This window comes from Paenibacillus daejeonensis DSM 15491, assembly GCF_000378385.1.
GTDB classification, from domain to species: Bacteria; Bacillota; Bacilli; order Paenibacillales; family Paenibacillaceae; genus Paenibacillus_D; species Paenibacillus_D daejeonensis.
The window spans coordinates 89521-147191 of record NZ_KB899665.1; the positions used below are offsets into that span (position 1 = coordinate 89521).

Below are 57671 nucleotides of genomic sequence, written 5' to 3' on the forward strand. Positions count from 1 at the left end.
AAGTACCTTTCTTTCTCTACAGCGTCGGGTACCGCGATCTTGCTGGCCTGCAACGCACCGTTCTTCCTATCGGTGTGTGTGCAGGCCAATGACTGAACCGGCCTATCGCTTAGACCATCACCTTGCTCAACGAGCGGACATAGAGCCATTGTGCGATTAGGAAATAGATCGTCTGAAGCGCCAGGAACCCGCCCGAAGCGAGCAGCACCGGCTCAAAGAACACCTCAATCTCGATGGCCGTCAAGAACGGCCGGACGACAACCATGGTCTGGACCGCCGCAATGAGCACCGGTACAAAGAACAGGATAGCAATTTGGCGCACAGCTGCGCTGCGCATCTCAGCGATGCTCAGTCCGATGCGCGAGAGTGACTTGTACATACGGGCATCGGTTTCGAGCTCGGTATGCAGCTTGAAGTACAGGAAGCTAGCGGAACAGAGGGAGAATAGCAGCGCTATAAACATCCCCACAAAGGTAAATAGCATCGTCGCTTGCCGCATCTCCGCATACTCCAGGCCGCGGGCGTGCAGGTAGCCGTCATTAGAATAGGTGTCTCCGCCCAGCCGTTCTACCAGCAACTCGCCGAGCTTCAGTTCCGGAGCGTTCCAATCCGGAGGACCAGCATTCCATTCCGGGACGTAGTAATAATAGAGATGATTGTCACCGATGTTTTCTTCCGCCTGCATCGCTTGCAGGACAGGAGCATAGACCTCATCCTCAAGAACAAGCAAGCCGCCGGGATTGACCAGGGAAGCAAAGCGCTCCTGCATCTGCACCTGTACAGGGACCGACTCTTCCAATTCATGGACCAGCCCAACGCTGTCTCCGTCCATCAGCGGCGAGGTGTCCCTTTCCTCCGTATGAATGACTAACGCACTTCCATTAGTCAGCTCGACTGGAGTCAGTCCGAGCGCTTCGGCGATGGCAGCGTAGACGGAGTGTGCCATGGTCTGCATATAATATTCCTCACCGTTGGGCAGTTGGATTTGACTGTACAGCCGTTCGAATTCAATTTCGGTATACGCTACCCCCTGCTCCTCGAGCACCGACCGGATCAGCGCTGGGGTCTCGGGATCACTTTGGCCATACGTCGTATATTCAAAAGCAAATGGAGACCGCTCAAACATCTGACGGTTCGTCTGATCAATAGCGAGTACGATCCCCGTGCTCATACTGGCCAGCGCGGTCATTACCGTGATGAGGAATAGCATCCGTGCGTTGTCCCGTAGCTTGTAGGCCATCTCGGACGTCCATAGGAGTCCCACCCCACGCCATACCCGGCTGCGATTGCGCTGAAGCCGGCGCATGAACAGTACGGAGAGCTGGGAATAGAAAAAATAAGTTCCCGCAATCCCAGTAACAGCGGCGACGAGAATGGACATGGGCGTCAATCGCACCCATAGTGCCAGCAACCCCGTAATCAGGAGCGCTATCCCGAACAATGAGAACAGAATCGATACCTTGGGCTCCTTCTTGGGCTTGCTGCTGCCCTTGAGCAGCTCCAACACCTGGCTGCGTCTCATGAACACCAGCGTGGCCGCTGAAACGACGAGAAACAGAATCAAAAAGGCTATCGTAGTCAGCAGTAGAGCTCCGACCGGAAGGTACATGGGCAAGCTTTCCTGGCCGAACATACGCGCACTGAGACCGAGGAACGCATAGGACAATGGAAAGCCGCCGATCAGACCGGCCGCGATAGCAACCAGACCGACAAACATGTTCTCCGTGAAGATCAGCCTATTTAATTGTGCCGGGGCCGTTCCGAGGATCGTCAGGATGCCGAATTCCCGATTGCGCGATTTCAAGAAGACACTGATGGAGTAGAGCACGAAGAAAAAAGCAAATACATACACAATGCCTGATGCTGCGGTCAAGCCCGCCGCTGTCCGCGGCCCGGTATCCGTTTCCCGGATTGTCGGATGAAAAATGAACACAGCATAAGTGAAGAACAGCATCACCATAAAGGCGCTGCTCAGCAGATAGGCAAGGTAAGCTCGCAAGTTGCGGCGGACATTATTAAAGGCGAACTGACGAAAGCTCATCGGCATGGCCTCCCCACGATGACAGCGTGTCAATAATTTGCTGATAGAACGCCTGGCGGCTATCTCCGCGTTGGATCTCCCCGGCGAGCTCGCCGTCCTTGATGAAAATAATGCGATCGCAGTAGCTGGCTGCCAGCGGATCGTGGGTGACGAGCATAATTGTTGTACCATCCTCAACATTAATGGAGGAGAGTGATTCCATGACAATTCGTGCGGATTTTGAATCCAGGGAACCCGTCGGTTCATCGGCGAGAATGAGCGAGGGACGAGCGATAATGGCGCGTGCAATGGCTGTACGCTGACGCTGGCCGCCAGAGATTTCATAGGTGCGTTTGCCCAAAATATTTGTAATGCCCAGCCTGGACGCCATTTGCTGGACCAACTGTTCCATTTCCCTGAGCTTGCGGTAATCCAGGGTGAGCGGCAGCACGATATTTTCTTCTACCGTGAGCGTGTCCATCAGGTTGAAGTCTTGAAAAACAAACCCGAGCTCGCGGCGGCGAAATTCGGCCAAGGCCCCTTTGCGCATCGTATTCGGATTCTTGCCATTGATCATAACCTCGCCGTTGCTCGGCTTGTCGATGGTCGAGACCATATTGAGCAGCGTTGTTTTGCCGCTTCCTGAAGGTCCCATGATGCCTACGAACTGTCCTTGTCTTACGGTGAGGTTAATATTCGTCAGGGCGTGTGTGGCAACTTTGCCCGAATAGATTTTGTCCAGCTGTTTGACTTCCAGCATATTCATCTTGTAGAACCCCTCTCAACTTGTGTTGCGGATGTTTTTATCCTACAGGGCAAAGTTCAAGTTTCTGTGCGATTTTCTCTTAATTTTTTCTTAAAAGGGGAGGCCGATCATGTGCGGAACTTGCTTTACTTGGCGTACATTTTCCCGTACTCTTGATAGGGGAAGATAACTCAAGATAGCGAGGGAACGGAATGACACGAATTGGAGCAATTGAAGCCGGCGGCACAAAATTTGTGTGCGGAATCGGCAATGAGTTGGGACAGATTGAGGACCGGGTCAGCTTTCCGACCGGCCAGCCGGAGGAGACATTGGCTCAGGTCATCGATTATTTCAGGGACAAGCAGGTAGAGGCGATCGGTGTCGGTACCTTTGGACCAATTAACATTGATAAAAACAGTCCGCAATACGGCTACGTGACAACAACGCCAAAGCCGGGTTGGTCGAACTATCCGTTCTTGGGGACACTGAAAAAGGAGTTCGCCGTTCCGTTTGGCTGGGATACCGATGTCAATGCTGCGGCACTCGGCGAAGTGACCTGGGGAGCAGCCAAGGGCTTGGATAGCTGTGTCTACTATACAATTGGAACAGGTGTCGGCGTGGGGGTCTATACAGAGGGCAAGCTGGTTCACGGTCTGGTTCATCCCGAAGGAGGCCATGTGCCAATCAGGCGTCATCCGGAGGACACGTACGGCGGATTTTGCCCGTATCACGGCGATTGCCTGGAGGGACTGACCGCAGGACCATCGCTGCTGGGACGCTGGGGCGTCAAGGGTCATGAACTGCCGGTCGACCACAAAGCCTGGGAAATCGAGGCGTTCTATATTGCTCAGGCGGTCACAGGTGCCATTCTCATGCTCTCGCCGCGCAAAATTATCCTGGGTGGTGGCGTGATGCATCAGCAGCAGCTGTTCCCGCTGATTCATGCGGAAGTGCTGAAGAATCTGGCTGGCTATGTCAGTGCACCGGAAATTATTGAACAAATCGACAGCTACATCGTGCCTCCGGGTCTTGGAGACAATGCAGGACTAAGTGGTTCGCTTGCGCTGGGTCTGGAAGCACTGGCCGCGCACAGCAGGTAGACGAGCAGCACATGCTTACGAAGTTAGTTTTCCTTCGGAAAACTTAAAGCTACGCTTACGAAGTGAGTTTTCTTTCAGAAAACTTTGAGGAGGACAATAATGGCCAAGGGCAAGTATTATGTCGTATGGCAAGGCAAACAGCCGGGCATCTATACCAACTGGCCGGATTGTCAGAAGCAGGTCAACGGCTATACCGATGCGAAATATAAATCTTTTGCTACCAAAGCGGAAGCAGAGCAGGCCTATCAGAAGGGCTGGAAGGGCTTCTGGGGCAGTGGTTCAGGCAGCAGCTCCGGAGCCAAGCGCGTCAGTACGCGCAAGACATCGGAGCCGATCGGAGAGATTGACTACGACAGCATCTCTGTGGACGTGGGCACCCAGGGCAATCCTGGACCTGTGGAGTATAAGGGCGTCGATACACGCACCGGTGAAGTTATTTTTGAAAAAGGACCTGTCCGCAAAGGCACCAATAACCTGGGTGAGTTTCTGGCGATCGTGCATGCGCTGGCTTTGTTGAAATCGCAAGGGAGCACCAAGACCGTCTACAGCGATTCTGTGAACGCCCTCAATTGGGTCAAGCAAAAAGCTGTCTCGACAACGCTTCCCCGCGATGCCAGCACGGCTGAGATCTGGGAGCTGGTGGATCGGGCGCTGGAATGGCTTCATACCAATACTTATGAGAACAAAGTGCTGAAATGGCATACGAAGGTCTGGGGCGAGATTAAGGCGGATTACGGGCGGAAATAATTATACGAAAAAAAATTCTGCTTGCTGTTTCAACTCTCAATGGGTCGGGTAATAGGAATCAAGATGGGAAGTGGAAAGTAGAATCAGACGACAGAACGGATGCGCACGCGTTGTTATTCCGAAAGGTTGTTGATTGCTATGCACTCTCAATCAAGAAGGAGATCGAGGAGATCACGACTGCTCCGCTATCTCTCCGGCAAGGTCCCGCATAACTGGAAGTTGGCATGATTGCGGGTGAACGTTAAGCACGACCACGTATTTCATTCGCTTCCCATTGATAATGGGCCCTGCAGCTTTGATGCTGCAGGGCTTTTATGTTTTTGTATGTGTATAACTTGACGTAAATTGTGAATGAATTGGGGATAAAATAATTGTTAATGTGAATAAATAGCGGGGAGTTGTGAACAATTTAGCGTGATCTGTGTATAAACCTGTGGATAACACAGGTTTTCCCCAGTCCAGAAGAAGAATGATAAGCAGTTGATCGTTTGGAATGGTACACCTCATAAACAATAAATGATGTAAAGGTTTAATGGGCATAATTTTCAGAAAACAATTGGGGAAATGGGGATAAATCGGACAGGTTATGTGGATAACCACGAATAACCTGTGAATAACTTTGGGTTCGTTGTGGACATAACTGCTGTCAATCAAGGGGCATTTTCAAGTAGCCGGTCGACGAACGGACGGGCAGCCAAGGACAGCTTGCGTTCATGATGCAGAGCCAGACCAATGGCGCGGGGCGGTACAGGCCGCTCTGTCTGGAGCTCGAACAACCGGCCAGCAGCGAGTTCTTTTTGGACAAATGCTCGTGTCAGTAAGGCAATACCAAAGCCTTCGCTAGCAAACTCAGCCAGCAATTCTACGCTGCCCAGCTCGATATCCGGCTCAAAGGCGCTATGCTCCGCCGCAAACCACTGCTCAGCAAAGATGCGAGTGCTGCTGTCCTCCGAGAAAGAGAGCAGGGGGAGCTCCGATAGCTCTTGGGTGCTGAGCGTACGCTCCGCCAGATGACGGAAGGGTGCTCCTGCGAAAAAGCCATCCTGCAATTCGCCCAGCGGATGTATCGTCAGTCCTTCCCCGGCAGCGGGCAGGTGGACAAGACCGCAATCCAGTTGTCCTTCACGGATGCGCTGCAGGATGATATTCGTTTTGCCTGGGGACAGTCGGATCCGAATATCGGGATATTCCTCGTGAAAGGTGTTGAGGTGCGGCAGCAGTACATGCTTAATCAGCGATTGGCTGGCGCCGATCCGCAGCTCGCCGCCGCCCAGCCGTTTCATAGCTGCAATCCTCGTTTCCCCGGCATCCAGCACGGCCAGCGACTCCTCTACGAACCCCAGCAGGGCTTTCCCTTCCTCTGTTAGCTCAACCCCCTTAGACAGCCGATGGAATAGCGTCACGCCCAGCTCTGCCTCCAACTGCTTGATGGCATAACTCACCGAAGGTTGGGTCACGTAGAGCTCTTTGGCCGCATGCGTGAGATTCCCGGTACGGGCGGTGTGCAAAAAAATCCGGTACCATTCCAAATTGATCATGGTATAAATCCTCTCTATGACAAAGTGTTAATTTTGTGATTTCACTTATTGCACTGCATTGATTATACTTCTTAGTAACAGCTTTGAAAAGCAAAAGGAGGCGTTATGCATGGCAGGTAGTACATTTGGGGAACGATTTAAGATAACAACCTTCGGGGAATCGCATGGTGAGGCCGTCGGTGTCATTGTGGATGGCGTTACGCCAGGAGTCGAAATAGATGAGGCTTATATTCAGAAGCAAATGGACCGCAGACGGCCGGGGCAATCTTCAGTTACTACACCGCGCAAAGAGTATGATGTTATTCGTATCGTATCTGGTGTATTTGAGGGAAAAACAACTGGGGCGCCGCTGTGCATTCAGCTGAACAACCATGATATGCGTCCTTCGGCCTATGACGCAATCCAGCATGCGTACCGTCCGGGACATGCGGATTTCACCTATCATTCCAAGTACGGCCATCGTGATCATCGTGGCAGCGGACGCGCTTCGGGACGCGAGACGGCTGGCCGGGTGGCTGGTGGAGCCGTGGCTCGCAAGCTGCTGGAGCGTCGCGGCGTGGAGATCGTTGCTTTCACCCGCGAGATTGGCGGTATTAAAGGTGAGACGGTGGATGAGTCGCAGATCGAGAAGAACCCGGTTCGCGCGGCCGATCCGGTCGCTGCTGAAGCGATGGTAAGCAAGATCGAAGCGCTGGCAGCGGCAGGCGACAGCTGCGGCGGCATCGTGGAATGCCGGATCCGCGGCGTCCAGCCGGGCATTGGTGAGCCGACCTTTGACAAGCTCGACGCGGAGCTGGCACGCGCGATGCTGTCCATCGGCGCGGTCAAAGGCATCGAGTTCGGGGCAGGCTTCGCCGCTGCATCTATGCAGGGCAGCGAGCATAACGACGCCATGGACAAAAACGGCTTCGTCACCAACCACGCCGGTGGCATCATCGGCGGCATCAGCACGGGTGCAGAGATCGTCTTCCGCGTCGCGGTCAAGCCGACCTCTTCGATCTCGGTTCCGCAGCAAACCATGAACCAAGCCGGTGAAGAGCAGACCATCATCACCGAAGGCCGCCACGACCCCTGCATCTGCCCGCGTGTCGTCCCCGTCGTCGAAGCCATGGCCGCCCTCGTCGTCGAGGACCACTACAAGCGCCATGTGGCGCTGCATGGGTAAATAGGCAGGCAGCACGCGCGGCTTTTGGGCCCCTCTAACCGCCGTAGCCCCTCCAAGTAAACTTTTTGTACTTAGAGCGGGGTTGCGCGCTGCAGTGGGCCCTCCCAAGTAAACTTTTTGTACTTAGAGCGGGGTTGCGCGCCGCGGTGGGCTCTTCCAAGTAAACTTTATTTACTTAGAGTGGGGTTGTGTGCCGAAGTGGGCTCTTCCAAGTAAACTTTCTGTACTTAGAGTGGGGTTGTGCGCCACTGTGGGCCCTCCCAAGTAAACTTTCTGTACTTAGAGTGGGGTTGCGCGCCACTGTGGGCCCTCCCAAGTAAACTTTCTGTACTTAGAGTGGGGTTGCGCGTCGTAGTGGGCCTTCCAAGTAAAGTTTTTGTACTTAGAGCGGGGTTAAGCGCCGCAATGGGCCGTCCCAAACTTTTTGTATTTAGAGTGTGGTTACGCGACGCTGTGGGCTCTTCCAAGTAAAGTTTCTGTACTGAGAGTGGGGTTACCGCGCCGTAGTGGGCTTCTCTAAGTAAAGTTTCTTTCGTTAGAGAGGTTCGACGTCGCAGTAGGTGCTGTAAGTAAAGTTTCTTTCGTTGGAGCGTGGTTCCGCCGTGTGCTGGACCTTCAAGTGTGGTGTGGAACGGCGGCGTCTCAGCAAAAAACAAACAACCTGCGTTGCCACAAAGGCCAAGCCCCGGAGTCATGCTTCGGGGGCTTGGCCTTTTCGTGGTTTCGCAGGTTCTTTTGCTAAGTGTGCCAGGTACTTTTGGCGATAGTGAGTCAGGTTTAGCTCGTGGATCCCGGCGTCGCCTCTTGCAGCGCAGCGGCTGCGCGACAGAACCGCTCCAGCGCTTCAGACAGTATCGAGCGCGGGCAGGCGACGTTAATACGCAGGTAGCCTGAGCCTTCGTCGCCGTAGACGGAGCCTTCGTTGAAGGCGACGCCCGCTTGCTTGTACATCAGGTCCTTCAGTCCGGCGATATCCCGACCGAGGCCGCGGCAGTCGATCCAGAGCAGATAGGAGGCTTCCGGCTTCATCGGTACCACCTGTGGCAGATGCTGCTGCAGATAGGTGATCGCGTAATCCAAGTTCTCTTCCACATACGTCAGCATCGCTTCCAGCCAGTCGCGGCCTTCGTTGTAGGCGGCGGTGATGGCATCGTTGTTGAAGTAATGCATCATATGGATGCTCAGCGCCTTCACCTTGTAGTCGAAGCGCCGCTTCAACTCCGGATTCGTAATCACGACATACGAGGACTGCAGACCCGGCAGGTTAAACGTCTTGGTCGGTGCCATGCACGTAATGGTCCGCTTGGCGAGATCAGGCGAGATGGTGGCGGTTGGCAGATGCTTGTGATCGGTAAGCGCCATATCCGCATGGATTTCATCCGAGACAACAATCACATCATATTGCGCACACAGCTGGCCGAGACGCTCCAGCTCTTCCCGCGTCCAGACGCGTCCGCCCGGGTTGTGGGGACTGCAGAGCAGGAGCAGCTTGGCGCCGCCTTGCATGAGAGTTTCCAGATGGTGAAAATCCATCTCATATCGTCCATCCCGAATCACGAGCGGATTGTTCGCTACCTTGCGGCCGTTCATCTTGATCACGTCGTAGAAGGGATAATAGACGGGCGATTGCAAAATAACCGGACTGCCGGGCTCGCTGAACAGGTCAACGCACAGGCTTAGTGAGGTCACAACGCCAGGAACGTCCGTAGTCTGTGCAGCTGTGACCTCCCAGCCGTGGCGGTACTGCAGCCAGTCGGTGATCGCAGCGGTATAGTCGTCCGAACGGAAGGTATAGCCGTATACGCCTTGCTCTGCACGACGAACCAGCGCTTCCGTGACAGCAGGCGGGCTGGGAAAGTCCATATCCGCCACCCACAGCGGCAAAATATTCGGATCGCCGAACAGCTTGGCGGATTGATCCCATTTATAGGAGTGTGTATTGCGGCGGTCAGGGACATTATCGAACGAGTGAGTCATGTACAGTTTCCTCCAATAATTCAGGCTGAGATGAAGTCGGTTCATCTTGCGTGCGGTTTGTCCGCTTGTTATCTCGTATTATACATTGTACCAAAATCAATTCAACTTGGAAAAAGCCAGACGAAGTGTTTTCAGTGCTTTTCCAGCAAAAAGAACAGCGGGGGAAGCGGGGCTTCTTCGCTGTTCTTTATTATAAAACGATTGGAACGATTAGATGAACGTTCTGACGGCGGCCATGGCATTCTCGTAGTTAGGATGCTCTGTCATTTCGCCCACATACTCGACGTATTGAATGGTGTCGTTAGCATCGATTACAAAAACGGATCTCATCAACAATTGAATTTCTTTAATGAGAACGCCGTAGGATTGGCCGAAGCTGCGGTCAGCATAGTCGGATAAGAAAATGACGTTGTCGACGCTCTCTGCGTCGCGCCAACGGGATTGCGCAAAGGGAAGATCGACGCTAACGGTCATTACAACCACCTGATCGCCAAGCTTTGCTGCTTCCTCGTCAAATCGTCGGGTTTGAGCGTCGCAGACGCCTGTATGATCGAGGGAAGGGACGACACTTATGAGTTTGACTTTCCCTGGATAATCAGCCAAGGACGCTTGCTCGATGATCGATTTGCTAATGGTGAAAACGGGCGCTTTATCGCCGACCTTCAATTCAGGTCCTATGAGGGTAAGCGGATTGCCTTGCGCTGTTGCTTCGCCGATACGTTCTTGTGGCATGGGTAGAGCCTCCTTCTTCTTCAGTGTGTATGATGGGCTTGCTGGTCCCGCTGCTGCCGTTCTTCTCGAGTGGGTCCGTAAACGCCGGGCACCACCAATCCGGCTTGACGCATGAGCACAAACATTTGTCCACGATGATGGGTCTGGTGCTGGATCAGCATACGCAACACGGCAGAGACAGGTAGTTCCAACATGCCCCACATCATCCGGGTTTCGCTTAATGTCGTATCGCTCCATTGCGTCTTCAGCGCATCCAGCATCGCCCGGCTCGTTCGGGCATAGGCATCTTTAATTGCGGTCGCCGATGTGGGCTGCTCACCTCCTACGCCCTGATCTTGGAATTCCAGCCAATCGCCTTCGGCGGGGAATTCGAGCCCTGCTGCGGACAAGAAGTAATGAACCGATAAAGTCATATGCCACGCCAGCTTCCCCAACGTGAACTGATCGGGGGCCACTTGTTGCTGAAGAGACTCGTTCGTCAGGACGTGGAGGACCTTCTGCGTGGAGGCTGCTTCCCCATTCCATTCTTCGATAAATTGATCCAAACGGGTAAACATAGACTGATCACCTGCTTTTCGCTTAATTTCGTAATGGTTATTACGATAACGATTGTTACACAATTTGGATTGCACTGTCAAGCGGTTTGAACATCCATCCTGCACTGCCGCAGATCCTTGCCGAAGGAGTGGCAACGGTCCGTATACGTGTGTTAAGATAACGTACAGTATGAAAAACGCACATCATCCGTCAACGGGATGAATAGCGAATATTGCGTTAAAGGGAGGTCTGACGGATGGGACGTAAACGCGAGTTTGATGTGGATCAGGCACTGGAAGCGGCACTTTGCGTGTTTTGGCGCAAAGGCTACGAGGGTGCGTCGTACACCGACCTGACGCAGGCCGCTGGTGTCGAACGACCTGCGCTCTACTCGGCGTTTGGGAACAAGGAAGCACTGTTCCGCCAAGCGCTGGCGCGCTATTACGAGCACTACCTGGATTACTTCCCGGAAGCGCTGAAGCAGCCAACGTCAAGGGAGGTTGTCGCAGACATCCTCCGCGCGTCTGCCGAACTATATACCAGGTACCCGGATCGCAAGGGATGTCTGGGTATCCACGGCGCCCTGGCTGGCTCGGACGATGCCGAGCCCGTGCGGCGTGCCCTCATTGATGCGCGTGCAATCGGGGAGGCGTCGCTGTGTGATCGCTTGGAGCGGGCCAAGCAGGAGGGAGATCTGCCGGAGACTGCCAACTGTGCTGATCTGGCTGCATTCGTGATGACGGTGCTCCACGGTATGGCTGTTCAGGCCCGGGACGGCTTCAGCCGCGAGACGCTGGAAGCTGTTGCTCGGCAAGCGCTCTCCGTGTGGCCGTCCGGCCGTTCCACGCCTTCTGGCGCGTCATCTTAAGCCATAGGAACACAATCAAGCCCTTACGACTTCCGATTGGGAAGCCATAAGGGCTCTGGTTTTTTTGTGACTATGGACTTCCACATCGGCGGAATGCCACGTCCTGGCGTTACTTTTTTAGAGAGGAAGAAAAGGTTTGCCGATACTCCGAAGGCGTTAAGCCATGGATTTTTTTGAAGCTGCGCATGAAGCTGGTCACATTGGCATAGCCGACCTTGCTGGCGATCTGGTTGATGGTGAGATCACTCTCCAGCAGCAGCGTTTGTGCTTCTTTCATCCGGATGTGAATGATATAGTCCACGAAATTCATCGTCGTATGCTCTTTGAACGACTTGCTTAGATAGCTCTGACTCATGTTGAACAATCCTGCGAGATACTGGAGGGAGATATCCGGATTGGCAAAGTGCTCGTTCAGATACAGCACCACCTGGTCGATGGTATCCCCGGTGCGCTTTTTGGTTTGCTGTTTTTCCAGCAGTCGCTCGATGATATGGCTCACGATGGCACGCAGCAATTGCTGCATATCCTCGATGGTCTCGCATGTCTCCAGATCCTGTTCAATCCGGACATACTCTCCTTGCAAGTACTCGGTCACCTTCTCGTCGGCTGAAGCTTTCCCGGCACGATAGATGAGCTGCATGGCGAATTGGACCATTCCATGATGGGTAAAGTTGCTGTCTGCGGCGATATGGAAAATGCCCTCTACCACCTGCTCCGCTTTTTCACCGTTCACTTGTTTGATCGCTTCCAGCAAGTTCTCCGCCAGATCGTAGACCTGCAGCACGCCGCTTGTATCGTCTGTGATGTCCCTGCGGGTGATAATCGAGTTCCGCCCCATAACCATCTTGTAATGGATCATCTGTTGGGATTCCTGGAACGAGAGTTTGATGTCACTGAACAGTTGATAATGTCCGCCGATGCCAATACTGATGGTCCGTTTAAAATACAGATCGACCGCATTGCGCAGCGTTTGCGCGAAGGCGAAGGCAATGGACTCGTTTGTAGCAGGCTGGCCGCCCTCAAAGTTCATGAGAATTGCAATCTGGAATTCATTGATCTGAATGGCGGCACCGCGCAGCGCATGTTCATCTGCGTGCATTAATTCCTCGGTAACATTACAAATCGCATAGAGATACAGACTCATGTCCTTGCTCTGATCCTGCGACGAGCGATTGTCGAGCTCCACAGTCATGACCAGGAAATGCTCCGGGCGCAGGTAAATACCGATCGGGTCAAAATACGTCTTGGCCAGCTCGTAACGCGAGCGATGCCCGGTGAAGATATCGAACAGGATCTGCAGCTTCAGTGCCGGCCTACTCTCATGCAGCTGCCGCTCGGCATCGGAATAGCTGGTCATCACATGGCGAATCCGGTTTTCCAATGACCCAAGACCTGCGACAGTCTGTCTTCCCTTGCTGCGAGATTCCTGGGGCTGCTTATCAATCAACTGTTCGATCTTATCGATGAAGTGCTCAATCGGGTGGTACCATTTGCGATTCACAAAAACGACAGACGCGATGGACAGCAGAATCATACCGGCAGCCAACGCGATCAAGATATTCCGGATCGTCAGGAATAGGTCGCTCACTTGTTTTTGCGAGACGATATAGACGACTTTCCAGCCTGTGTAGGGAGACGCCGAGAAGAACACCCACTCTGCGTCGCTGCCGCTTTTATACTGAATCGAGCCGCTGTCTTTACGGGATAGCACGTCCTCGGCGTATTTGTCGGAGGCGATGCTCTGACCAATTCGGGTCTTGTCGTTGTGGGATAGGATGGTGCCCTGGTCATTAATGACAAACACGTTCCCATTCTGGTTGAAACGCAAATCCGCGAACAGCCTGGCCACGCTCTCCTCCTGAATATGAAAGGCAATCATGCCTGTACGCTTCTCGGGCTTCTCGGCCACAGGGTAGTGCCGAATCAAGGTGAGTGAATGTCGGGATAAATCCCGGTCGCTCACAATCGGATCAGCCGTCCAGGTGTAATAAGATTGCGCGTCGCGAAACTTTTCAATCCAACCCATATTGGCCTGCTCCGGCGTCTGATCGTGAAAGTCAGCGGACAGGACCGTATCATTGCGTTTGGAGTAGAGATAGATGGAATGGATGGAGGGATGGGCGCTTTTTAAACTATTTAATTGGTTCTGCAGCTCCGACAGTCGCATCAAGAAGCTGGGCTCCTGGGTGCGGGGGGAGTTGTAGTAAAACTGGGCATCATTCGTATTGATCAAATGAATTGCTGCACGATCAATCTCACTGAGCGTCCCGTCAATTCGTTTGTTGATCTGATCCAGCATGTTGAGATTGGAGAGCACTACTTCGTCCTCCAATTTTTGCGAACCGCTTACATAAGAGATAATGACGGTACTGAAAATGATGATGACAAACAAAAGAATGTATGCAAACTGAACGCGGTCAGATAATCTTCTCATACGTTTGAAACCCCCAAAGAGTTGTTACCCCTCGTATCGACTTGTGTATCTCCTCATCTTAATAAGTGGCTCTGCGCAAGGCAAGTTACATTTTTCATCTAAGGTTGCATTTCTTGTGATTGCCCGAAAAACAGCGAAATGTAAGCTCATAAACGAAGTTGTCACTAGCCGGAAGCCGCTTGGTTCCTTATAGTGTTGATCATCGGGATGCGGCAACGCTGACGGAAAACGTTCCATTACCTGAGGAGGTCATCAGATGCACAGGAAACTAAAAAAAGGCATGCCAACAGTAGCTGCCTCGATGTTATCGGTCATGCTGCTGGTTAGCGCTTGCAGTAATGACGGGGGCGGGTCTGCCGGTACAGGCGAGACGGCGCAGCCCAAATTCTCGGCTTCCATCTATGATCGCGGGGCTGTGGCAGCTGATCAAGGCACCTATGAAAAAAACAAATGGACCGATTGGATCGATCAGGAGTCTGGCGTCGATGTGACGTGGGTTCCGATTCCGCGCTCGCAGGAGCAGGATAAATTGAATGTGATGGTGGCCTCGGGTCAGGCGCCAGACGTCATTACCTCCTATGACCGCGCCATGCTCGCGCGCTTTATCAACCAGGGCGTTGCACAGCCCATTGATGAATATATCGAGAAGTACAGCACCTCGTACAAGGCCTATCTGGAAGCCAATCCCGAGCTGCTCCCGCATTTGACGTTTGACGGGGAAATGTATGCCATTGCAAGTCTCAGACCGACAAGAGCGCAGACGCAAATCTGGATTCGCCAGGACTGGCTGGACAAGTTGAATCTGACGATGCCGACCACCGTAGATGAGCTGCTCGAAGTGGCAAGGGCCTTCCGGGATGGAGATCCAGATGGCAATAACGCGAATGACACGACTGCGATTGCCATGTCCTCCGCCTATGGAGCCATTATCGATGACTGGTATATGGCAAGGAGCGGCGAATGGTTCCTTGAAGATGGCGAGGCCGTGATGAACTTTTTTACCGGACGATTCGAGGATTCGCTGGCATTCCGAAAGCAAGTGTATGAGGAGGGGCTGGTCGACAAGGAGTTCGTAACCGATCAGAACCACGCCAGACAGAAGCAGCTATGGGTCACCGGGAAATCAGGCATTATGTTCGGAACGATACTGGATGGGCCGTATCCTGAGTTTTTTGAGAATCAGTCGGATGCGGTCATGGTCCCTGTCCCGCCCCTTGCGACCAAGTACGGAACCAATGGATATCAGAAGGAACAGCCCAATTATCTGCTATCCATTATGAATAAGGACACCAAGGACCCGGAGGCGATCATCAAATTCGTCGATTGGATGATTGAGGATGGCTGGAGACCGCTGACGTACGGCGAGGAAGGCGTGCATCATGTGGTCCAGGACGACCAGGCGGTGATCATCGATTCCGAAAAGTTTAAAAATGAAGTCTCCTTTATGGGAGAATACCGAATTGTCCATCAAGAGACGATGACCCCGGAATCCCTGATGGCGGCAGCGGGAGACGATCCGGTGCAGCAAAAGATAGCCGAGCTGCGCGGCGAGATGATCAAGATCTCCGAGGCGACGCCTTACCGCAAGGACTTCCCTTACCCGCCAACCGTCAATGAATTCTCGGATGTGTCGGGCCAGTTCAGCAAGAAATGGACCGAGGTCGTGACGCAGGTGACCATGGGCGGCCCTACGCAGACACCGGAGTGGGGCATTGATCAGCTCGAGAAGGAATGGAGCAACCTGGGCGGCCCAGCGATTAATGAGCTCGTGCAGGAATGGTATGAGGCCAACAAAGACAGCTTGGACTAACCGCAGAAGGAGCCGCTGTGCGAACATTGCATGTGCGGCTCTTTTCCTAAGCAGACAGGAGGAAGGGCAAATATGAGGGATGAACAACGATTGCTGAAATTGCTTGAGGAGCGTTGGGCGACAAACCGCTCCTATCAGGTTAAGGATACCGACAGTTATTGGAGAGGGGCATTTGAATTCCCTGACCCGCAGTATGAGGGCATGTCACTACAGATCGAAGCTGGACTGCAGATGACAGTCCCGATGTATAGCCATGTGGATTCGAGCTTGTATCGTGATGAGGCGCTGCTCGGTGTGATTGAGGAACAAATTGCGTACTTGCTGCGCTCTCAGTTCCCCTCGGGCTGTGTGTCCTTGATCAACTGTAATATCGATTCACCACCGGACACAGCCTTCGCTGTTCATATCGCGTCGATGAGCTACCACGCGTTGGCGTCGGTTGATGCGCCTGAGGCAGGGGCAGCCTGTGATCAGTTAAAGCAATTCCTGCAGCAGACGATCCCGTGCTTGCTGAATGGCGGCGTCCACACGCCCAATCACCGATGGGTCATCTGTGGTGCCTTGGCCCTGCTGTATGAAATCTTCCCCGACGAGCGGCTGCGTGAGCGTGCGGACAGCTATCTCGCCGAGGGAATAGATATCAATGACTCAGGAGAGTGGACAGAGCGCAGTAATGCGGTGTACAACGCGGTCTGCTGCAACTTTCTCTACCACACCGCGAGAGTGTTCGGCTATGAGGAGCTGTACGATCCGATCGCCAGCAACTTGATGATGATGCGGTATATGCTCCATCCGGACGGTGCCATCGTCACGGAATATTCAAGCCGGCAGGACCGAGGCAAGCAGTCCTATCTTAGCGACGAGTACTATATTGCTTTTTCCCTGATGGCCGCGCGTACCGGCAACGGTGAGCTCAAGACACTCGCAGACGAAGCAATCCGTCATTCGAGCAATCCGGGGATCGCGCTGCTGTACTGGATGAGGTTCCCGCAGGTCATGAACCATGAGGTGGAGGGCACGCCGCTCCCGGTGTCGTACGAGGTGCTGCTGAATGAAGGGAGCACGGCACCGGTATCAGGCGCCCTGCCGCTTGTCCGCACCTCCTTTCATGCAGGCTCGCCCCTGGTGCGTTACCGAAATGGTGACCTGAGTGTGACGATCGTGTCCGGGCAACCCGAGTTTCTGTTTCTGCAATATGGCCAGGCACGCATGACAGGGTTGAGGTGGTCGCTGGGCTGGTTCGGAATTGCAGGAGCGCCCATGATGCAGCTGGTGAAGCAGCGCGAAGGGGCCTATGAGTTGTCGATTGAATTAGAGGGCTCCTATCGCGGGCCGTTGGTGGGCGCGAACAAGAGCCGGAGCGAACGGTCCGACTTTGATTTCTCCTATGCCGGACGGGACAAAACGCATCTCTCGAAGCTATCGCTCCGGGTCCTTATTGAATTGGAGGAGAATGGACTGTCGGTACAGCTGCATTCCGATGGTCTTCCGAATATTTTTGCCCAGGCCGTGCTTGTCTTTGATCAATCAGGTGAGGTGGCTGGTGAGGAATGTCAACCGCTCGCGGATCATCTCTACCATCAAACGGGTGGCAAGCTCATCTACCGGAGTGGGGACGACATCATCCAGGTGACAGGCGGCGGAGCGGAGCACCGCTATGCCTGCTTGCGTAATGACAGGGTGGATCCGGCTGCTTTGAACGTCATCTGCAACTATATGACACCGATGGCAGCAGAGCTTCGCTTTACAGGTCGAACAGCTGTGAAGGGAGTGACACCAGGATGACAACACGTGGTGTGCTTCGAAACGGGGTGATCCAATGAAGCGGATCGGTTCGAGCTTATGGAGGGACATTAGCCGGGATAAATATTTGTACTTGTTCTTAATGCCGGGGCTCATCTTTTTCGTTCTATTTAAATATGCGCCGTTGTACGGTGAGATTATCGCCTTCAAAGACTTTCGGATCATGGATGGCATCTGGGGCAGTGAATGGGCGGGCCTCAAGCATTTTGACCGCTTGTTCAACGACCGGGATTTCTGGATCATCCTGCGCAATACGCTGCTCTTGAACCTCTACAGTATCCTCTTCGTCTTCCCGGCACCCATTGTGCTGGCACTGTTGCTGAACGAGGTCCGCAGTCATTGGTTCAAACGGTCGCTACAAAACATGCTGTACCTGCCGCATTTCATCTCCTGGGTCGTATTGGGTGGCGTCATTATCTCGATCCTCTCGCCAAGTACGGGCCTAGTGAATATTGTACTGTCCAAAGTGTTCGGCATCGAACCGATCTACTTCATGGCTAGTCCATTCTGGTGGCCGATCGTCTTCACCCTGTCCTCCATCTGGCAGACCGCAGGCTGGGGGACCATCCTCTATCTCGCGGCGATGGGCAACATCGACCCGCAGCTCTATGAGGCGGCCAAGATTGATGGGGCGAGCAAGCTCCGGCAAATTTTCCACGTCACCCTGCCTGGCATCCGGGGCACCATTGCGATTCTGCTCATCCTGCAGATGGGAAAAGTCATGGACGTCGGCTTCGAGCAGGTCTTCAATCTGCAGAACAGCGCCGTCTTCAGTGTGGCGGATGTCATCAGCACGTACGTCTACCGTATGGGACTATTGGGCGCTCAATACAGCTACGCCACGGCGGTGGGGTTATTCCAGGGTATTATCGGACTGATCCTCGTCCTGCTGGTGAACAAAGCGATCAAGTCGATGGGGGAGGGAGGACTATGGTAACTATGAATCGGGTAGCCCGCATGTTGAACGGTCTGTTCCTGATCCTGTGCGCGTTCGCGGCACTCTTCCCCATGCTTAATGTGCTTGCCGTATCCTTCAGCAGCAGCCGGTCGATTCTGGCGGGAGAGGTGTTCTTGTGGCCGGTCGAGTTTAATATTCAAGCCTTTGCGAAGCATTTCGAGTCAGGCCTGCTGTTCACTGCGATGCGCAACACCATCATCATTACCGTGGTCGGCACCTTCCTGCAGATGCTGGCAACGACGCTGACGGCCTACTCTCTCTCCAAAAAACGGCTCCGGGGACGCAGCTTTTTCTTGCTGATGATCCTCTTCACTATGCTATTCGGCGGCGGGCTGATCCCAATGTTTCTGCTGCTCCGGAATCTGCACATTCTCGATACCTTCTGGGCCATCTGGCTGCCGGGATTGGTCAGCGTGTACAACCTATTCGTCATGAAATCCTTCTTCGAAGGCCTGCCCAAGGAAATCGAGGAGTCCGCCACCATCGACGGTGCGAATGATCCGATGATCCTATGGAAAGTCGTCTTGCCGCTCAGCAAGCCGATCCTGGCGGCCTTATCTTTGTTCTACGCCGTCGGACTGTGGAACGTCTATGCCCAAGCCTTGTACTTCTTGACCAGCTCCAACCTGATGCCGCTCATGGTCCGTCTGTACCAGCTCATCCAGGTCAACGCCCTCGACAGCATGCTGGACAACTCCGAGCTCAACCTCGTCCAACCGGAAAGCATTAAGGCGTCGGCCATCATTATATCTGTGCTGCCGATCCTGTGTGTGTATCCTTTCTTGCAGAAGTACTTTGTGAAAGGCGTGTTGTTGGGGTCGGTGAAGGGGTGAGTGGGGAGGGTGTGTGGAGGAATTTGATAGATTGGATTACGAGAAGAGCCTCTTTTCTGCTTTGGGCAGAGAGGAGGCTTCTTTTTGTCGATGGGGAGGATAAACTAGCGAAAATAAAATATTCCAAATTTGGTTTCCTGGGACTTTGGACCCTGTTATAATGGGAGTATCATTACTTTAGACTTGATTCTTTTATTATGGGAAACTCGTTTAACTTAAAATGACTGGGACTTTTTATGAAGTGATAGACAGCAACACCCTCGAAATAGGACACGTTCTGCCTTTACAGTGCCAAACTACACCATTAATATCGCAGGCATGTAACAAAGGGAGAAATGTCTATCATCCTATCAATAACTCAACATCTAATCGAATTAAATCATAGTAATCCTTGTAAAAGATAAGAATTACAAATAACGATGTTAGAAGGGATGAATCCATTGAGTATCAATCAACAAACTGAAGTGAAAAAATTATATGAATTATACGGCTTTATAATGTTTGAAGAAAGAGAGAATTTGCTAGCTTTTGTATATGATCAAGGTTATTTTAAAAACGCAGAAGTAATAAAGTTTTCAGATGCAAAAATTGATGACGATCTTTTAGAAAATTTGAAGGAACTAGAGTACACACCTCAAGTTACTGTATTCCCAGGGATCGAGAAGCTAAATCAAAAGTTATTTCGAGGGTTCTTTAAGGTCGATAATTATAAAGGAAAAGTTAGAAAAGGATATCAGAAATTCAATGATAATCAAACAAATATATTAGGGTTTGACTATGAGTACATCAAGGGCTCTTATTATGAAGATATTGAAATTAAATATGATGATTTGATTAATCATATGATTACCAAATTATATGAAGAAGGACCGCAGCTTATAGTACTAGAAGCTGCAGCGGGTTACGGAAAAACATGTACAGTATATGAACTCTACAATGAAATTGCTTTAAACACAGGGGATTATTGTATTCCTCTAATGACTGAACTTTCAAGAAATAGAAAAGCAAAGATATTTAGATACGTGCTCTTGGATGAAATAGATAAAAATTTCCCGGGACTTAACTCAGAGCTAGTTGAAAAGGAAATTCATAGTGGAAGAATTCCTGTAATTGTAGATGGTTTTGATGAATTATTGATTCGTAGTCATGCTAACAAAGAAAGCAGTGATTCAGTAGGTCAGTTTGATGACATTGAATCAATGTTGAGGACTATTGGGGAAATGTTAAAAGGAAATGCGAAAATAATTCTTACATCTAGGAAAACTGCGTTATTATCCGGAGATAAATTTCATGGTTGGCTTAATAATGGAGATAATGACTTCGGAGTTACAAGAATTACTTTAAATGAGCCTTCAATGCGGGATTGGGTTGGGCAAGAGAAAGCATCAATTATCAATGGATATGGAACAACAGTCGGAATGTTACTAAATCCCGTGATTCTAGCTTATATAAAAAATATCTCAGTTGACGATTTGCAAAACAAAAACATTGAAAAACTCATTGAGGATTATTTTATTAAACTTCTGACGAGGGAACAAACACGTCAACACATTAAACTTAGTGTTGCTGAACAAATGAAAATATTTGAGGGTCTAGCTTATCAGATGTCTATCAATGGAATTACTTCTGATAGTAGAGATAATATTAAGTCTATGATTTACGAGAGTAATTGGAATATAATAGAAAAATCTTTGGATAATTACTATGGTTCAGATAAACCCGATTCCGAAAGTGTAGCAAATACTTTGGCAGGACATGTACTTCTAGATAGAAATGGTTCTTCTGATGAAGTTGGTTTTATAAACGAATTTATATTTGGGATACTATTAGGAAATGTTATTTGTGAACAATCATCAATGGATTATTTAGATATGAAATTCATCGATTTAGCCTGTACTTCTTTTGAAATCAGAGACGAAGGACGTAAGAATAATTTATATAATAAAATTAGAGAAATATCTGATGCTTTTATGGAAATGGAAAAGCTAGAAGTCGATATTAAATTGAAGAATAGCCTCACTGATAGATATAAATCCCTTTCAGTTGAAAATAGAGTTTTCAATTCATTTGTTTTTGGTGAAACAGTTGAGTCAAGCGTGTTTTATTCGTGTGTTTTCACAAATATGTCCTTTAATAAATCTATTTTTTTTCAAACTACTTTTATAGATTGTAAATTTTTCAATTGTACGTTTTATTGTGATACAGAAAATGATCATCTGATACATTTTATTAACTGTAATAGTGAGGATCGAGAATTTATGAATTTAGTGGATAGTTCTGACTCGAACTCAAAAGATTTGACTGAGGATGACATAATAGAGAAATATGAAAGAATTGTAATTGAACAATATTGGCCGCCGGGAAAAAAAGCAGCACAGTTAAAAAGAGCGTATAGAACACTATTTTACGGGGTAGAGCATGTTGATCATGTTTATATAGAAATGGCGATTAATCGGTTGAAAAGGAAAGGAATTCTTAACGCTGTTTCGTCGACATTGTATATTTTGGATGTTAGCAAGATGGGTGAGATTCAGGATATTAAGAACGGAAAAGGTGTGTGGGAATTAAATGATTAGACAAGACATATTTGTACCTGAAGCATTATTAAAACCTATTGAAAAAAAGATCATTAAAGAGTTGGATAAAATTGGATTATTTTATAGAATTTTTTCTCGAATAAAGACTAACGAATCTATTGAGAAGAAATTAAGTCATAAGAAATATAATGAAAATAAAAAAATGCAGGATATAATAGGAGTAAGAATTGTATTATATTTTAATGACGATATTGAAATTTGCGAAAAACTTATATCTAGAATATATAAGAAAGTGGGAGAATCTATAGATAAGCCAGATTCCTCCACATTTAAACCCACGAGAACCAACATTGTCTATCAGCTAGATGCCATGACTATAGATGAAATTTCACCAGCTATACAGGGAAAGTTCATTGATACAACTTTTGAGTTGCAACTTAGGACTGTTTTTTCCGAAGGTTGGCATGAGGTTGAACATGATTTGAGATATAAATGTGAAGATGAATGGAGTACTTATGATGAGCATTCTAGGACATTAAATGGGTTGGTAGCGACTTTAGAGACATGTGATTGGTCGATTATGACGCTATTTTCTGACTTGTCATACCGGAATTATAGAGATTCTAATATTATCCCCATGATGCGCAACAAATTTAGATTAAGATTTGAAAATACACCGTTGGACATGAATATCAGAAATATTTTACTTGAAAACAATAAAAAATTATTAAAAAAACTATTTCGAATTGATAGAAATGATTTATTGGAGAATCTTTCAAAAATAAAAATCCCTGTATCTTTGAAGTTTAATAATATTATATACATTTGTAATCATTATTATCTGAAGTCAGAAAAAATTGAAACCATAACGCCTAAAGCTATCACTCGGTTGTTATGATGGCGCGAAGCATCCCGTAACCATCTTGTCACATCCAACACCTCGCCGCTCCATTAAAATCTGGTATAATGGCAGGTACAGTGACATCGCCAGGCGATGAATCCGAGGAGGTACGTAACGTGGGTGTACCGGTAGGCGTATGGATAGCAGCCGTCATCATCTTCATTCTGTTGACCTGGATGACCTTCTGGGTGACGAACAAGGCGTATTCCCGCAAGTGGGAAGACGAGAAGGATCATAATAGCTTGAACTCTTAAGTATTTACGATAGAAAAAGCAATGAGCACCATCCTACGCCCAAGCGTATGGATGGTGCTCATTTTTCTTTTGTCTTTTAATTGGAAGGCCTATCAAACACGACTCTTAAGCTCAACAGCTCATAAAATTAACTGTCGTAGATTCCATGCTCTTCCTCTTCATCCAGAAGTCTTTCTCTTTCAATTTCTTTTCGTAAGGATGTTACCATTTTTCTAGCCCAAATACGAACATTCGCGAAGGAATGGTCCCGAACATTTTCTAGAACTTCAATCTGTTTTTCCAAGTGCGGAATAACAGAACCACTCCAACCAAAACTTTTCATGTTCGAAGAAATTTCCTTTAATACTTCTTCATTTGCCCCAAACTGATCAATTAACCATTTAGCAAATGGATGCCATATCCAACATTCACGACTTTTATTGTACAAAGGCATCATTCCGGCAATTACCTTTGGAGCTTGTTTAGGATGTGTTATACACCAATTTTTTAGAATTTGATCCGATAGCTTAAAAAGTACATTCCCTTCAATTTTATTGTCATGTGTGTCTCCAAACGAAATTAATTCATCACCAAGAAGATGACGCAATCTTGTCCTCACTTTCCAGTTAGTTGACAAGAGTTGATTTGATAGTACTGGCCAAATCACTTCATGGTGTTTAACCAGCAACTCCTCAATTACAGGAGCGTAGTCAAGACGAAGTGCTTCTTGGTAATCACTTTTAAGTTGAATAGCAAATATCTCTCTAACAAGATGCTCTGCTAATTTATTTCCATTATTCGAATCATCGAGGAATTTAATCACTGTTTCCTTCCAATGCCAGATATCGCTTTGCGAAACACCAGCGCTTTGCATTAACAAACCAGGTTTAAGTAGAATTTCTAATATAGCTTCTCGACATTTTTCTTTTCTGCTTTTGTTGCGGTGTGTATAAAGACCGAGTGTTTCCAGAGCTATCCAAGCGCCTTCATTTGAGTGATAACTAAGCACTCTACAATAGTCAATAATAACCTGTGTCGATAAATGATCTAGAACACCTCCGTAAGCGAATGCTCGAAGACTTGCGATAGGAAGAGCTCCCGATATCGCCAATGAGAGAGCTTGGTTCAAATCAGCTGACTCTGGTTGAGATAATCTAGTCACATCAATTAAGTGTAGTTGCAACTCTTCACAATTTGCAATAACTTGAAGGGTTTTAGTCACACGACCAGGATTTCTTTTTCGCAATGAATATAGAAAACCTCCCAATACAACTGCATTCCCTTCAGTTGAGATCTTACGGAGAATATCTAAAGCCTTTGTTATGAAAAATTCATCTTCTAATAGAAATTCACCTAGAGTGCTCCCAAATAAAAACCCTTGTCTTTGTTCCCCCTTAAAAATTATTATAAGATGTTCCATCCAGGTGCTGTCGCGTTTTATTAATTCAATTGCAAGCCCTTTAGCTCGTAACGCAGCTAAGTCAATGTAGTGCCCATCTTCATCTTCTACATGATCATACGGTGGGATACTAATTGTTAGACGAAGTTTATCTTCAAGTCTTTCTGGCTGTAATAAATCTATCCAACGATGAATACGTGCTAAAACATCGGAGGGTATTTTCTCATTATCGTGTCGAGTTAATATTTGAATCGACTCGATTGCATCTGGCCAGACTAGATTATTTTGCTTAGAGATAGCGAGTATGATTGACTCAACCTCATCAATGATTCCATGTTGAATTAATCCCATAATTTCATTGGATACTTGTTTGCGTGCTATATCACCATTCTTATCATGATTTATCACAAACGGCTTCAGACGAATTAGCGACTCTTTCCAATATGAAGACACTTCAGACCATTCTTTTGGTCTCCACTCATGCAAAGGAGCTAGGCTACCTTGAAGCTCTGCTCCACTCATTCTTGAGAAGCTATGAGTTTGAATGGCGGCACCCAAAGCCTCTAATCCAATTACTATATATTCATCTTCTGCACGATTCAGCGCTTCATCAATGATTTTCAACCGTTTTTCTGCCGGAGTCTGGGTACCGGATAGAAACACATGAAAAAGCTGTAAAAACTGTCCTGTGGCGTTATTAGACCATGTTTCGTTCTCTGCTGCTGCAAAAGCCAAGAGCACTCTTGCTGATGTATAAAAAGTGTCCTCCCAAAAGCATAATTTTTCTAACGCCCAAACAAGATTACGTCTTCCTAATTTGACGTTTTTAAGTTCTTCGATTGACCAAGAACCAAATGCGCTATCTATAGCCTCTGCTGCGGCGTGGGGGTTCACTTCTGAAAACGAGCGGAAGAGGCGAGCCCCCTTTTCAGTATTTAAAACTTCCGCTTTACCAAAAGGGCCTCGCTCACCACATAGTTGTTTTGTCAAATCACGAGCCTCGGACAAAAATTGCAGTTTAGAGATTTGATCACAAAGAGCTTCTGCCATGTTACCTGGCATTTGTTGGGTTATTAGTTCCAAAGCCCTTTCAGGTGAACAACCCTTCCACCATTCAGCTGCTAATCGAATGGCAAGCGGTATTGGAGTAAGACTAACGAATCGTCCACGCTTGTCCAAAATGCCACGTTCAATAAACACAGATGCCACTTCATAGAACCTTTCTGGTGTCATTCGACAAATCTTTTCTGCAACGAAACGTCGCTGTTCCATTACATCTTCAGAGAAACCTACCTGCTCAAAAATAGCGCATGCAGAAATAACACTCCTAGCTTCAGTGTCGGGATCGTTCCGTCCCCATAATAGCCTTTCGATAATCACAGGATTTTCTAGATTGCCAATATCGGTTCGATCATTAAGTCTTGCCTCAGCAAGTAGAACAGCCATTTGAGGAAATCCTTCTGCAAAGATTGCAATTCGATTAATATCTTCATCTTGAAGTGCTGGATATGCTATCCTTAGCATTGGTTTAATAACAGTTTCTGTAGATGCGGGTTTCAATTCAATAAATGGATAATCAACATGAACCTTTTCTGGATTGTAATCAAGAGTTAAGAGATTTAACAAACTATCCGCATGTTGAATTTTGTTGCATAGTTGTAGGTGCAACTCGAGAGGGCAATTATCAACTACAAGTAATCCTCGTAGTCCAGATGAGCGCCATGTAGAAACAACAGTTAAAAGGTCATAAGAACCAGCCGCAACATCAACATAAACAATCTGATCACTTAACCCCTTTTGCACAAGGTCATTGGAATCCTCAGGAGGTCTAAAAGCTTCAAGAGCGAGCCTTGATTTCCCAAGCCCTGAGCGACCTACTATGCGAGCAACTTTTCGGACACCTAAAAAATGATTGCGTAGGCCTTGAATGTGACCTTTTATAGTCTGATCGCTTATATATGTATATTGATTTTCGTTATGTCTGCTCCAAGATGTCCAAGTTTCTATATCAATTGAAACGTCTCTGCCGATATGGCGCAAAACAGAAGTAACTATAGGAATATACTTATTCGCCCATTTGGCAATTTTATTAGCATCGTATATTCGAATGTCAGCTGTATTAGCATAATGTTTACCAGAAAGGTTGATTGCTTCTCTGAATTTCTGTATACGGGGAACTTGTTGTTCAGCATTGCATGACCTGTTGTAGAACAAAACGTAAGTTCCACCCGCATTAAGGACTTCTTCAACCCTGGTTTTTAGATTTGTGGAGTCTTTTTTTAAGATTTCACTTTTACAGCTTGCTGGAGGCATGTTAGCAGCCTTACATTGAAACAAAGTAAATCTGCTCGGAATCCATCCAGTATGAGAAGGTCCATCCGTCCACTGAATCCGTCCATCTTCTCCACCATCAGCAACATTGATTTTAAGCGAAACTTCTGCAGAAGATTCTGAAATACCTTCACTTAATGCTTCTAAATGAAGTAATTTACTGAGTAGATCAGTGAATTGTTGCTCATTTAGTGATTCAATATGCTCGTATGTAATTTCAAGCGGCCGCGGCATTCTTTGTTCACCCATTTCACTCAATTATTTAGATAAGATCATTTGATACTTATACTTCCTATCAAATATATCTTAACTATTTTCGAGGTGGACGAGTAAAATCCCTTTACAATTAATTACTTTTTTCCATATGTTCTTCCGGAAGATCAACCCATATTGCTAGGAAGCGCACCCAAGGGCCCTACACCCAATTCACCAACGGAACAACAATCGCACCATACGCAAACGCGCAGATGATCACAAGCGCCGGATGAATCTTGCGGATCTGCATTGCCCAGAACGCAATAGCTGCGATGAGCAGGGACTGGATGATGCCGATTGAAGCGATCGAGCTGTCGACAAACTGCCATGTCAGGAGCACCATCATGATTGCGATGACTGGCTGCACGAGCAGCGTGATGCCTTTGACAATGGGGGATTGACGGTGCTTGCGCAGAAAACGCAACATGAGCACCAGTGCGATAGCCGATGGGGCGATAGTTGCAAACAGTGCAATGAAGATGCCGATCCAGCTACCCGCATCAAAGCCGACAAAGGCCGCGATTTTCGTAGCGATCGGTCCCGGCAAGGCATTTCCCAACGCTAGAATATTGGAGAATTCCTCAGGCGTCGCCCAGGCGTGATTGGTCACAATCTCCCGGTACATCAGCGGGATCGACGCTGGTCCGCCGCCGTACCCCAGAACATTCGCTACAAAAAAACCAACAAATAAATTCCACCACTCAGTCCATGCCACTGCTCATCCCGCCTCCTTTCTTATGCTGCTGGTCTCGAATCCGCTTCTCCAGCTTGCGCTCCTGCCGCAGCTTCAATTTGGCCACCGTATTCATGTGAATCGCTCCATAGGCGATGAAGATCATAATGACAACTGCAGGGTGAATCTGAACCCCTTGGAGCATGGCAAAAGCCAGGGCAAAAAAGCCGATCCCGGCGGGGATGCCCAGTCCTTTGACCGCCTTTTCGCCAAATTCGTACGCCATCACACCCAGCATGACGGCCACCACTGGGATAACTGCCCCGATCATGCCCTGAATGATTGCCGAACCGCTCAAGTACTGAACAAAACTAAGCAGAGCAATCATGGCGATGCTGGAAGGCAGGATGTGAGCCAGGACAGAGATAACAGCGCCAAGCGCGCCTTTTTGGTGATAGCCCACATAAGCCGCCATCTTGGTGGCAATCGGCCCCGGTAATGCGTTGGCCAACGCCAGAATTTCGCCGAACTCTTCGTCATCCATCCACTTATAGGCGGTCACGGCTTCATAGCGGATGAGGGGGATAACGGACGGACCGCCGCCATAGCCCAAGATACCGGTCTTGATCATGGCCCAGGACAGCTGCCCGTATTTGTTGCCTGCGGCTGCTTCGCTCATCATTACAACCTCATTCCCATCCGGCTTTTGTAGCGGTTGATCAGCAGCTGGCACTCGACACTCATGATGCCGGGCAGTGTGTACAGTTTTTCTTTCATGAATAATTCCATCTCCTCGTTGCTCTGAAACAAGCCATGCATATGAAGCTTGCTCGGTCCGGTCATGTGGTACAGGCTCGTGACGTAGGGCTCGGTGGATAGCTGATCAGCGACAGCATGCAGATGCTTGGGCTCCACCTCGACATTGAAAAAAGCCGATACCCGAATGCCGATTTTCTCCGGATTAATGACGGCAGTAAACCGTTCGATCACGCCAGCATCTGTGAGCGCGCCAACACGGGCTTGCACCGCAACGCGGGAGAGGCCGACTTCCTTAGCGAGATCCGTATAGGAAATCCGACCGTTCTCGTGCAGAAGCGCGATGATTTTGCGGTCGGTGTCATCGATGATGACGGATAAGGGCTCAGAATTGCTTTTTGAGCTCATGGGTTACGTCTCCTTTCAAAACAATCAAATTGCAAAATGAAATCATAAATCGATCCCGACTTGCCATATGTTCAAATATATACGCGATTTCATTCGTTTTCAATACATTTTTGCGAGAGTGATGACAAAATGGTTGAATGTTCAGCGATGAGGTGTTAGATTAGAACAAGATGAAATGTTATGTTTTCTACCACGGGGAAATGGGAGGGGAATCAGATGAGGCAAGCGGTGATTGGTTCGCAAGCGATGGTGGTTAGTCCGCACTACTTGGCGTCGACGGCTGGTGCCCGGATTCTGGAGCAAGGGGGCAACGCATACGATGCCGCAATTGCAGTCAGTGCAGCACTGGCTGTTGTGTATCCGCATATGACCGGACTTGGCGGTGATTCGTTCTGGCTCGGATGGCATCATCTCGAAGGCAAGGTGCGTGGCTACAATGCGAGTGGACGTGCAGGCAGCAACTGTACGATTGCAGCCTATGAGGGGATGGAGTCGATACCCAACCGGGGCATCCGCAGTGCGGTGACGGTCCCAGGCATGGTGGATGGCTGGGCAGCGGTGCATGGCGAGTATGGACGTTTGCCCTGGGCAGACGTACTGGCGCCTGCGATTGGTTATGCGGAGGACGGCTTTCCGATGTCGCCGGATCAGGCCGGGCATACGGCAGCACATCGCGACATGCTGGCAGCAACGCCGGAGACGGCTGCAATCTATCTGCCTGGCGGAGCCCCCGCTGCAGCTGGTGTGCGGTTCCGGCAGCCGGACTTGGCGAGAACGCTTCGGCGGGTAGCTGAGAACGGTAGGGATGAGTTCTATACGGGGGAAACTGCGCAAGAGATTGCTCGGTATATGGAAGCGGAAGGTGGATTGCTGACGGCGGAAGACCTGGCCGCGCATCGTGGCGATTGGGTCGCACCGGTGACTGGGACGTATCGGGGATATGATCTCTATCAGATGCCTCCTAACTCGCAGGGCTTTGCTGGCATTATGACGCTGCAGATGCTGGAGAAGTTTGACCTGGCTGGAGTGGAGCATGGCTCGCATGCTTATTATCAGCTGTGTGTGGAGGCGCTCAAGCGGAGCTTCCGCGACCGCAACCGGTACCTGACCGATCCGGCCTTCTCGGAGGTGCCACTGTCGCGTCTGCTCTCCAAGGAATATGCGGCTGAGCTGGCAACGACGATTGATGTGAACCAGGCCTCTGATGAGGAGGCGGTCGCGCTTGGCAGTGATACGGCCTACGCAGCGGTTGTCGATGCAGAAGGCAATGCGGTTTCCTTCATTCAAAGCCTGTACTTCGAGTATGGCTCAGGCGTTGTGGCTGGGAATACGGGAGTGTTGATGCAGAACCGGGGGTCTTTTTTCTCGTTGGATCCGAACCATGTCAATGCACTGCAGCCGGGCAAACGATCCTTCCATACGCTCATGCCTGCGATGGCGTTTCAGGGCGGTAAGCCAGCCATCGTCTATGGCACCCAGGGCGGGGAAGGGCAGCCGCAGACGCAGACGGCGATTTTCACTCGGATGGTGGACTACGGCATGGACCCGCAGCAAGCCATTAACGAGCCGCGCTGGGTATGGGGCCGCACGTGGGGCGAGCAGACGCGTGAGCTGAAGCTGGAAAGCCGGGTTGCGCCGGAAGTGCAGGCGTCACTGGCAGCGGCAGGTCATCAGGTGCGGACAGTGGGGGCCTTCGACGGTGTCATGGGCCACGCCCACGCCATTCGGCGCGATGAGCATGGCTTCTTGCAGGGCGGCTCCGACCCCCGGTGTGATGGTGCGGCGATTGGGTGGTAGAGCTCTAAACCAGATGTGAATGCAGGCTATTAAAGGTAGGAACCTACGGTCACGGATCGATCTTCCGATCGCTGTTGTCCCCAGATTTCTTGAATTTATAACCGCTGTAGCGGTTGAAATCCGGGGACAAAGGCGAGCGCTACGCTTCTCCAGATTCGATTCCGTGCCTCTTCGGCCATTTTAAAAAGCCTGAAACCGTGGTTAAGCGCTGAATAAGAAGCAAAATGTTACTTGAATTGGCTAGCCATGGCGGTATACCAAGAGAGAGTATGATACGGAGAGAGAGGGAGATGACGGAGATATGACGGCACAGGAGACAGGCACGACGGTACAGGGGGAAGCTTATATTGACCGCAGTTTGGAGCTTGCTCCGACGGGGAGTGGGGCACTGGATGGGCTGACGTTTGCGGTGAAGGATGTGTTTGATATTGCAGGGCATGTGTCCTCGGCGGGTAATCCGGACTGGCTGCGGACGCACGGTCCGGCAGCATCCAATGCAGCGGTGGTCGAGCAGTTGTTGGCTGCGGGTGCGTCGCTGCGGGGCATGACGATTACCGATGAGGTGATGTACAGCATCAATGGCGAAAATGCCCACTACGGCACGCCGCTCAATCCGGCGGCGCCGGGGCGCATCCCAGGCGGCTCTTCGAGCGGCTCGGCTTCGGCTGTTGCGCAAGGCTTTGCCGATCTCGGTATTGGCACTGACACCGGAGGTTCGGTGCGGGTGCCAGCGGCCTATTGCGGACTGTATGGTCTGCGTCCGACCCATGGCGCCGTTGACGCACAGGGCTTGATTCCGCTTGCGCCAAGCTTTGATACAGTCGGCTGGATGGCGCAAAGTGCGAACGTGTTGCGCCAAGCGGGAGAGGTGCTCCTGCAGGGACAAGCTGCTGCTTCGCCGGGTCAGGGATTCACACGGCTCGTAGTGGCCGAGGAGATGTGGGCACTGGCTGATGAGCCAACCCGCGAAGCGCTGTCGGCGTACCTATCCAAGCTAGAGCAACTGGTTGCTGAATCCGAGCAGGTGACTCTGGCGCCGGAGGGGCTGGGCGAGTGGATGGCCGCTTTCCGGCATATTCAGGGCATCGAGATCTGGCAGGCACATGAGGCGTGGATTACGGAGAACAAACCAAGCTTTGGGCCTGGCATTGCGGATCGCTTCGCTTGGGCAGCTACGCTGCGCCGTGAGGAGCACGAGGCATCGTACACTAAGCGCGAAGAAGTAAGGGAGCGTCTGATCAGCTTACTCGGCGAGAACACACTGATGGTGGCGCCGACTGTACCGGGTATCGCACCACTGCAAGGCCTGAGCGGCGAGGCGGTTGAGCGCAGCCGCGTGGCGACGCTGCAACTGAGCTGTCCCGCCGGATTGGCTGGACTGCCCCAGCTGACCGTGCCGTTAACCGGCGAGGCAGGACTCCCCGTTGGCTTGTCGCTGATTGCGGGTCCGGGTCAGGATCTGCAACTGCTGGCGTTGGCTGAGCAACTGTCAGCTAACGCGTAATTCATCATCAATCCCACACGGTCTACAACTATAAGAGCCCGGCCTACCTATAGGCCGGGCTCTCGCCGTGTTATTCAATCAACATTTTCGCTCTAACCATCGCATTGATAAACATCCGATCATAGGCCCATTTCAAATCCTTCAGCTTTTCATTCCCCAACTGATGCTGATCCCAGAACGAATCTAGCGCATTCATTTGATTCGTAACGAGATAAATTTGAAGACTATCTAATGCTTGAATCCAGTCCTCGCAAATGTCGCGTGTATTATAAATATCTTGCGGGAGGTCCATCATCCCTGTCCTCGCGGAGGTGAAATCTCCATTTGCGTAGGCCTGTTCTTTTATATCAAGCAATTTATTTTGCAGATCTTCGATGGCGGCGGGCACTTGATCATCCTTGGCAAGCATGCGTTTCAACAGGTCCACCATCTCACCTTGAATAGCGTCTATTTCCTCAACGGTGCTAAAATTGAATTTTTGCAATTTGTCGATTGTCTCCAAGTAAGGTGTGCGCTTGTCCACAATGACCACGGAGTCTCCCTTTTTGTCCACATGGAACCCCGCTTGTCGAAACAAATAAACCGGCAGCATCGTGCGATTTTCCATTATAATAGCAGGAACATCCGTTTTTGGCTCAAGTGTCTTTCCTCCCCAGACCACTTGCACAACCGGAAAGCCCTTGAACAGCTTGCCTTGGGCTGCGGCAACGGCGACGGACGAACCAATCACGACTAATAGTACGATGGAGCAAACCAACCATTTTTTCATTCCGAGCACTCCTTCTAAGATTGATAGTCTTATTCTACCATGTATGATAGAAAAAAGGAGAGATGAACATGTTCATCCGTCTTGCAATTAGCGATGAGGAAATTCTGGCTACCTACCCGGTGATGCACCAACTGCGCCCCCACCTGGAGGAGGGGTCGTATGTCCAGCGTATTCGCAAACTGCAGCAATCTGGTGGCTACCGCCTGCTGACGCTGCAGGAGAATGGTCAGCCCCGAGCCTGCGCGGGCTATCGTGTCTGTGATTCATTGGCTTGGGGCACGTTTATCTATGTCGATGATCTAATTACGGATCAGGACAGTCGGGGGAAGTGCCACGCCCAGCAGCTATTCGACTGGCTGGAGCGGGAGGCGGCGAGATTGGGCTGCGACGCGTTGCACCTGGATTCCGGCGTACAGCGTTTTGATGCGCACCGCTTCTATTTGAACCAGCGGATGAACATCACTTGCCATCATTTTGAGAAACGATATGAATAGCAAATAAGTCGTCCTGTTCTTCATCAAGAAGGGCGGCTGGATGCCAACTCTCTCTATGAGTCCGGTAACGACCGGACTCATAGAGAGAATTTTTTTTGGGGGTGGAATTTTAACAGGACAAGGTGTAAATGCACATACCAAAAGAAAAAAGGGGGAATAGGATAGAAAATATTGGCAGATTAAGGAGGTTGAGCTGATGTCACAAGGAAACATACCCAATATAACACCGGTCATCACAGTGACTAGAGATGATGCGGTCAATTTGTTGTTATCCTCCATAGCTATGGAAGAGCTGGGATTAAGTCATATTATCAATGCTGAAGGTGAGAAGCTCCAGTACATACTGGGCACGCTCCCGGGTTTAACTGGCCCCCCAGCGACGATAAGTGACATTCTCAGTGTCAATGCCAGTATCAGGGACACGATTCGCCAGCTGACAAACCAGGAATGGGTGCTGCAAAACAAACTGGAAAGTATTTTGTCTACACCAATATCAATTGGTCCTACAGGGGCTACCGGTCCAACAGGTCCATCGGGAGGACCTCCCGGTCCAACCGGAGCAACTGGTGCTACTGGTGCGACCGGTGCAACGGGCCCGACGGGTACGTTTGATCCCGGTACCGTGCTGTTCAATGTCCTCGGCCAAACGGGTTCGGCAACGATGGAGCTTGGAGATAATATAACCTTCTTATCCAATACCTTGGATATCACCGTCACACAAGGCTCGGCTAACGTATCGATCGAAAGCCGGAACGTAACCGGCCCGACTGGCGTTGCCGGAGCGACCGGTGCCACGGGAGCAACGGGTGCCACGGGAGCAACCGGAGCGATAGGTGCCACAGGAGCGACAGGCGCAACGGGTGAAACCGGAGCAACCGGAGCAACCGGTCCGACTGGTGTAGGGGCAACAGGAGCCACCGGGCCAACGGGTGCGACAGGTGCAACGGGAGAAACCGGTGCCACGGGTCCGACCGGTGCAGGTACAACCGGGGCGACGGGAGTAACGGGTGCGACCGGTGTCACGGGCGAAACGGGAGCCACAGGCCCGACCGGTGTAGGAGCCACCGGTGCAACCGGCTCGACGGGTGCGACAGGTGCAACAGGAGTTACGGGCGCCACCGGAGCTACCGGGGCCACCGGGGCCACCGGAATGACCGGCGCAACAGGAGTTACGGGCCCCACAGGGGTGCTTGGCTTTAATCCGTTTGATGTGTATGTACTGGCAGGGGCGGTTGGAGGGATCGGAACGCAGGCCAGTCCATTTGGAACTATCCAGGAAGGGGTCACGGCCGTTTCCCCGACCGGCACGGTTCATATTCTTGGTGGCACTTATCCGGTGACTACCCAAATCACAATTAACAAAGCTGGTGTCGTTCTCAAGGGGTACCCAAGTACACTGATTTCGCTGCAAGCCGCCACGATTCTCTTTCTGGTTACGGGTAATGGCATAACGCTGGATGGTCTAACGATAACCAGTGATTTGCCTTATGCTGTGGAGTTCATACAGTTTGAAGGAACCAATCATAAGCTGATTAACAATGTCATTTTTGGCCCTCCACAAGCAGGCCCGTCAACGGGCTGGGTGGTGAATCGAGGTTTTGTAACGCAATCTGATGTAGTGAATCTTATTGTTCAAAACAATATTTTCTATTCCCTGCGGCAGCCATCCTATTTGAATCCTGGTTCTACCGGCAATATCGTGAATAATGTGGTGTACAACACGCGTGGATTTGTCGTGGATGGAGCGGTCTTTGTGTTTTCGGGTAATGCCTGGGGCAGTCCGGTTAATGCAGTGGATATTGCCCTTTTAGTTGGAACAATAGCCGGGCCTCCTTATGATCCGTTGACGGAATTGGCAGATAACAATAGTAATGCATCAATCAGTGATCAGCGATAGTGGAGATTTGAATCCTTACTATCATAAGCTGCGGAGCCTCTTGTGGGGCTCCGTTATTTTTTGCCGCAACTGAGAAAAAGGAGGTTAGCCCTCCATCATGTCTGCGCTTCAAGAATACGCATCAGATACGGTTCGCCTTCTGTCATCAGATCCCGCTTGCTCTGCTCCACTTGCCCATCGTTGAAGCCTTACAATACCTTAATGCCCCCTTGACATAGCACGAATACTTGCCGGTTATGGTGGAGCAAGGTCTGCCGACAGTGCTCTCAGCGCACGCATGGCAGGACAAGCTCCTGCATACCTATACCTGAGCGACAGATGATGTTAGAGGAGGTTTTTTATTGTGAAAAGAATGGTTCGACAGCTGCATGTCATGATGGCTTCATTACTGCTTCTATCTCTGCTCCAGCCGGTGGTGGCTCGGGCGGCTCTGCCGGAGCTGCCTGCGACCGGATACGGCAAGGTGCTCGATGCCCGCAAGGCCGAGATCGCACCGGGAGCACACTATACCTGGTACGATCTGCAGGATCACCGGGGCAATCAAAAGGTACATATGGTCGAGTTCAATCCCACTGCTTCGAATCTGGAGCTGCGCGCCGGTACGAAAGACGGCTATGTCTACGGCATGAAAGGCGTAACCGAGATGGCTCGCCATCTGGACGGCCCGGGCCAGCGGGTCATCGCCGGCGTCAATGGAGATTTCTATGATATCTCCGGTACCGCGACGGGCGTGCCCAACGGCATGTTCATGGATGGGGGCACGATTCTAACGAGTCCGGCCTCGAGTTTTGCTTTTGGCCTGAAGGCGGACGGCTCGTCCATCTATGGAGCACCCCAGCTCACCCGTTCCATCACAATTGACGGGACAACGACGAATCTGACGCACATCAACCGCTATCGCGGTGCCAATGCGTTGGTACTGTACACCGCCGACTACTATACGTCGACCAAGTCAGGTGCGGATGGGACGGAGGTTATCCTGGATGTCGTGTCTGGTGAGGTGAAAAGTGGAGATACGCTTCAGTTGCAGGTAGCAGAGGTCCGCAGCGGGCGTGGCGATGCGCCGCTGACAGACGGACAAGTGGTGCTATCTGCATCCGGCGCAGCGGTCTCCGCCATCTCCGGCCTGACGCCGGGTGATGAAGTGTCTGCGAGCTTCCAACTGGAAGGCGAATGGGCAGATGTGACGCTGGCGATCGGGGGTAACGGTCCGCTGGTGAAGGACGGTGTGCCGCAAAATACCGGCTTCAATGGCGGTGTTCATCCTCGTACGGCCATCGGCACCAAAGCCGACGGTTCCATCGTCCTCTTCGAGGTAGACGGGCGTCAGCCGGGAACAAGTGAGGGCGTGGAAACCTCCGAGCTGGAGCAGATGCTGCTCGATGTTGGCGTAATTGATGCGATGAACCTGGATGGTGGTGGCTCATCGACCTTTGTTGCCCGCATGCCGGGGGAGAGCGGCGTACGGATGATGAATACCGGCTCAGACGGCGGAGAGCGCCGGACAGGCAACGGTCTGCTACTGGTTAACACAGCGCCGGAGTTGGGCGAAGCTGTTCGGTTGGCAGTGACACCAGGAGCCGAACGGGTTCTGGGAGGTTCCGACCTGACGTTCCAGGCAGTGGGTGTGGATGGCAATGGGCATCCAGCGCAGGTTCCAGCCGCTCCGGCATGGCAGGTGACGCCTGCTCTGGGAACGATTACGGAGCAAGGCGTGTATACGGCTGGGGATGACCCGGGCTTCGCAACCGTGCAAGCGACACATGAGGACATCAGCGGCTCGGCAGAGATCGAGGTTGTAACGGTGATTGACGCGCTCGCTTTTCCGGATGAGAGCCGTTCCCTTGCCCCAGGGTCCACGCTGCAGCTGCAGGTTACAGCAAGCCGTGATGGGCAGCTGATTAAGGGAAGCAACCGGAGCTTCACCTGGGAGACAACGGGTGACATCGGCTCGATTAATGAGAATGGCCAATTCACGGCCGCTGACGAGAGTGGACTGGAAGGTGAGATTATCGCCCGATATGGCGAGATTGCAGCGACCATGAAGGTGAGCATCGGTCAGCCGCCAGTTATCCTCGAGGACTTCGAGGACGGCATCGGCTCGTACCGGGCATCGGGCGCGCAGTTCCGCACCGTCGATATCTCGGAGGTGACGGATCCCGATTTTGTCCGCAGCGGTGAGAAGTCTCTGAAGATGGCCTATGACTTCACGGGCATGACTAGTGGTACCTCGGGGGTCTACCTGATCTCGACTGCGCCTGGGAATCTGCAAGTGCCGGGCTACCCGCAGAAGATCAGCATGTGGGTCTACGGCGATGGCAACAAGCATTGGCTGCGCGGACAAATGCGCGACGGCAATGGTGCGGCCTTCCCGATCAACTTCACAGATGGAGAACTGGAGGGCGGCGTCAATTGGACGGGATGGAGGTACGTTGAGGCTGAGGTGACGCAAGGCCGTCCGCTGCCGCTGACGATGGACCAAGTGGTCCGTTATATGGAGACCAGCAACACCAAGAAAGACGCCGGTGCCATCTACATTGACGACATCCGGGCCGTCTACGGACCTGTAGATGAAGACCATGAGCCGCCGGTGATCCACTCCCTTAGTCCGGCTCCAGACGCGATTGTGACAGAGGCGACTCCGGAAATTACTGTCATTGCTGAAGATGAAGGTTACGATCCGGTGCAGCACCCGGGCACCACGCTGATCGACCCGGATCACATCCGTGTCTATTTGAATGACGAGCAGGTCGAGTATGGCTTCTATCCACCACAAGGACGTATCTCATTCCGACCAGCCACACCGCTGGCGGAGGGACGTCATAAGGTCAAAGTCGCGGTGCGCGATCTGAGTGGCAATCAGACGATCGAAGAGTGGTATTTTACCGTTAATCTGGGATCGCCGTATTATGATTACAAGACGCCGGAGACGGTCTACGCCGGCCGGACCTACACGGTAGATGTAAAAGCGATCCAAGCAGACACGCTGGCAGGCGGTCATCTGGCGTTTTCATTTGACCCTGCGACGACTGGCGGGTTGAACGTCCTTCGCGGCGACAAGCTGACCGAGTCTCAGCTGGATTCGCAGATAGACCCAGTTACCGGACAAGTAAGGCTGGACTTCAGCCAACTGGACGGAACAGAACTGGCGGGAGAGGACGTAATTGCTCAAATTCAATATACGGTGCAATCGGATATCCTTGGGCCGTATGTGATAGAGCAGGTGGAAGGTGGCGTGTCGGGTACGCATCACATCTCGTTTGTCTCAGGTGAGATGGTAACGACTGGTGGCACCATGCCTTTCATTGGTCAATCCTTGCGCTCCCGCGTGGAGGCGGAGCTCAAGCTGACTTGGGATCACTACGCAACCGCACTTGGTGAGCCAGCTGTATTTACGGTTGCTGAGATGTCAGGCGGTGCAGCGGTAGGTGATGCAGAGCTGTTAATTGAGGGTGAACTGACTGGTGATGGCCGTTCCGATTCAACCGGTGAGCTGATAACAGTCCAAGCTACCGAGGAGACGGGGACGTACCGGGTACAGGCCGTCAAGGGTGATGCCTATAGTCCGGTGATGACCTTTACGGTGGCACCATTAGCGGGTACGCCGGAGCCGTACAACATTAGCGTGACGATGGGCGAGGACCCTGCCGTTTCGCGAGGGTTTGCATGGCATACGCATCCATCGGTGACCGAATCGGTGGTTGAGCTCGTAAAAGCTGCTGAATTCACGGACTTTGAGGCGGATCCGGTGGTGCGGGTCGAGGGCAGCAGTTCTACGTACACGACCTACAAAGATGGCACGATGCGTGTGCACAAAGCGACGGCTAGCAGCCTGGAGCCGGGTACGGACTACGTGTACCGGGTGGGCGATGGCGCAGGACATGTGAGTGAGAAGGGGACGTTCCGCACGAGCGATCCCGAAGCGGACGCCACACAATTTCTATTCCTGACCGACTCGCAGGGTGGAGTAGTGGGGGATTTTGTAAAGTGGGGCCAGACCCTGGACAAGGCCATGGCGTACATGCCAGAGCCGGAATTCCTGCTCCATGGCGGGGATCTGATCGACAAGAGCTTTGAGCAGCGGGAATGGAACTGGTGGTTCGAGTATGCACAGGAGCATCTGCGGGGCACGACGCTGGTGCCGGTGATCGGCAACCATGAGGTGAATGGGACCAATGGCTATGGCGATTTCCTCGCCCATTTTAACAATCCGGGTAATGGACCTGATGGGTCCGAGGGCATCAGTTATTCCTTTGATGTGCAGGACACGCATATCGTCGTTTTGAACACTGAGGGAGGCGCCGCGGGCATTCGGGAACAAGTCGAGTGGTTGGAGCAGGACCTGGCGTCGACCGACAAAAAGTGGACCATCGTCACAATTCACCAGGGGCCATATGGCAGCACCTACGCCAATACCAGCGTGCAGGCGGCATGGGTTCCATTGTTCGATAAATACGGCGTAGACCTCGTCTTGAGCGGACATGACCATATCTACTTGCGCACGTTCGCCATGCAAGGCAATGAAATCGCTGCGGATGGCGAGGGGACCCGATATGTTATCGGCGGCTCGTCGGGAACCAAGTTCTACGGCTTGACGAAGAAGCCGTATCAGGAAGTGGTCTTTAACGAGCAGGAGCAAGTGTACACGGCTGTGAAGATTGAGGGCGACGAGCTGGTCCTGACGGCTCGGGCGGTTAATGCGAGCGGCGAGGAGCGGGAAGTCGACCAACTGACGTTAATCAAGGAGGATCAGGTGCCGCCAGTCACGCCGCCGGTTACGCAACCGCCGGTCACCAATCCGCCAGTGACGGAGGAGCCGGAGGAACCATCCGAGCCGGAAGAGCCAGGGCAGCCTGAGCCTGCAGCTCCGGGTGAGCTGAAGCCGAGCGAGGAGCAGCTGCAGTCCGGTGGCAATGGTCAGCCGGTTAGGCTCGATATGAAGGGGGAGCTGAAGACCCTCACGCTCCCGGGTCATGCAGCCGAGCTGCTGAATGGTTCGCCACTGACGGTACGTGCGGATAACCTGACAATAACGATTCCGGCTTCGGTCCTGGCCGAGCTTATGGGAAGCTTGCCTGCGGAAGAAAGGGAGAAAGGCACCATTACACTCACTGTCGAACCTGTAACCTCTGGCCGAGCATCACAGGTGGTTGCTGGCGCACAGACGCATTATGGAGCAGAGATCCGCCAGGCCGGGGCGATGCTGGACTTCACACTGCGCGTACAGGATGCAGGAGGCAGTGAGCACTCGTTAGAGAGTTTCAGCGAGCCAATAACGGTACGCATCCCTGTCAGAACGGATGCTGATCCTGCGCTGACTGGACTGTACTTTGTAGCGGAGAATGGACAGTTGACGTATATCGGAGGCAAGGTGGAGAACGGTGTACTGACGGCCGCGCTCACACACTTTAGCACGTATGCTGTATTGGAATACAACAAGTCCTTCGCGGATTTGTCCGATACCCACTGGGCAGCTTCAACTATCAAGCAGCTCGCCGCCAGACAGCTGGTGAATGGGGTTTCGAATGAGCACTTCCTGCCAAGCGGAGAGGTGACACGGGCCGAATTTGCGGCCATGCTCGTACGAGTGCTGGGCTTGGCTGGCGAGACAGAACATCCCTTTGCGGATGTGTCCGCAGACAAGTGGTATGCGCAGGAGATTGCTGCGGCTTATCATGCGGGTCTGGTCACGGGTACAGGTGAGGGCCGGTTTGCGCCGGATGCGCGTGTGACCCGCCAGGAAATGGCGGCTATGCTGGTTCGCGCCCATGCCTATGAGACTGGTCATGAGCTGGCTGCATCCAGCCCGTCTGACTTCAAGGATCTCGCCGACGCACCTGCATGGGCCCAAGAGGCCATCGCAGCTGCTGGTGAGTTGGGCCTCATCCAGGGCCGGGCACCGGGTCAATTTGTTCCGGCAGGCCACGGCACCCGCGCCGAGAGTGCGCAGCTGATGTTGAATTTGATTCGAATCCTGGAAGCATAGAGACAGGGAAGTAAAAGCAACGGGCCCCCAAGGCTAAGTCTTGGGGGCCTGTTGTTTCTACTGGTTTAGGGAATCAAGTGTGGATGAGGTGCCCCCGCCATCAGCCGCTGTAACACACCTTTGTTCCTCTATTTGCTCAGCAACCCGCTGATCAGCTGCTGTAACGCACCAATGTTCCTCTATTTGCCTGGCAACTCGCCGGTCAGCCGCTGTAAGACACCAATGTTCCTCTATTTGCCTGGAAACCCTCTGATCCGCCGCAGTAACACACCAATGTTCCTCTATTTGCGTGGCAACCCGCTGATCCGCCGCAGTAACACACCTTTGTTCCTCTATTTGCTCAGCAACCCGCTGATCCGTGGCTGTAACACACCTTTGTTCCTCTATTTATCGGGCAACCCGCTGATCCGCCGCAGTAACACACCTTTGCGGTGCAACCCCCTTATTACGGAGTCCTCCGCATAAAACCGGCACGTGGCATAGTCATGCTCTTTATTTCACTTTTTTCCTCGGCCAGAAGAAGGCGGACCGCTCCTCTAAGCTCATGACCCACTCCGAAAATCGAACCGGCGGCATGTTGCGAAGACGGGTGTGCATGCGCCGGTTGTTGTAGAAGTCCATGTACCGGTCTACGGCCCCATAGGCGTCTTCAAACGTTGCGTATTCTTCCTTGCCAAACAGGTCTCGCTCCAGGTTGCTGTGGAATGATTCAATAAACGCATTTAAATCCGGCGTTTTCGGCGGAATGCGTTCGTGGATCATCGTCCAGCCTTCACACATGTCGCCAAACAGGTGACTGACGAACTGAGGGCCGTTGTCCGTTCGGATGACAGGCCGGTCGCTGTCAGGAGCAATGTGCTGCTCTAAGGCTCTGGCCAGCGTCTGGCAGGCATGTTTTGCCTCACAAGTCGATCCGCGGTGGTAGCCTACAATGACACGGGTAAAGACATCGATAATGCTCAGGACAAAGAAATGCCGATCCCGGCCCGCTACGTAACCGTACTTGATGTCCATCTGCCAGAGTTGGCCCGGCCCGGTAATGAGTCGGTTCTCGGGTAGTCTCCGGGGATGCTTGGAGCGTTTCTGACGCTTGGGCTGCAGGATTTCCAGCGCCTGACACAGCCGGTAGCTCTTCTTGTGATTGAGCGTTAACCCGTATTGGTTCCCCAAGCATTTGGCCAGCAGTTTGTACCCATACACGTGCTCTTCTCCAGCGACCAGTTCCAGCAGCCATTCCTGAATTTGTTCGTCACAAATCTTTTCTCCCGATTCGGTCAGAGAGTACCCGGGGACGGGTCTCCCACGTCCCTTGGGTACAGCTTGTGATACCTGCGACTTGCGTTTCTTGCGGTCGTAATATGTGGACGGTGCGAGCCCCATGATCCGCAGCACGAAAGCTGCAGCATTCCCCTGCCTAATGAACATGTCGGCTATTTTAATTTTTTCGGATAAGCAGGGGTTGGCTTTTTTAGCAGTTCACGGAGGATCTCAATCTCTAACTCCTTTTCACCGAGCATCTTGACGGCCTTCTCATATTTCTGCTCGACCTCCAGCAGGCGCTTCCGTTCCTCCACCTGATCCTGGGGATACGGATGATCTTGTTCCCCGTGGGCCCCTCGGTAATCTCGCACCCACTGATTCACCGTCGACGGAGTCACCCCATATTTTCGGGCAACCACCGCTGCCTTAATGCCAGACAACACCTCTTGCGCTGCCTTCTCTCTTGTTCCCGTTAAGTGTCCCATTCCGTTCCTCCTCCTTCTCTACTTTAGTCTACATTTTTGTGGAGGAGGACTCCAACCTATTTAGGGGGCTGTGGAGTTTGTTCCTCTATTTGCTCAGCAACCCGCTGATCAGCTGCTGTAACGCACGAATGTTCCTCTATTTGCCTGGCACCCCGCTGGTCAGCCGCTGTAACCCACCAATGTTCCTTTATTTGCTCAGCAACCCGCTGATCAGCTGCTGTAACGCACCAATGTTCCTCTATTTGCTTGGCACCCCGCTGGTCAGCCGCTGTAACCCACCAATGTTCCTCTATTTGCTCAGCAACCCGTTAATCGCCAACTGTAACGCACCAATGTTCCTCTATTTGCGTGGCAACCCGCTGATCCGCCGCTGTAACACACCCGCTGATCCGTGGCTGTAACACACCAATGTTCCTCTATTTGCTCGGAAACCATCTAATCAGCCGCTGTACCTCACAATGTTCCCCTTTGCACCAGACTCATCTACGCTCTTAACACTGTCCAAGTAAGCGATTTACAATAGCTTAACTAGCCATGTTAACTTACCTGCTATGAAGTTTGTATTTCTTTTGTAAAACCGATTGACAGAGTTGTTATTTTGATATAATGTTATAACCAGTTGAACGGGAATTGGTTATATCCATTCGACAAATACCTACACCATTTGTACAACGTACCAATGAACGGTTTGGAGGCGCTGAAGTGCTGGATGAGACCTTGCCTGTAACGCTGCAGTACCAGCTGCGGAGCAGGCTGATGGACAAAATTGAACAAAAATACTGGCCGCCGGGCTCGCAGATTGCCAGTGAGCGCGAGTTATGCGAAGCATACGGGGTGAGCCGGATGACGGTGCGGGAGGTGCTGCGGGCACTGGTTCAGGAAGGTGTGCTTGTACGCAGACAGGGCAGCGGAACTTATGTGGCCCTGCCGAAATTCGAGCACGAGCTGACGAGCTCCTACAGCCTCTCGCAGGAGCTGGAGCGCGAGGGACTCGAGTCCCGCTTTGAAGTGCTCGACTTCCGGCAAGTGACAGCTCCGGAGGACGTACAAGAGGTATTCGGCCTAAGCGAAGGAGACCAAGTCTATATGATCACCCGTCTTCGCTTCATCGGTGATGAACGGTTTGCCTGGGAGAGATCCTACACGCCATGCGAGCTGCTGGAGGGCAGTACGGTGGAAGAGCTCCAGCGGGAGGGGTTATACCCGACGATGTACCGGATCTCCGGACTGATTGCCGAGACGGCAGATGTGGAAACGGAGGCGGTGAATTGCCCTTCCGAGATTGCTCCCCAGCTGGGCATCAAGAAGAAAACAGCCGTGCTCCATCTGACGCGTATTACCAAGGCGCAGGGGCGCAGCGTGGAGTATTGCGAGAGCTATGTGCGCAGCGAGAAATATCGGTACAAGTACAAACAAGTGCTGCGCAAAAAAGCCTTCCAAGAGCAGAACGCCTTGCAGCTGGACGGTATGTAGCTTAGCTGAGGCCCGCTGGCACAACCACAGTCCGCTCTTAAAGCGGGTTATGGTTTCCATATACTAAGCTTGATCATTCAAGGAGGGTATTCTTTTGAGAAAAGTTAGTTCCATCCTAGCGTTCGTCCTGTTAACCGGCACGATCCTGTCCGCCTGCAGCGGCAATGAGGGATCCCCGGGCTCGTCCGAGAACCCGCCCCCAGGCAACGGGGAGAACAGTGAGACGGTGGAAGCCGTCAACGCGACTGGATTTCCTATCGTCAACGAGCCGGTAACCCTGCGTGCGATGGTCCAGCTGAGTCCGGTCCAGCCGACGGACTGGAACGACATCCTGATCTGGCAGAAGTACGAGGAAATGACGGGCGTCCGTATCGACTGGGAGGCGTACACAGCCGCCGACATTACCGAGAAGCGCAATCTTGCCCTCGCCAGTGATCAACTGCCGGATATTTTCTACCGGACGAGGATGCCGGACAATGATGTAGACAAATATGGCGTGGAGGGTTCATTCCTGCGTCTCAATGAGCTGATTGACCAATATGCGCCCAACTTCAAGGCCATCATGGAGAAGTATGAAGATGTGCGCAAAGGCGTCGCAACTGCCGATGGCAGCATCTATGCCATGCCGAATCTGACCGATTCGCCAAGTATCGAGATTACGCGCAAGCTGTTCTTGAATCAGGATTGGCTGGCGAGTACAGGCCAGCAGATGCCGACCACCATTGACGAGCTCTACGAGGTGCTGGTAGCGTTCCGCGATGGCGACCCGAACGGCAATGGCCAGCAGGATGAGATTCCGATGGCTGCCGATTCGCTGGATGAGCTCCTGCTCGTCCTGCGCGGAGCTTACGGTCTGGGCAACAAGGGGATTGGCAATAACAACTGGGATATCGACCCGGACTCCGGCGAGCTGCGCTTCTTCCCTGCCAGCGAACGCTATCTGGAGCTGCTGACCTTCGTGAACAAGCTGTATACCGAGAAGCTGATTGACCAGGAGGTCTTTACTACCACCGGTACCGATGTATTGGCCAAGAATGAGCAGAACCGGATCGGCAGCTTCTCCTTCGGCAATGTCGTCGGCCGTGCCAACTCCAATGCCGACAGCTTCGTCGGTCTGGAGACGGCTCTTACCGGTCCGCATGGCGACCAGCTGTATACGAGTGCTCGCGGTCATCTCGGCGCACGCGGAGCGTTCATGATCAGCAAGTCCAACCCGCACCCGGAAGCCTCGATGCGCTGGATTGATTATTTCTACAGCGATGAAGGCATTCGCATGCTCTATCTGGGGATCGAGGGCGAGACGTATGCCCAGGATGCCGATGGCAACTATGATTTCCTGCCGGAGATTGTAGAGAACATTCCCGAGGGCTCTTCCTTCGACCAGGTGGTCTCGCAGTATGTTCCATATGCTGGCGGCTCCATTCCGACTCTGATTATGGAGGATTACTTCAAGGGCGGCGAGACGCAGCCCTCCGCGAAGGCGGCTGCCGAGAATCTGGCCCCGTATCTGCCGGATGAGCTGTGGGCACCGTTCAGCTTTACCACCGAGGAGGCTGCCGAGAAAGTGGCGTTGGAGGCCGATATTAATGCCCTGGTGACACAGCGTACGGCCGAGTTCGTCCAAGGCAAGGCTTCGCTGGCAGAGTTCAGCAATTATGTGACGCAGTTGGAGCGTATGGGGCTGGACCGGTTGAAGGAAATTTATGAGGCGGGTTACGCGCGCTACCAGGAATAAGGAGTGTTGATATGACATCAAGCCAGGAGACGGGTCAGCAGCGCAGGCTGCTGCCCCGCTCATTCCGCAAGAACTGGGATCTCTATCTGCTCATTCTGCCGGTTGTTCTCTACTTTCTTCTTATTAAATATCTGCCGATGTACGGCATCCAGATTGCCTTCAAGGATTTCTCCGCAGCCAAGGGTATCTGGGGCAGCGACTGGGTCGGCTTCAAGCACTTTATTCGTTTTTTCAATAATTATCAGTTCTGGACGCTAATCAAGAACACGATTGGCATCAGCCTGTACCAGATCGCCGTTGCCTTTCCGATTCCGATCCTATTCGCCCTGCTGGTGAACGAGGTCCAGAGCAAGTGGTTCAAGAAAAGTGTGCAATCCATCACGTTTATGCCCCACTTTCTATCAACGGTTGTGCTGGTTGGCATGCTGATGGCCTTCCTGTCACCTTCTACGGGACTGTTCAACAATGTCATTCGTTTGTTCGGCGGCGACCCGATTTATTTCATGACGGAACCCGGCATGTTCAAGTCCATCTATGTGTTCTCGGATATCTGGCAGAACATGGGCTTCGCCTCCGTCCTGTATATTGCAGTGCTGGCGGGTATCGACAAATCGTTGTACGAGGCGGCCATGATTGATGGCGCGACCAAGCTGCAGCGACTGATCCATATTGCGATTCCGTGCCTGATTCCGACGGCGATTATCATGCTGATCTTCCAGTTCGGCTCGATGATGGATATCGGCTTCGAGAAGATTTATCTGATGCAAAATGACCTGAACCGTTCCGCCTCGACGGTCATCTCTACGTATGTGTATGAGATTGGCCTGCTGGGCTCGCAATTCAGCTTCTCGGCAGCGGTCGGTCTGTTCAACTCGGTGATCAATTTCGTACTGATCATCATCGTCAACGCCGCAGCGAAGCGGATCAGCGGCACGAGTCTGTGGTGATGGAGGAAGCTAATTAATGGAACATACAAAAGCAACAAGTGTCGGCGACCGCATCTATGATGCCGTCATCTATACGATTCTGAGCGTGGTTATGCTCGGCACCTTGTACCCGCTGCTCTACATCGTCAGCGCCTCCATCAGTGATCCGCTGGCGATTGCGCGGGGCGAGCTGTGGCTATGGCCCAAGGACATTACCTTTGGCGCCTATGAGCGGGTATTGCAAAATCCAGATATTCTGACAGGCTATCGCAACTCGATTATTTATCTGGTGGTCGGCACATCCATCAACCTGGTGATGACGACGATGGGGGCCTATGCGCTCTCGCGCAAGGATTTTAGAGGACGTTATGTGTTGACCCTTCTTTTCACCTTCACCATGCTGTTCAACGGCGGGCTCATCCCCACGTACCTGGTGTACAAAAATATGCTGGGTCTGTACAACAATCTGTGGGTGATGGTCATTCCGGCGGCGGTGAGCATCTGGAATCTGATTATTATGCGGACCTATTTTCAGACCTCGATCCCCTATGAGCTGCAGGAAGCCGCCTTCATGGACGGCTGTAGCAATGTACGGACGCTGGTGACGATCATCCTGCCGCTCTCCAAGCCGATTCTCGCCGTCATGGCGATGTATTACGGGGTAGCGCACTGGAATTCGTATTTTACGGCACTTATTTATCTGAACGATTCCTGGCGACAGCCGCTGCAGATGGTCATCCGGAGTCTGTTAATTCAGGAGGATATGGGGGCCATGGCCGGCGGCAGCGGCGAGAGTATCGTGGAGCAGCTGCTGCTCGTCGAAAGCATGCGGTACGCGATTATTGTGGTCTCCAGTTTGCCGATGCTGCTGGTTTACCCGCTCGTGCAGAAGCATTTTGTCAAAGGCGTCATGATTGGCGCAGTCAAAGGTTAATCAAACTTAGGAGAACGGGAGAGTGCTGATGGAAGGCATACAACAGGAAGCGGAACAGACGGAGCTGCTCAGCCGCGGCAAGCGGGCGTGGGCGGAGGACACAGTGGCGGGCCATGAGGCGCAACTGGCTGTAGACGGACAATCGGACACATGCTGGGCCGGAGCCCCCTACTATAAATGGTGGAAGATGGATCTGGGCGGGCCGTGCCATATCGAGAGGATCTTCCTCCGGACTGAGGCGCAGGGCGAGATGGAGAGCTATACCCGATATTTCATTGAAGTAAGTGACGATGATCTAAACTGGTCTCTGGCAGCAGAGCATACCGAGACGGCAGCGCCGGCTCCTGGCGGACTGAGCTATCCTGTGGATCTGGAAGGGCGTTATGTGCGGGTGACCTTGACTTATTGCTCGTCCGGGGAGACGGTGAGAATCTATGACCTGGAAGCCTACGGGCGGCAGTTGTCCAGTCGTCAACCGGTCATTGACCGCCGCGCGCCGCGCAAGTTCGCTGCTGCCGATTACGACGAAGCGTCCGGCTTTGCGCGCTTTGAAGCCGATGATGTGGAGCCGGGCACGACCTATGCTGCCCTGCGTAGCGGTACAGAAGGAAGCTGGCTGCTCTACCGCAATGTCGATCTGTCGGATATCGGCGTGGATCAGCTGCGCGGAATGTTCGGCTTCGCCGATCTGGACAAATCCAAGCAGGTAGTGCTGGAGGTCCGACTGGATCACCTGGATGGGGAATGCGTGGGCGAGCTGATCCTGTTCAAGCAGTGGAAGCGCTGGTCCAATCTGGCGGGCCAGCTGACAGCTGCAGAGCCGGAGCAGCTAAGCGGTGTGCGGGATATCTATCTTGTCTTGCGCGATGTCGCGCCGGGACAGGAGCTGCTTATTCACTGGCTGGCGTTTGCCAAGGGAACGGCGCTGCCCCAGCCCCAGCCGCGGGCGGAGGCCTTGCCGGAACCGGCTGGCGAGTACCGGATTTATTTTGGCAATCTGCACAGTCACACCGGTCTCTCGGATGGAATCGGTACGCCCGATGAGGCCTATGATTATGCCCGCTATACGGCGGGGCTGGATTTTCTGGCGATTACCGAGCACAGCAATCTGTATGATCACGATCTGGATTGGGCCCGCAGCCGCAAATGGGTGGATATCCAGCGGACGGCAGCGCGCAAGACCGAGGAGGATGCTTTTCTGGCGCTCTATGGCGCCGAGACGACATGGTACAACCAGTTTGGCCACATGAACACGTATAATATGGATTGCTTCATTAATGCTTATGAAATCAAATATAATGACATCGCTCATTATTATCATACAATCAAGCAATATCCGGATTCGATTCAACAGTGGAACCATCCGTGGTCCTGCGGCAACCGTCACCTGGACGGATTCGACCCGTATGATCCGGAGCTCGATGAAGTGATGCATATGATCGAGATTAATCCGATCGAATCCAAGGAGCTCGGCGGCCTGTACTACTATGTGATGGCGCTCGATAAGGGCTGGCATGTAGCCCCTGTCGGCAGCCAGGACAATCATCACGGACAGTGGGGAACACAGAATACGCTGCGCACCGGCATTCTGGTTGATCGCCTGACAACTGCCGACTTCTATGATGCCGTTCGTCATCAGCGGGCCTACTTCACCTCGGCGCTGCACCTTAGCGTGTGGTTCAGAATCAACGGCGCGATTATGGGATCAAGAATTCCGCGTACGGAGACGGCCGATATCGAGGTTCATGCGCTCTACAGTTTGCCAACCGGCCATCGTATCGTTCGCATGGAGCTGATTGGTGAGCAAGGTCAGGTACTGCATGCTGCAGACCACGACAGTGATGAACTGCATTGCCAGTTAACGATAAGCTGGCCTGACCGCTACTGCTTCGTCAAGCTCTATCAGGAGGATGGCGAATTCGCGGCCACCGCGCCGGTCTGGTTCGAAGATTAAGGAGCTGAGGCATGATGGGTTGGATCGGTGAACAGCTGCTCGCGCATCTCATGCAGTACGGTGAAGTCTATCTGCGAATTACGTTGAGCGCGTTCTGCGGCTTCGTCATCGGGTGGGATCGGGAGGCCAAGAGCAAGCCGGCAGGGCTGAAAACCTACATGTTCGTCTGCGTAGCCAGTGCGCTCATCACGGTCATCTCGATCTACAGCGTCGGCAAGCTGAGCGGCGTGTACGCCAATACGATGATGGACCCGATGCGGCTTGCCGCCCAGATCGTGACAGGGCTCGGGTTTCTGGGGGCGGGTGTGATCCTCAAGGATGGCTTGCAGGTCAAGGGTCTAACGTCGGCTGCGATGATCCTTTTTGTTGGAGGCATTGGTATTGGGATTGGGGCAGGCTTTTATGGCGTTGTGGTGTTTGCTGTTGTGCTGTGCATGACGCTGGCCCGGGTCGCCAACCGGATCGAAAAACGGCGCTATCGCAAGCATGTGGCGCTGCACACGCGACGTTCAGAATTGGATGCCAGCAAATAAGGCGTCAGGTTTCCTTCATGTGATTGACAATCGACTGGCTATATTATAACGTTATGACCAGTTGATAGAGGCATGTGTCATTTCCTATGGCTCGTGCTGTTGAAGGAGGAAACGACGTGCTGGACGATACCTTGCCGGTGACGCTGCAGTTTCAGCTGCGAGGCAAGCTTCTGGAGAAGATCGAGGGCCGGGTCTGGACACCGGGAACCCAAATTCCCAGTGAGCGGGAGCTGTGTGCGGAATATGGCGTCAGCCGGATTACGGTCCGTGAAGTATTAAAAACGCTGGTACAGGAGGGCTATTTGACGCGCAAGCAGGGCAAGGGGACCTTTGTGGCCCTGCCTAAGTTCGAGCATGAGCTGACAAGCTCATACAGTCTCTCCCAGGAGATTGAGAAGGAAGGGCTGGATTCCCATTTTCAAATGCTGAGCTTTCGCAGAATTAGCGCGCCCGGGCCTGTGCAGGCGGTCTTGGGACTGAGCAGTTCAGATGAGGTGTGCGAGGTGACCCGGCTGCGCTTCATCGGAGGCGAGTTGTTTGCCTGGGAGCGGGCCTACACGCCGAGCGCGCTGATGATGGATGCGACCGAAGCGCAAATCGAGCAGGAAGGGTTGTACTTCACCATCTACCGCTGCTCGGGCCTGATGGCCGAAGAGGCAGAGGTCGAGGTGGAGGCGGTCAATTGCTCCGATGAGATTGCGGCCTTGCTTAAGTTGAAAAAGAAAGCGGCCGTCCTCTACCTGCGGCGCGTCACAACCGCAAAGGACCGCTGCATCGAGTATTGCGAGAGCTACGTGCGCAGTGAAACCTACAAGTACAAATACAAACAACGGCTTCGCAAAAAGCCGTATGAAAGTGCAGCTTACGGTTCGAAGTAAGGGCAAGGGCTGCTCGGGGATAGAAGTCGCAAGGCAGTCGATTCTGTGGCGGGGGTGTCAAGCGCCCGCCGTGATTCGACCAGGCCGAGGATTTGGGAGAAACCACTGCCGGAAGGGAGGGGATGCCGAACGAGGTAAGGATAACGGCTTAATAAGTCTGAATATTCTGTCTAATTAAGGTTTGACCAGCAACCGTCTTGGCAGATTTTTAGGAAGCCCGGAATGCATACCCGCCGAGGCCTTGTTTCGTCATGCCCAATTCAAAGGAGGCTTTATCTTGAATCTTAGAAAACGTTGGCTTCAGCTTACGCTCTCCCTTGCTCTTGTACTGTCCCTGGTCCTTGGTGTACCGTCCTATCCCCTGCAGTCGGTGCATGCCGTCTCCGTGTCCGGGGCAACGGCAATCCAGAGCGTTGCCGATCTGGAGCTGATCCGCGCGCAGCCGGACGGCGACTTCCGGCTGACCTCGGATATTGTTTTGAGTGGCGTATTCACACCGATTCCCGAATTCACAGGCACGCTGGATGGCGACGGTCACAGCATCAGTGGATTGTCCATTACTGCTACCGCTGCTCAGCCCAAGGCGGCGTTCATCGTTGTCAATCATGGACGGATTGAGCGGGTTGCCTTCGAGTCGGTAGCGGTTACCGGTCTCTCGACGGACTCCACCTACTGGGCTGGCGGCATCGTCGCGACCAACCGCGGCGAGATCCGCGAGAGCTATGTCACCGGCACCGTGACAGGCGGCTATCGCAGCGCTGGCGTCGCCGTTACGAACTACGGCGTGATTCGCCATGTCTATGCCGATGTGGAAGTGAGTGCGCGAGTGGAGAGCGGCGGCTTGGTTGCAGTAGCCGAGCCGGGCTCGCTGCTGGAGCAGTCCTATGTGCTGCCAGACGTGTATTCGCAGGAGAACAATACCGGCGGTATCGCCGCTTACGCCTATAGCGGCGCCATTATCCGCGATAACGCGGTGCTTGTCGGAACCATTGATAACGGCGGCGGCAGCAACATTGGCCGTATCGTAGGCCGAGTCAACGGGACGCCGACGCTTCAGAATAACCGGGCCTCGCAGCAGACACTGGTGCAGGGAAGTCCGGTGAGCGGCGGCGGGCTCTCGGATTCACAAGGCCTCACGACGGCAGCTGCTGACTTGGGTCGTCCTGAGGTGTATGTGAACAGCCTGGGCTGGAGCTTCTCCACCTCATGGCAATGGAGTGCTGCCTTGGCACGGCCACAGCTGCGGGGTGTGCAAGAAGCTGCACCGACACCGATTGCTACAGCAGCACAACTGGAGCTGCTTCGGACTAATCCGGCTGGCGATTATGTGTTGACAGCTGATATTGCGTTGACGGGGGCTTTTACCCCCATTCCCGTGTTCAGTGGAACGCTGGACGGTGACGGCCACCGCATTAGCGGGTTGCAAGTAACGGCAACTACGGCTCGGCCCCGTGCGGCACTGATTGTCGACCATGAGGGTGTCATTGAGCGGCTCGGCGTTGTCGATGTGGACATTACGGGACTGAACACCAACTCGACCTACTGGGCTGGAGGCCTGGTGGCTGCGAATCATGGGGTGATCCGCGAGAGCTTCGTCACTGGCGAGGTAACAGGCGGTTACCGGAGTGCCGGCATGGTGGTTACCAATTACGGCACTGTCCGCGATGTCTATACGGATGTACAGGTCCGCGCAGAGGTGGAGGCAGGCGGCCTGGTGGCGGTATCGGAGCCGGGCTCGCTACTAAGTGGCTCGTATGTTGTGCCGGATGTCCGTTCGGTGCAGAACAACACGGGCGGGTTGACAGGCTATGCCTATGCGGGAGCGGTGATTCGTGACAATGCCGTGCTTGGTGGAACAATCGACAACGCCGGAGGCAGCAATATTGGCCGGGTCGTTGGACGGATGAACGGTATCCCGACCCTGCAGAACAACCGGGCCTCGCAGCAGGCACTGGTGCAGGGGAGCGCGGTGAGTGGTGGCGGCCTGACGGATCCGCAGGGATTGACTGTCAGTGTGAATGCTCTGCAACGGCCCGCCCTCTATGAGCAGGAGCTGGGGTGGGATCTGTATGCGGCATGGACCTGGAGCGCGGGACTGTCGCGGCCACAACTGCGGACTACGCCGGAGAGCGCTCCAGTGGTCATCGCCACGGTTGCGGATCTGGAGCTGCTTCGCAGCAATCCGGCAGGGGATTACCGACTGACTGCAGATCTGGTCATGACCGAGGCCTTCGAGCCGATTCCGCTCTTCAGCGGCACGCTGGATGGCAACGGTCATACCGTGACAGGTCTCCTGACGATTGCCCGCGCAGATCGGCCCGCCTCGGCGTTAGTCGTCGAGTTGACGGGTCAGGTTGAGCGTCTTGGGCTGGTGGAGACGGCCATCGTCGGCAGTAATGGGGCGACCTCGCATTGGGCCGCAGGGTTCGCAACGGTCAACCGTGGCACGATTCGTGAGAGCTTCGTTACTGGCGTGGTCACAGGCGGCTACCGCAGTGCAGGGATTGCGGTCCACAACTATGGACGTATTTTGAATAGCTACGCTGATCTGATCGTCAAGGGACGCGGTGAAGCTGCCGCTCTGGTGGCTGTAGCCGAGAGCGGCTCGCTGCTGGAGAGCTCTTATGCCAAGCCGAATGTATATTCGGAGCTTAACAATACAGGCGGACTGACTGCCTACGCCTACACGGGAGCGACGATCCGGCGCAATGCACTACTTGCCGGAACCATCGACAACGGAGGCGGCAGCAACATTGCCCGGGTGAGCGGACGCGTGAATGGCACGCCGGTGTTCGAGGGCAACCGGGCTTCGGAGAATGCGCTGGTTCAGGGACTGCAGGTGACCGGCGGCAGTGCGACCAACCGGCAAGGCCAGTCTGTTACGGATCAGGTTCTTGCACTGCAATCGACGTATGAAGGGACACTTGGCTGGGACTTCGACCGTATCTGGCAGATGCAGCCCCAGACGCAGCGTCCTGTGCTTCAGGGATTCTCGCCCGTGCCGGAGCAGGAGCCGCATCCCATCCTCTATCGCGTGTTCCGCGACGAGAGTCAGACCCTCTCGGCGGGTGTCTCGCACCGGCAGATGGATTTCATCGACAGCGTTGGGCATGTGCAGAAGGCGAATATCATTGATGCCGATCTGACGCTGCCCCAGAACAAGATTATTGTTGGCGTCAAAAACAATCAGGTCCCGCCAACCGACGAGAATGGCAACTACATCCGCATCGAGGATGAGAACGGATCGGATACGATTCGCGGCACAGTCCCGGAGCAGATGGAGACGACCGTTCTGCCGGGTCGCGAGGTGATCGCTGGTGTGAATGGCGAGTTCTACACCGAGCAGGGGCCGGAAGGCTACATGATCAAGGACGGCTCGGACATCATCAACGGTGTACGGGTGCCGGGTGTCGATGGCAAGAACTATCCGTTCCACGGGTTCTTCGGCATCCGAGATGATGGCACGCCTGTCATTGGCAATTACAGTGATGATTGGGAACGGGAGAAGGATGACTTGTTCCAAGCTTCGGGAGGTCAATACTGGATGGTCCAGAACGGCGTGGTCCAGGACTTCAATGGTCTGGTCATCTCGGATGAGAATCATCCGGACTTCGACTACGAGACCTACTACCGCCACAAGGACCGCCATCCACGTACCGCTGCAGGCATCCGGGATGACGGGACCGTCTTCTTCGTCGTCATTGACGGACGGGGCGCCAATGGATCGGTGGGCTTCTACATCGAGGAGTTGGGGTTATACATGAAAGAGCTGGGCGCAGAAGAGGCGATCAACATGGATGGCGGCGGCTCGTCGACTGCCGTCACGCGCAATGCCATCTCCGGTGTATATGAGGTGAAGAACACACCGATTAATCGGGTGGATGGGGTGAACACGCCGGGCGTGGCCCGGCGCGTCTTCTCCTCGCTGTTCGTCGTAGTGGACCAGCCAGCAGAGTAACTACGCAGCTTAGCGCCGGCCTTCGGGCCGGCGTTTTTTGCTATAGGTAGATGCAAATGAGCTGGACGAAATATCGACAATTAATCGAGCTTGCCTTTTAGGGCCGGCAATAGTTAAATACTGTATGGAGTGTCTCAAAATTCAGATCGCTTTTGGAGGTGGTGTCCCTGTATTACACGCTGACAAAACGAATTGCTTATTCCATGATCATATTCGGGGTGTTGCTACTTATCTTTGGCTTGTGGCAATACATGCCGAGGTCATTTTCATCAACGACACCAGATCATGTGTTTATGTCGATAATAGCAAAAAGAATAGCGTTTCCTATTTCGGGACTTATATTAACTAGTATCGGTTATACGTTTTTGAAATTCGTTCGTGAAAGTGAAGAACAATCGGAATTGCTTAGAGATGAATTAAGTCTGCTAACAAAAGTGGTTGAACAGATGCAGAGGGAGCCATAACTAAATGGATATTAGCAGCAATAGCTAAGTTAAGGAAGAAGAAGCTAAAGAGAAGCTCGGAATTTAAATACCATTAAAGAAGTCTAAAGAAGACCCTGAGGCTTTAAAAATTCACATTCAAAACCCGATCGCTAAGTGTTCCGAGTTTATCAATTTCTTTGAAAGATTTGCGAAAAATATCAGCAAGTGCTTCATAACGCTTGTGATTGTTAGTAGATAAAATTTCAAGGGTAAAAGATTCACGAACAACCGAAAACGCAGCGTGTGCATCATCAAGAATAATTGCTGATAACTTTTGTGGGTTTAATTCTCCACGGATACCAAACTTCCTTATGCCATTAAATAAGGCTTTACATGTTCCCACCATGATAGCATTCCCATTAATAAACTCATCGTCTAGAGGTTGCCCTTTTGTGTACGGAACAGCGGGAATCCCATATTCTACAGCTTTCTCAAGTGTTTGTTGAACGAGTTGAGTAGTTGGTGTTAGATAAAGTACTGGCTCACCAGTTTCATTTAATGTCGATTGAGCCAACAGAAGTCCAACTAACGTTTTTCCACCTCCTGTATGCAACTTAAGGACAATGTCGCGTTCCGATCGGCGATCAAACCATGCCTGAAGAATTTCCGTTTGACTACTATAAAGATCATTAATCCCTAGCGGCTTGGGCAATCTACTTCCGTTGGATTGATTGACTTTGGCTTAATTTTTCGTGACCTAAGTTTCTTAAAGTCTACCATGAAATTTCCTCATCTCTTTTCCTTAATATTACCATTCGGCTCCTTTTATTTAAAGACTCAGCCAATATTTAGATCACGTTTTCGTAATGAGTTTTCGAAGATGCTCTCTAGCTCGTGACAGTCGCTTATATGTAGCAGTTTCTGTAATATTAACGATTTCACCGATTTCTTTACAACTCTTGTCTTCTACATAAAATAAATTAAGTACTTGGCGGTTAGTAGTTCCGAGTTCCTTGAGAGCCTCATGCAACCCTTCTAGTCTCCACTTTTCTTCTAAGACTGATTCGACGACATTTTTCTCGAATTTCTCATAGAGAGGACCAATAGCGGCAAGCTGTTCTTTTTCTCTGTTAGTCTTTCGTATAAAGTCAATTGCAGTAGTGTAAGCAACACGCTTCATCCAAGCAGGTATATTTTTAATGGATTGAAGATGAGGTGCTTTTAGTATGACTTTTAAAAAACTTTCGTGAATTAAATCTTCAGTGAGTGCGTGATCGGCAAGCAGAGCATATAAGTCTTGGTAAACGATTGTACGGTGTTTTTTGTAGATGCTTTCCTGTTGGTCTTTTTCCAATTCATCATAAGGCCTGTGCAATAAATCAAACCATTGCTTCTCCATTAATGGGCACGCTCCTCCCCAACTTTATGTTGAATGGCTCTTATCATTTTAAGGAACAAGAAAGATGGATAAATGACCTTCCAAAATCTAGTATAACTTAACGAAAAAAATTTGGTAGAAAAGGTCAGGATTTGCCACTACTATTCGTTATATATACAGGAGCTTCTAATAGGAGTTCTATTAATTATTTATAGTCGGAACTGAAATTTCATTTTAAAGGGGGCCAGAAGTTAAAAAATTTATTGGATTTTGTAAAAGGTATTTGTGTTCAGTGTTGCTACAGTGAATAGCGTAAAAATAGCTGTGGGAATGTCTAGCTGAAGTTCTGCATCCAGTTAAAGCTAAGCCAATGTTTTTAATTTATTTGAATCGTTGTGATGTGGTAGCTTATCTAAATTAACAATTGAAAAACATGTCATCTACAGTAATGCCCGGTTTATTGGATTTCGAGAAAGGTAAGTGTTCAAACAAAATTGAATTAAAGGGAGAGACTTATGAATAAAT

At 51.9% G+C, this 57671-nt stretch carries 43 protein-coding genes (1 of these 43 running past the window's edge); 27 read left to right on the forward strand and 16 right to left on the reverse strand.

Annotated elements, in window-relative coordinates:
* Window positions 1-109 precede the first annotated feature (109 nt).
* Together F556_RS0119135 and F556_RS0119140 are read right to left on the reverse strand one after the other, a co-directional pair.
* On the reverse strand, window positions 110-2041 hold the full coding sequence (locus F556_RS0119135) for an FtsX-like permease family protein (RefSeq protein ID WP_020618604.1): 1932 nt from the start codon (window positions 2039-2041) through the stop codon (window positions 110-112).
* The gene (locus tag F556_RS0119140) at window positions 2016-2786 is read right to left on the reverse strand and encodes an ABC transporter ATP-binding protein (protein ID WP_020618605.1); all 771 of its coding nucleotides are present in this window, start codon (window positions 2784-2786) and stop codon (window positions 2016-2018) included. Before F556_RS0119140 ends, F556_RS0119135 begins: the two co-directional genes overlap by 26 nt.
* 191 nt (window positions 2787-2977) lie before the next feature.
* On the opposite strand from F556_RS0119140, the gene F556_RS0119145 reads away from it, so the two are divergent.
* Together F556_RS0119145 and rnhA are read left to right on the forward strand one after the other, a co-directional pair.
* Window positions 2978-3865, forward strand: coding sequence for an ROK family protein (locus F556_RS0119145; protein WP_020618606.1), 888 nt, complete (start codon window positions 2978-2980; stop codon window positions 3863-3865).
* A 99-nt stretch (window positions 3866-3964) separates the two neighbouring features.
* A complete protein-coding gene (gene rnhA, locus F556_RS0119150) occupies window positions 3965-4612 on the forward strand; it encodes a ribonuclease H (RefSeq protein ID WP_020618607.1) in 648 nt (215 codons plus the stop codon).
* A gap of 650 nt (window positions 4613-5262) precedes the next feature.
* On the opposite strand, the gene F556_RS0119155 is transcribed toward rnhA, so the two are convergent.
* A complete protein-coding gene (locus F556_RS0119155; RefSeq protein ID WP_020618608.1) occupies window positions 5263-6150 on the reverse strand; it encodes a LysR family transcriptional regulator in 888 nt (295 codons plus the stop codon).
* A 109-nt stretch (window positions 6151-6259) separates the two neighbouring features.
* Between F556_RS0119155 and aroC the strand changes: the two genes are divergently transcribed.
* Window positions 6260-7315, forward strand: a complete 1056-nt coding sequence (aroC, locus tag F556_RS0119160; protein WP_020618609.1) for a chorismate synthase — start codon at window positions 6260-6262, stop codon at window positions 7313-7315.
* 777 nt (window positions 7316-8092) lie between these two features.
* On the opposite strand, the gene F556_RS0119165 is transcribed toward aroC, so the two are convergent.
* The 3 genes from F556_RS0119165 to F556_RS0119175 form a co-directional block, all read right to left on the reverse strand.
* A complete protein-coding gene (locus F556_RS0119165; protein ID WP_020618610.1) occupies window positions 8093-9292 on the reverse strand; it encodes a MalY/PatB family protein in 1200 nt (399 codons plus the stop codon).
* A 210-nt stretch (window positions 9293-9502) separates the two neighbouring features.
* Window positions 9503-10024, reverse strand: coding sequence for a thiol peroxidase (tpx, locus tag F556_RS0119170; RefSeq protein WP_020618611.1), 522 nt, complete (start codon window positions 10022-10024; stop codon window positions 9503-9505).
* A 20-nt stretch (window positions 10025-10044) separates the two neighbouring features.
* Window positions 10045-10581: a DinB family protein gene (locus tag F556_RS0119175; RefSeq protein WP_020618612.1), complete on the reverse strand. Its 537-nt coding sequence runs from the start codon at window positions 10579-10581 to the stop codon at window positions 10045-10047.
* Between the two features lie 236 nt (window positions 10582-10817).
* Here F556_RS0119175 and F556_RS0119180 point away from each other — a divergent pair, with 236 nt between their 5' ends.
* Entirely contained in the window at window positions 10818-11429 is a 612-nt protein-coding gene (locus tag F556_RS0119180) for a TetR/AcrR family transcriptional regulator (RefSeq protein ID WP_020618613.1), read from the forward strand.
* 109 nt (window positions 11430-11538) lie between these two features.
* On the opposite strand, the gene F556_RS0119185 is transcribed toward F556_RS0119180, so the two are convergent.
* Window positions 11539-13863 carry an AraC family transcriptional regulator gene (locus F556_RS0119185; protein ID WP_020618614.1) on the reverse strand — a complete coding sequence of 775 codons (2325 nt, stop codon included), beginning with the start codon at window positions 13861-13863 and terminating at the stop codon, window positions 11539-11541.
* Between the two features lie 256 nt (window positions 13864-14119).
* Here F556_RS0119185 and F556_RS0119190 point away from each other — a divergent pair, with 256 nt between their 5' ends.
* From F556_RS0119190 to F556_RS38365, 7 genes are all read left to right on the forward strand, one after another.
* Complete coding sequence (locus F556_RS0119190; RefSeq protein WP_020618615.1) at window positions 14120-15673, forward strand: extracellular solute-binding protein; 1554 nt, start codon at window positions 14120-14122, stop codon at window positions 15671-15673.
* A 72-nt stretch (window positions 15674-15745) separates the two neighbouring features.
* Entirely contained in the window at window positions 15746-17458 is a 1713-nt protein-coding gene (locus F556_RS0119195; RefSeq protein ID WP_020618616.1) for a hypothetical protein, read from the forward strand.
* 34 nt (window positions 17459-17492) lie between these two features.
* Window positions 17493-18413 carry an ABC transporter permease gene (locus F556_RS0119200; RefSeq protein ID WP_020618617.1) on the forward strand — a complete coding sequence of 307 codons (921 nt, stop codon included), beginning with the start codon at window positions 17493-17495 and terminating at the stop codon, window positions 18411-18413.
* A complete protein-coding gene (locus tag F556_RS0119205) occupies window positions 18407-19267 on the forward strand; it encodes a carbohydrate ABC transporter permease (protein WP_020618618.1) in 861 nt (286 codons plus the stop codon). The genes F556_RS0119200 and F556_RS0119205 overlap by 7 nt, the downstream gene beginning before the upstream one ends.
* Window positions 19268-19707: 440 nt before the next feature.
* Window positions 19708-21843, forward strand: a complete 2136-nt coding sequence (locus F556_RS0119215) for an NACHT domain-containing protein (RefSeq protein ID WP_020618620.1) — start codon at window positions 19708-19710, stop codon at window positions 21841-21843.
* On the forward strand, window positions 21836-22702 hold the full coding sequence (locus tag F556_RS34525) for a RelA/SpoT domain-containing protein (protein ID WP_020618621.1): 867 nt from the start codon (window positions 21836-21838) through the stop codon (window positions 22700-22702). The genes F556_RS0119215 and F556_RS34525 overlap by 8 nt, the downstream gene beginning before the upstream one ends.
* Before the next feature lie 119 nt (window positions 22703-22821).
* On the forward strand, window positions 22822-22959 hold the full coding sequence (locus tag F556_RS38365) for a hypothetical protein (protein WP_020618622.1): 138 nt from the start codon (window positions 22822-22824) through the stop codon (window positions 22957-22959).
* Between the two features lie 127 nt (window positions 22960-23086).
* Here the strand turns inward: F556_RS38365 and F556_RS0119230 are convergent, their stop codons facing one another.
* The 4 genes from F556_RS0119230 to chrS all read right to left on the reverse strand — a co-directional run bounded on the left by F556_RS0119230 (window position 23087) and on the right by chrS (window position 28760).
* Entirely contained in the window at window positions 23087-26926 is a 3840-nt protein-coding gene (locus F556_RS0119230) for a hypothetical protein (protein ID WP_020618623.1), read from the reverse strand.
* Between the two features lie 157 nt (window positions 26927-27083).
* Window positions 27084-27638 carry a chromate efflux transporter ChrA gene (gene chrA / locus F556_RS0119235; protein WP_020618624.1) on the reverse strand — a complete coding sequence of 185 codons (555 nt, stop codon included), beginning with the start codon at window positions 27636-27638 and terminating at the stop codon, window positions 27084-27086.
* Window positions 27625-28275, reverse strand: a complete 651-nt coding sequence (chrB, locus tag F556_RS0119240) for a chromate efflux transporter ChrB (protein ID WP_051108741.1) — start codon at window positions 28273-28275, stop codon at window positions 27625-27627. Before chrB ends, chrA begins: the two co-directional genes overlap by 14 nt.
* Before the next feature lie 2 nt (window positions 28276-28277).
* Window positions 28278-28760 (reverse strand): chromate efflux transcriptional regulator ChrS, encoded by a 483-nt coding sequence (chrS, locus tag F556_RS0119245; RefSeq protein ID WP_020618626.1) that lies wholly within the window; start codon window positions 28758-28760, stop codon window positions 28278-28280.
* 216 nt (window positions 28761-28976) lie between these two features.
* Here chrS and ggt point away from each other — a divergent pair, with 216 nt between their 5' ends.
* Both ggt and F556_RS0119255 read left to right on the forward strand, forming a co-directional pair.
* Window positions 28977-30557 carry a gamma-glutamyltransferase gene (ggt, locus tag F556_RS0119250; protein WP_020618627.1) on the forward strand — a complete coding sequence of 527 codons (1581 nt, stop codon included), beginning with the start codon at window positions 28977-28979 and terminating at the stop codon, window positions 30555-30557.
* Window positions 30558-30858: 301 nt separating this feature from the next.
* The gene (locus F556_RS0119255) at window positions 30859-32061 is read left to right on the forward strand and encodes an amidase (RefSeq protein ID WP_020618628.1); all 1203 of its coding nucleotides are present in this window, start codon (window positions 30859-30861) and stop codon (window positions 32059-32061) included.
* 70 nt (window positions 32062-32131) lie between these two features.
* Here the strand turns inward: F556_RS0119255 and F556_RS0119260 are convergent, their stop codons facing one another.
* On the reverse strand, window positions 32132-32830 hold the full coding sequence (locus tag F556_RS0119260) for a hypothetical protein (protein WP_020618629.1): 699 nt from the start codon (window positions 32828-32830) through the stop codon (window positions 32132-32134).
* A 68-nt stretch (window positions 32831-32898) separates the two neighbouring features.
* On the opposite strand from F556_RS0119260, the gene F556_RS0119265 reads away from it, so the two are divergent.
* The 4 genes from F556_RS0119265 to F556_RS37880 all read left to right on the forward strand — a co-directional run bounded on the left by F556_RS0119265 (window position 32899) and on the right by F556_RS37880 (window position 41672).
* Window positions 32899-33324 (forward strand): GNAT family N-acetyltransferase, encoded by a 426-nt coding sequence (locus tag F556_RS0119265; protein WP_020618630.1) that lies wholly within the window; start codon window positions 32899-32901, stop codon window positions 33322-33324.
* A 196-nt stretch (window positions 33325-33520) separates the two neighbouring features.
* A complete protein-coding gene (locus F556_RS38835) occupies window positions 33521-35221 on the forward strand; it encodes an alpha-helical endospore appendage domain-containing protein (RefSeq protein WP_020618631.1) in 1701 nt (566 codons plus the stop codon).
* A 352-nt stretch (window positions 35222-35573) separates the two neighbouring features.
* Entirely contained in the window at window positions 35574-41207 is a 5634-nt protein-coding gene (locus F556_RS0119275; protein ID WP_245583102.1) for a phosphodiester glycosidase family protein, read from the forward strand.
* Between the two features lie 120 nt (window positions 41208-41327).
* On the forward strand, window positions 41328-41672 hold the full coding sequence (locus F556_RS37880; RefSeq protein WP_157272838.1) for a hypothetical protein: 345 nt from the start codon (window positions 41328-41330) through the stop codon (window positions 41670-41672).
* 27 nt (window positions 41673-41699) lie between these two features.
* Here F556_RS37880 and F556_RS0119280 read toward each other — a convergent pair whose 3' ends face one another.
* Both F556_RS0119280 and F556_RS34530 read right to left on the reverse strand, forming a co-directional pair.
* Window positions 41700-42632, reverse strand: a complete 933-nt coding sequence (locus tag F556_RS0119280) for an IS3 family transposase (RefSeq protein WP_083938054.1) — start codon at window positions 42630-42632, stop codon at window positions 41700-41702.
* Between the two features lie 5 nt (window positions 42633-42637).
* Entirely contained in the window at window positions 42638-42952 is a 315-nt protein-coding gene (locus F556_RS34530; RefSeq protein WP_020618634.1) for a helix-turn-helix domain-containing protein, read from the reverse strand.
* 77 nt (window positions 42953-43029) lie between these two features.
* On the opposite strand from F556_RS34530, the gene F556_RS0119290 reads away from it, so the two are divergent.
* The 9 genes from F556_RS0119290 (at window position 43030) to F556_RS0119330 (ending at window position 55343) form a co-directional block, all read left to right on the forward strand.
* Window positions 43030-43353, forward strand: coding sequence for a hypothetical protein (locus F556_RS0119290; protein ID WP_020618635.1), 324 nt, complete (start codon window positions 43030-43032; stop codon window positions 43351-43353).
* Between the two features lie 301 nt (window positions 43354-43654).
* Window positions 43655-44425: a GntR family transcriptional regulator gene (locus tag F556_RS36425; RefSeq protein WP_020618636.1), complete on the forward strand. Its 771-nt coding sequence runs from the start codon at window positions 43655-43657 to the stop codon at window positions 44423-44425.
* Window positions 44426-44519: 94 nt separating this feature from the next.
* Window positions 44520-46160: an extracellular solute-binding protein gene (locus F556_RS0119300; protein ID WP_020618637.1), complete on the forward strand. Its 1641-nt coding sequence runs from the start codon at window positions 44520-44522 to the stop codon at window positions 46158-46160.
* 11 nt (window positions 46161-46171) lie between these two features.
* The gene (locus F556_RS0119305) at window positions 46172-47107 is read left to right on the forward strand and encodes an ABC transporter permease (protein WP_020618638.1); all 936 of its coding nucleotides are present in this window, start codon (window positions 46172-46174) and stop codon (window positions 47105-47107) included.
* A 16-nt stretch (window positions 47108-47123) separates the two neighbouring features.
* Complete coding sequence (locus F556_RS0119310; RefSeq protein WP_020618639.1) at window positions 47124-48020, forward strand: carbohydrate ABC transporter permease; 897 nt, start codon at window positions 47124-47126, stop codon at window positions 48018-48020.
* Between the two features lie 28 nt (window positions 48021-48048).
* Entirely contained in the window at window positions 48049-49974 is a 1926-nt protein-coding gene (locus F556_RS0119315; protein ID WP_157272839.1) for a CehA/McbA family metallohydrolase, read from the forward strand.
* 11 nt (window positions 49975-49985) lie between these two features.
* The gene (locus F556_RS34540) at window positions 49986-50507 is read left to right on the forward strand and encodes an MgtC/SapB family protein (protein WP_020618641.1); all 522 of its coding nucleotides are present in this window, start codon (window positions 49986-49988) and stop codon (window positions 50505-50507) included.
* Window positions 50508-50623: 116 nt separating this feature from the next.
* Window positions 50624-51385 (forward strand): GntR family transcriptional regulator, encoded by a 762-nt coding sequence (locus tag F556_RS34545; protein ID WP_020618642.1) that lies wholly within the window; start codon window positions 50624-50626, stop codon window positions 51383-51385.
* A 277-nt stretch (window positions 51386-51662) separates the two neighbouring features.
* Window positions 51663-55343: a phosphodiester glycosidase family protein gene (locus tag F556_RS0119330; RefSeq protein WP_020618643.1), complete on the forward strand. Its 3681-nt coding sequence runs from the start codon at window positions 51663-51665 to the stop codon at window positions 55341-55343.
* 567 nt (window positions 55344-55910) lie between these two features.
* Here F556_RS0119330 and F556_RS0119340 read toward each other — a convergent pair.
* A complete protein-coding gene (locus tag F556_RS0119340; RefSeq protein WP_245583096.1) occupies window positions 55911-56480 on the reverse strand; it encodes a DEAD/DEAH box helicase family protein in 570 nt (189 codons plus the stop codon).
* Window positions 56481-56621: 141 nt separating this feature from the next.
* Window positions 56622-57167 (reverse strand): RNA polymerase sigma factor, encoded by a 546-nt coding sequence (locus F556_RS0119345; RefSeq protein WP_020618646.1) that lies wholly within the window; start codon window positions 57165-57167, stop codon window positions 56622-56624.
* A gap of 494 nt (window positions 57168-57661) precedes the next feature.
* Here F556_RS0119345 and F556_RS0119350 point away from each other — a divergent pair, with 494 nt between their 5' ends.
* On the forward strand, window positions 57662-57671 hold the 5' portion of the coding sequence (locus tag F556_RS0119350) for a S1 family peptidase (protein WP_020618647.1). 1424 nt of this gene lie beyond the right edge of the window; 10 of the gene's 1434 nt are visible here — the first part of the coding sequence; its start codon is at window positions 57662-57664; the stop codon falls past the right edge of the window.

What these genes read in the sequence shown, in the direction of transcription:
- F556_RS0119135 (WP_020618604.1), bottom strand. Translation starts at nt 2,041, where the DNA reads ATGAGCTTTCGTCAGTTCGCCTTTAATAATGTCCGCCGCAACTTGCGA.
- F556_RS0119140 (WP_020618605.1), bottom strand. Translation starts at nt 2,786, where the DNA reads ATGAATATGCTGGAAGTCAAACAGCTGGACAAAATCTATTCGGGCAAA.
- F556_RS0119145 (WP_020618606.1), top strand. Translation starts at nt 2,978, where the DNA reads ATGACACGAATTGGAGCAATTGAAGCCGGCGGCACAAAATTTGTGTGC.
- rnhA (WP_020618607.1), top strand. Translation starts at nt 3,965, where the DNA reads ATGGCCAAGGGCAAGTATTATGTCGTATGGCAAGGCAAACAGCCGGGC.
- F556_RS0119155 (WP_020618608.1), bottom strand. Translation starts at nt 6,150, where the DNA reads ATGATCAATTTGGAATGGTACCGGATTTTTTTGCACACCGCCCGTACC.
- aroC (WP_020618609.1), top strand. Translation starts at nt 6,260, where the DNA reads ATGGCAGGTAGTACATTTGGGGAACGATTTAAGATAACAACCTTCGGG.
- F556_RS0119165 (WP_020618610.1), bottom strand. Translation starts at nt 9,292, where the DNA reads ATGACTCACTCGTTCGATAATGTCCCTGACCGCCGCAATACACACTCC.
- tpx (WP_020618611.1), bottom strand. Translation starts at nt 10,024, where the DNA reads ATGCCACAAGAACGTATCGGCGAAGCAACAGCGCAAGGCAATCCGCTT.
- F556_RS0119175 (WP_020618612.1), bottom strand. Translation starts at nt 10,581, where the DNA reads ATGTTTACCCGTTTGGATCAATTTATCGAAGAATGGAATGGGGAAGCA.
- F556_RS0119180 (WP_020618613.1), top strand. Translation starts at nt 10,818, where the DNA reads ATGGGACGTAAACGCGAGTTTGATGTGGATCAGGCACTGGAAGCGGCA.
- F556_RS0119185 (WP_020618614.1), bottom strand. Translation starts at nt 13,863, where the DNA reads ATGAGAAGATTATCTGACCGCGTTCAGTTTGCATACATTCTTTTGTTT.
- F556_RS0119190 (WP_020618615.1), top strand. Translation starts at nt 14,120, where the DNA reads ATGCACAGGAAACTAAAAAAAGGCATGCCAACAGTAGCTGCCTCGATG.
- F556_RS0119195 (WP_020618616.1), top strand. Translation starts at nt 15,746, where the DNA reads ATGAGGGATGAACAACGATTGCTGAAATTGCTTGAGGAGCGTTGGGCG.
- F556_RS0119200 (WP_020618617.1), top strand. Translation starts at nt 17,493, where the DNA reads ATGAAGCGGATCGGTTCGAGCTTATGGAGGGACATTAGCCGGGATAAA.
- F556_RS0119205 (WP_020618618.1), top strand. Translation starts at nt 18,407, where the DNA reads ATGGTAACTATGAATCGGGTAGCCCGCATGTTGAACGGTCTGTTCCTG.
- F556_RS34525 (WP_020618621.1), top strand. Translation starts at nt 21,836, where the DNA reads ATGATTAGACAAGACATATTTGTACCTGAAGCATTATTAAAACCTATT.
- chrB (WP_051108741.1), bottom strand. Translation starts at nt 28,275, where the DNA reads ATGAGCGAAGCAGCCGCAGGCAACAAATACGGGCAGCTGTCCTGGGCC.
- chrS (WP_020618626.1), bottom strand. Translation starts at nt 28,760, where the DNA reads ATGAGCTCAAAAAGCAATTCTGAGCCCTTATCCGTCATCATCGATGAC.
- ggt (WP_020618627.1), top strand. Translation starts at nt 28,977, where the DNA reads ATGAGGCAAGCGGTGATTGGTTCGCAAGCGATGGTGGTTAGTCCGCAC.
- F556_RS0119255 (WP_020618628.1), top strand. Translation starts at nt 30,859, where the DNA reads ATGACGGCACAGGAGACAGGCACGACGGTACAGGGGGAAGCTTATATT.
- F556_RS0119260 (WP_020618629.1), bottom strand. Translation starts at nt 32,830, where the DNA reads ATGAAAAAATGGTTGGTTTGCTCCATCGTACTATTAGTCGTGATTGGT.
- F556_RS0119265 (WP_020618630.1), top strand. Translation starts at nt 32,899, where the DNA reads ATGTTCATCCGTCTTGCAATTAGCGATGAGGAAATTCTGGCTACCTAC.
- F556_RS38835 (WP_020618631.1), top strand. Translation starts at nt 33,521, where the DNA reads ATGTCACAAGGAAACATACCCAATATAACACCGGTCATCACAGTGACT.
- F556_RS0119275 (WP_245583102.1), top strand. Translation starts at nt 35,574, where the DNA reads ATGGTTCGACAGCTGCATGTCATGATGGCTTCATTACTGCTTCTATCT.
- F556_RS0119280 (WP_083938054.1), bottom strand. Translation starts at nt 42,632, where the DNA reads ATGTTCATTAGGCAGGGGAATGCTGCAGCTTTCGTGCTGCGGATCATG.
- F556_RS34530 (WP_020618634.1), bottom strand. Translation starts at nt 42,952, where the DNA reads ATGGGACACTTAACGGGAACAAGAGAGAAGGCAGCGCAAGAGGTGTTG.
- F556_RS0119305 (WP_020618638.1), top strand. Translation starts at nt 46,172, where the DNA reads ATGACATCAAGCCAGGAGACGGGTCAGCAGCGCAGGCTGCTGCCCCGC.
- F556_RS0119310 (WP_020618639.1), top strand. Translation starts at nt 47,124, where the DNA reads ATGGAACATACAAAAGCAACAAGTGTCGGCGACCGCATCTATGATGCC.
- F556_RS0119315 (WP_157272839.1), top strand. Translation starts at nt 48,049, where the DNA reads ATGGAAGGCATACAACAGGAAGCGGAACAGACGGAGCTGCTCAGCCGC.
- F556_RS34540 (WP_020618641.1), top strand. Translation starts at nt 49,986, where the DNA reads ATGATGGGTTGGATCGGTGAACAGCTGCTCGCGCATCTCATGCAGTAC.
- F556_RS0119345 (WP_020618646.1), bottom strand. Translation starts at nt 57,167, where the DNA reads ATGGAGAAGCAATGGTTTGATTTATTGCACAGGCCTTATGATGAATTG.